The following is a 42,029-nucleotide window of genomic DNA, read 5'->3' as shown; positions in this document are numbered from 1 at the left end:
GCTGTCGGTTTTGCCCGATTGGGTGGAATCGGCCGGGCGAGAGTGCTCTTCGGCTAGCAGCCTGCCGGAGGCGTCGCGTGCCGGTTGGCTGTTATCCGTCCTGCTGTCGGCCGGACGGGATCGTTCTTCCGCGGCGCTGCGCTCCGCGGAATCGGCAGGCGCGGTCGGCTCCGCGGGCCGACTGCTTTCCGGCGACGTCGTCGCCGAAGTCCCGGCCTGCGATGCCGGGGCTTCCGGCCGCGAAGCTTCCGCGGCTCCCGTCCCGCCTACGGGACGGGAGTGCTCGGCGGACGACGGCGTGTCCGCCTGATTAGAAGCAGCGCCTCCCGAGCAGGCGCTCAAGACGGCGATCAGCCCCGCCGCCGCCAGAGCGGCCCAGCTCCGCCCCGTTCGGCGGGGCTGCCGCCGCGCCGGCCCGTGCGCGCCTTCCCGAACGGGCGCCCCGCGGCGCAGCGCGAAGCGCTCGTCCGAGCCATGCCCGGCGTTTGGGCCGTGTCGCGGCTTGTCGGCCGCATGATCGGTCGTTCTCATCCTTGTTTCCTCCTTCCGACGAAGCTGTCGTGATCGCCTTGCCATACCGGTCTTTGCGGCCCCGTTCGTCGTTCTCCGTGCGTATCTCTTCCTATTCTACCAGATCCGCCCTCGGCCCGTCGCCGTCGCCGCATCGTCCGACGAAACCGCGGATCGTTTTCCGCGGTTTCACGAGCGCCGCAGTCCCGGCCTGCCGTGCGCGGCAGAAGCGAGCGCAGCCGCTTGGACGCGTACGGCGCCCTCCTTCGCCCGAAGCGGCTGCGGAGACGAACGGTTACGGACTTGTCTGTTCCTTTTACCTAAAATTTTATCTAAGATTGATCAATTTGTGACGCGGGCCCAAAATAAAGCCGGAGCCTTCCGCGAAAGCATTGTCGGAAACAGCGGTCGGGCGTATAATGAAGGCATCTAAGATTTAGGTATTCAAAAAAAAGAGTATTTTGCAGCAGGCGAGCATTTTCTTGCGATTACATGTGAAATTAGGTGCAAAGTACGAGTTAGGAGTCATGCGATGAAAGGCAAGGCATTAAAAAAAGGCGACTTGATCTTGATCGGCATCGTCTTGATCGCGGCATTGGCGTTTATCGTGCCTCGTTATTTTTTTGATCAAGATAGTGAAAAAAATCACATCGAAAATCGAGTCGTGCAGATCGAGATCGACGGCAAACCGTACAAAACGCTGCCGCTCACGATCGAAGAACAGACGTACACGGTCAAAACGGACAAAGGGTTCAACGAAATCCGCATTCACGACGGCGGGGTAGAGATGATCGACGCGGACTGCCCGGACCGGCTGTGCTTGGGCTTCGGGTTCGTGACTCGGCCGGGACAGCAGATCGTCTGCCTGCCGCACCGCGTATCCGTCTTTATCGAAGACCAATCGGGACAAGGGGGCGAAGTCGATGACGTCGTTGGCTGAAGAATCTTTGCTGCTCAAAAAAACGGTGATTCTGGCGATTTTCTCGGCGGTGGCGGTCGTGCTGAGTCTGGTGGAATCGATGATTCCGCTCGGAACGTTCATGGTGCCGGGGGCCAAGTTGGGCCTCGCGAACATCATGATCCTGACGTGTTTGTATTTCCTGAACGGCCGGGACACTTTCCTGCTGGTCATTCTGAAGACGCTGCTGTCCGCGATGATCCTCGGCACGTTCTCGATGTTCCTGTTCAGCCTGTTCGGCGCGTTATTCAGCTTCGTCGTCATGTACGGGCTGATGAAGATCAGCGGCAAACGCCTGAGCCTGATCGGGATCAGCGTAGCCGGGGGGATCGCGCACAATATTGGGCAGTTGGCGGCGGCGGGAATCATCATCGACTCGCTCAACATTTTCTATTATCTGCCGGTGTTGATGATCGCGGGCGTAGCGACGGGGATCGTGGTCGGCATCGCGGTGCGGTATCTGACGAACGCGCTCGGCCATATGAAGATGTTCGCGGCTTTCAAGCCGGATCTGTATTGAACCGGAAGATTATCGAAAAGGCGTCAAGGGGGAAACGGCATGGAACGGGAGAACGCGTCGGCGGTCGAACTGCGGGGGATCGGATTCGCTTATGAAAAAGAACAGCCGGTGCTGCAGGGGATCGATCTGCGCGTCGGCCGCGGCGAGCGGGTCGCGATCGTCGGGGAAAGCGGATGCGGCAAATCGACGCTGGTCCGGCTGCTGAACGCGCTGCTGACGCCGCAGGAAGGACGGGTCTTCGTGTTCGGCGAGGAGCTGACCGCGCATAACGCGCCGCTGATGCGCTCGCGGATCGGGATGGTATTCCAGAATCCGGACAATCAGTTTATCGGGGAATCGGTCGAAGAAGATATCGCGTTCGGGCTGGAAGGACTATGCCTGAAGCGCGAAGAGATGGAGCGGCGGATCGAGGCGTACGCGCGGCTGCTGGACATCGCGCCGCTGCTGCATAAGCATCCGGGGGAACTGTCCGGCGGACAGAAACAGCGCTGCGCGGTCGCGGCGTGCCTGGCGATGGAGCCGGAGATCGTCGTGTTCGACGAATCGACGTCCATGCAGGACGAACGTTCGCGGCGCGAGCTGCTGAGCGTGATGAACGATATGCGGGAGCAGGGAGATTATACGGTCTTTTCGGTGACGCACGACGCGGACGAGATGCTGGCGGCGGACCGGATTATCGCGCTTCGGGGCGGCGGGATTCGCGGCGACTTGCCTCCGGACGAATTTTTCGCGGACGAACAGCTGCTGCGCGACTGCGGGATCGAGCTTCCGTTCCGCTTGAAATTGGCGCGGGAGCTTGTGGCGCTCGGAATCGCGGATCAGGATCAGGGACGGCGGACGAAAACGGCGGCGGCAAAAGGGGGAAGCGGACATGAGCGGCATGAACCATACGGACAGTTCTGATCCGAACGGCGGAATCGCCGAACGAGAACGCGAGACCGTCGTCGAACTGCGGGACGTCGATTATACGTATCAGGCGGGCGGTCCTTTTGCCGCCGCCGCGCTGCACGGGGTGAATCTCGAGATCGGGCGCGGGATGCTGATCGGCATCGCGGGCGGAACCGGATCGGGCAAGTCGACGCTGCTCCAACTGCTGAACGGCCTGCTGCTGCCCACGGGAGGGTCGGTCCGCGTGCTGGATCATACGCTGCTTCCGGGCATGAAAAAGCCGAAGCTGAACGCGCTGCGCCGCCGGATCGGGCTGAGCTTCCAGTTTCCCGAGCAGCATCTGTTCGAAGACACGGTGGAAAAAGACTTGATGTTCGGCCCGCTGAATTTCGGCCTGCCTCGCGAAGAAGCCCGGGCCAGAGCGGCCGCGGCGCTGCGTTCGATGGGCCTCGGCGAAGAGCTACTGAGCCGCCATCCTTTGTCGCTGAGCGGCGGGCAGATGCGCAAAGTCGCGATCGCCACGGTGCTGGCCGCGGGTCCCGAGATTCTGATGCTCGACGAACCGACGGCGACGCTCGATTCGGCGGCGCGGCGCGAACTGATCGCTTTGCTCAATCGGCTGTGCCGCGAAGAAGGGCGGACGATCCTGATGGTGACCCACCGCGTCGAAGAACTGCTCGAAGTCGCGGACCGCTGGATCGTGATGCACGAAGGCCGCGCGGTATTCTGCGGCGACGCCGACGAGTTGGCCGACCGGGCGGACGAATTGTCCGCATGGGGCTTGGCCGTGCCCGAGCAGCTTCGCTGCTGGAGCGAATGGACGGCGCGGCTGCCGCAGCTCGCGGCGCTGCCGCTGCCCCGCACGCCGGAAGCGATGGCGCGGGTCATCGCGGAAGCGGTGCGCGGCTCTCGAGCAAAGCCGGCCGCTTCGGACGCGTTGGACGAACGGATCGACAGCCAAGAACGGGGGCATGACTTATGCGCGACAAACTGATCATCGGGCGAATGATTCCGACCGGTTCGCGGGTGCACGGATTGGACCCGCGAGCGAAGATCACGGCGATGCTGCTGTTCACGGCCGCGCTGATCCTCTCGAACGGCTGGCCGCAGTTGGCCGTCTTGGCGGCGTTGTCGCTGGTCGTGCTGGCGGCGACCAAAGTGCCGTTCAAGACTTATCTGCGCACGCTGCGGCCGATGCGCTGGCTGATCTTGTTCGTGTTCCTGTTCCAGCTGTTCGCGGGCGCGGGCGCCGAAGCGGCTGCCGGAAGCGGCGTCGTCTGGACATGGGGACCGATCTCCTTGTCGGGCGCAGGGTTATCCGCCGCGCTGCTGGCCGTCGCGCGGATGGTGCTGCTGATCGTGTTCACCGCGATGCTGACGTTCACGACGACGCCTTCGATGCTCGGCCGAGGCATCGAAGGGATGCTGAAGCCGATCTCCCGCGGGGGAACGGGAGCGGAGCGGTTCTCGCTCATGCTGCGGCTGGCTCTGCGTTTTATCCCGGCTCTGCTGGAAGAAGCGCAGACGATTCTCAAAGCGCAGGCGGCGCGCGGCGCGGACTACGAAGAGATGAACGTTCGGCAGAAAGCGCGGCTTCTGATGTCGCTGCTGGTGCCGGTCACGGTCGGCGCGTTCCGCCGGGCCGAAGAATTGACGACTTCGCTCGAAGCGCGCGGCTATCGGATCGGCGCGCCGAGAACGTCGTACCGGCAGCTGCTCTGGCGCGGCGCGGATACGCGGTTTACGGTCTTGTTCGCGCTGCTGCCGATCGGCGCGCTGTTGATCCGTTTGATTTCGTAAGGTTTAAGGTTGACCACAGCAAAGGGGGAAAAAACATGGCACGTTATTTTCAAGGAAGAGAAGTGGAACTGCTCGCTCCGGCCGGCACGTTCGACATTTTTGATACGGTGATTCGAGCCAACTGCGACGCGGCGTATTTCGGAGGTCCGGGGCTGAACATGCGGATGATGCGCAAAGGTTATAATTTCAGCCGCGAAGAGATCGTGGAAGCCGTGAACATCGCGCACGGTCTCGGCAAAAAAGCGTATGTGACGGTCAACAACATGCTCAGCGAGACCGACGTGTCGGAAGCGGGCGAATATCTGGCTTTTCTGGACCGGGCGAACGTCGACGCGATCATCGTGCAGGATCTGGCGGTGCCGTCGCTGCTTCGCGAGCAGGGCTTGTCGCTGCCGATCCACGCTTCCGTTATGCTGAACGTACATAACGTGGAGATGGTCCGCGCGCTTCAGCAATACGGCGTTACGCGCGTCGTGACGTCGCGGGAAATGGATCTCAAGACGGCGCGGATCATCGAAGAGCAGACGGGCGTCGAGATCGAATATTTCGTGCACGGTGATATGTGTTCGGTGCACGGGGCCAACTGCTATATCAGCTCGCATCTGTTCGGCATGAGCAGCAACCGGGGCAAATGCCTGAAGCCGTGCCGCTGGGATTACCGCATGAAAAAAGACGGCTATGTCTACAGCACCCCTTATCCGCTGGCGGCCAAAGACATGAACATGTACGAATACCTGCCGGAACTGATCGACGCGCACGTCACTTCGTTCAAGATCGAAGGCCGGATGCGGGACAAAGAGTTCATGGCGATGCTGGTGAACAGTTACGGCGAAGCGATCGACCGTTATCTGGACGATCCGGTCTCGTTCGACCGGGGACAAGACAGCGAGGCGCTGCACAAAAACCGCAAACGCGACTTCTCGACCGCCTACGCGTTCGGAACGCCCGGATTGTCGAACATCAACCGGCGCTACGAAGGCACGGGCAAATTCTACAGCACGGGCAAAGTATTCAGCACGCCGACGGCGGAACGCGAAACGAACGAAACGGCGTTGAACGCGGTGCGCGAACATTTGGCGGATACGGCCGCTCGGAAGAAAGCCGCGATGCCGGAAGCTTTCGAAGCCGCGCAGGCTGCCGCTCCCCGATTGACGGTGCGGGTCAACAATATGGCTCAGGCCCGCGTCGCGCTGGAAGCCGGAGTGGACGAACTGTTCTTGTCGGGCGACGTGCTGCTGCCGGATATCGCGTTCGGCCGCAAAGCGATCGCGGAACTCGCGGCGATCAAAGGCGATACCCGACTGGTATTGGCGACGCCGCGCATGATGAACGAGATCCACTTCGAACAGTACGATGCGCTGCTCTCCGGCGGAGTGCCGGGTCTGGACGCGCTGCTCGTGACCAATATCGGCGCGGTTCGGCGGTTCCGCCGTTTCGGTCTGCCGATGATCGGCGATTTGTCGCTGAATCTGTATAACCATATGGCCGAAGAGATGTACCGGGAACTGGGCGTGGAGCGGTTGACCGCTTCGATCGAAGCGAATCTGCCGGATCTGTCCGCGATGCTGAAGCGCACGCGCGGCGAATTGGAACTGACGGTGCACGGCACGCCGGTCGTGATGTACATGGAACACGACTTGTACGAGAATACGGAAGTCTACGAGCCGATCGCCGAAGAAAGCAACCGCTACGTGCGCGACGACGTGCTCGTGCTGGTGACCGACAAAGGCGAAAGCCCGGTCTACAAAGACGTGCACGGCCGCTGCCATTTGACGACGGCCAAAGAAATCTGCATGCTCCCGGTCGTCGGCGAATTGAAACGGGCGGGAATCTCGCATTTCCGCATCGAAGGTTCGACCTATACGCCGGAACGTCTGGCGGAACTGCTCGCGATCTATCGGACGGCGCTGGACGCGCCGGAACGCGCGGCCGAGCTGGCGGAAAGCTTGCAGCCGGTCTTCGCCGGATTCACGCTCGGCGCGCTGGGCTTCCGCCGCGCCGACCGCAGCACGCCGGCGAATCTGCCGACGGCGCTGGACGCTGCGCCTGCGGAAGAAGAAGCTTCGGAAGAACGCGCGGCGGCTGATCGGGAACCCGTGCTTCAAGAAACGAAAGGATGAGCGGAATGAACAGCGACTCGAATGCAGGATTAAACGCAGCCGGAAGTGAGGCCTCCTTGACGCCGGACGAAGTCATCGCGCTTCGCCGAGCGCATTTCTTCCCGTGCACGCAGCATTTCTACCGGAATCCGCCGGTGCTGGTCTCCGGCTCGATGCAGCAAGTGACGGACGGCGCAGGCAAAGTCTATACCGACTTCTTCGCGGGCGTGTCGGTCGTCGCGACCGGACATTGCAATCCGGTCATCGCGGAAGCGACGGCGAAGCAGGTTCGCACATTGCAGCACACGACCACCATCTATCTGACGGAACCTTCGGCGCTGCTCGCGGAGCGGTTGGCCAAGAGGCTCGATTATCCGCGCGTATTTTTCTGCAACAGCGGTTCGGAAGCGAACGAAGGCGCGCTGGTGTTGGCTCGCCGCCATACGGGGCGCAAAGGCTTTATCTCGCTGACCCAATCGCTGCACGGCCGCACTTCGCTCACGACCAGCGTCACGGGCTTAAGCATGTGGCGCACCGATCCGTTCCCGGACCCGGACGTGCATTTCATTCCGCGTCCCTACGAATACGGCATGGACCCGCAGCAGGCGGCGCAGATCTCGCTGGATGCGTTGGAACAGACGCTGCGCGAACACGGCGGCAATATCGCGGCGATGATCGTCGAGCCGATTCAGGGCAACGGCGGGATGATCGTCATGCCGGACGGTTATCTGGCGCGGGCCAAAGCGCTGCTGGAACAATACGGCGTCCTGATGATCGCCGACGAGATCCAGACCGGCTTCGGCCGGACGGGAGAACTGCTGGCTTCGGTGCAGCTCGGCGCGAAGCCCGATATCGTCACGATGGCCAAAGCGCTCGGCGGCGGCATCCCGATCGGCGCGTTCGCGGCGACGGAAGAAGTCGCGGCTTCGCTGAACGTGCCGTCGGCTTCGACGTTCGGCGGCAATCCGGTATCGGCCGTTACGGCGCTGGCGGTGCTCGATTATATCGAATCCGAGCAGTTGACCGAACGGGCGGCGCGTCTCGGCGCGGCGCTGAAGCGGGGGCTGGAACGGATGCGGACCTATTATCCGGAGATCGTCTCGGAAGTGCGCGGCATCGGGCTGATGCTCGGCGCGGAACTGCGCGCGGACGATCCGGCGACCGGCGCGGCGCTGACCGACCGTGTGCTGGAAGAGATGAAAGACCGCGGCTTCCTGATCGGCAAGAACGGCGTTTCCCGCAACGTGCTGGCGTTCCAGCCGCCGATCGTGATCGACACGGCGGATATCGAAGCCATGCTCGAAGCGCTCGATAGGGTGCTCGGCGGCATCGACCAAGATCGCTTGAGAGCGTCGGAAGCCGAAGAAGCCGGGGAGCGTGAACAGCAATGAACACCGCTCTCCGCAGCGCGTGGACCAAGACGCGCGACTTCGGTTCGCTGGTCATGTTCTCGCATACGCTGTTCTCGCTGCCGTTCGCGATCATCTCGATCGTCTGGGCGGCGGGCGGAATCCCGTCCGCGCGCGTGATCGTCTGGTCGCTGATCGCGCTGGTCGCCGCCCGCAACGGGGCCAACGCGTTCAATCGGTTGGCCGACCGCGAATTCGACGCGGCCAATCCGCGTACGGCCCATCGTCATCTGCCGCAGAAACAGTTGGGGATTCGCGAGGTATGGATCTTCGTCATCGCGAACTACGCGATCTTCGTCGCGGCCGCCGGCATGCTGAATACGCTGTGCCTGATCTTGTCGCCGGTCGCGATCTTCCTGATCTCGTCGTATTCGTATACCAAACGCTTCACTTGGCTGAGTCATCTGTACCTGGGCTTCACGATCGCTTCCGCGCCGATCGGCGCTTGGTTCGCCGTGACCGGCTCGTTCGCGTTCACGCCGTTCGTGCTGGGCACGATCGTCATGCTGTGGATCGGCGGCTTCGACATTCTGTACGGCACGCAGGATATCGACTTCGACCGCAAACAGGGATTGTATTCGATCCCGAGCGCGTTCGGGTTGAAGCCGGCGCTGTATATCTCGCGTTTTCTGCATGCGGTGATGGTCGGTCTGCTGCTGTTCTTGTTCGTGTTCCGCGATCTCGGCTGGATCTATCTGGTCGGCATCGTGCTGGCGGCGTTCCTGCTCATGTTAGAGCACGGCATCGTGAAGCCGCATAACCGCCGCCTGATGAAGATCGCTTCGTACAATCTCAATCAAGTGGTCAGCATGCTGATTCTGTCGTTTACGATGTTGGACTTTTTCTTGTAAAAAAGCGAGGCAGGGCAGCGGTTTCGGCGCTTGCCCTGTTCGGCGTTTTTCGGGTATTGTGGAAGAGGACACAAAAAAGCGCGTTTCCCGGCATTCGTCGCAGGAGCGCGAGAGTTGAGAGGGCGGGCCATGAACAAAGAAGAACAGGTCATGCTGCGGTTCAGAGAGCTATTCAACAAGCTGACGTGGCTGAACAAGCTGAAGATGGAAGACGCGCTGCGCGAGCACACGCCGTCCGAAGTGCACTGCATCGAATACATCGGCAACCACGAAGACGCGAACGTGACCCGTTTGGCGGAGACGTTCTACATGACGCGCAGCGCGATCAGCAAGATTACGAAGAAGCTGATGGAAAAAGGTTTGATCGAGAGCTACCAGCGGCCGGAGAACAAAAAAGAAATCTATTTCCGCCTGACGGCCGAAGGCGAAACGGTCAGACGGATTCACGACGATCTTCACGACGAATTCCGCGAACGCGACAGAGCGGTCTTCGATCCGATTACCGAACGACAGTTCGACGGCATGCTTCGGTTTATCGAACAATACAGCGAACATCTGGACGCGGAGATCGCCAAGCTCGACGAGAGCGTCAAGCCGAAATAGCGAGGGACAACAGAGGCGAGAACGAAGAACGGAAGCGGCCGATCTAAGCTCGCCGCGATTCGGCATTGCCGAGCCATCGTAGAACCCGGATAAATAAGCAGCTTTTCTCTGCGGAGAGAAGCTGCTTATTTTTATTTTTAAATTTTTGTTGACTAGGACCCAAAACCGAAGTAAGATAAACTTGTTTCCTGGGACACAAAAAAACAAACGTACTTATTCCAATCGCAAGGAGAATCTTATGCCTACATTCAAATTCCCGCGCCGCTCGAAAGGTTCCGACTCGCGAGGCGCTCGTTCGACCGATCAAGGTCGTTCCGAATCCGAGTCCGTTTCCGCTACTCTGTCCGAATCCGAACCGCCAAGCCGGCCTATCGACAAAAAAGCGCTGATCTTCGGTCTCATGGCCGTGTTCTTATGCGGACTCGGCTTTACCGTCATCGCTCCGGTCGTTCCGTTCCTTGTCGCTCCTTACGTCGATAACGCGGGGGATCAGGCGCTTATGGTCACGCTGCTGACCGCCGTCTACGCGCTCTGCGTCTTCCTCGCTTCGCCCGGACTCGGCGCGCTCAGCGACCGCTTCGGCCGTCGTCCGCTCCTGCTGCTCTGTCTGCTCGGTTCGTCGATCGGCTATCTGATCTTCGGCATCGGCGGCGCGCTGTGGATCTTGTTCCTCGGCCGGATCATCGAAGGGCTGACCGGCGGCAGCATCGGTACGATCTTCGCTTATTTTGCCGATATCACGCCGAGAGAGCAGCGCACCAAATACTTCGGGTGGGTCGCCGCGATGGTCGGAGTCGGCACGATGCTCGGTCCGGTCGCGGGCGGTCTGTTGGCGAAATTCGGGTATGCCGTACCTTTGTACGTCGGAGCGGGCATTACGCTGCTGACGATGCTGTTCGGACTGTTCGTCATGCCGGAGAGTCTGGACAAGAGCCGGAGAACGGCCAAGATCCCGCCGTCCCGGTTGAATCCTTTCACGCAGCTGGCGAGTATCTTGTCGGTCAAAAGCGTCAGACGCATCCTGATCTCCGGATTTCTGCTCTGGATTCCGAACGGTTCGCTGCAAGCGGTCTTCTCGCAGTTCACGATCGACACGTTCGATTGGCAGCCCGCATCGATCGGCCTGATGTTCTCGATCATGGGCATTCAGGATATTCTGTCGCAAAGTCTGATTATGCCGAAACTGCTGAAAGTCATGAACGACAAGCAGATCGCGGCGCTCGGCATGACGGCGGAGATCGTCGGTTACGCGCTGATCGCATCTTCCGCGCTGCTGGGTTTCTATCCGCTGCTGATTCTCGGCATGTTCGTCTTCGGGTTCGGCGATTCCGTCTTCGGCCCGTCGTTCAACGGCATGCTGTCCAAGTCCGTGGACGAAAGCGAGCAGGGCCGCATTCAAGGCGGCAGCCAATCGATTCAAGCGCTGGCCCGCATCGTCGGCCCAATCGTCGGCGGACAGATCTACGTCTCGCTCGGCCACGCCGCCCCCGCCTTCATGGGCATCATTCTGATCTTCGGCGCGATCGCCGTGCTGTATCGGCGTCTGCCCATACCGAGCAAGGCTTGATTTCCGCGAATCGAATCCCCGCCTCCGATCTGAGCCGGGGAGCGGCGATAAGCGAAATGAGGAAACGGCCGGATCAAACAAAAGGACACCGCGGATGGCGGTGTCCTTTAACGTGTCTGATTGATTTCTAACGGAACGAGGCAGCGCTTAGCGGGCGTTTCGAGCGGTGTTAAAATTCTAACGGAACCGAATCGACGTTCCGTTACGTTCGCGCAGCCGATTCATTTCGCAAGCCTACCCAAGTCCGTTTGGCTCGAAATCAGCTGTCTTCCGACGTCTGCGTGCTTCTTCCGCGAACGGCCGATCAGCGGGAAGCTTCGCTCAAGAAATCGCGGATCACGCTCGTGACCAAATCGTGATCTTCTTGATCGGGAAGTCCCGATACGGTGATCGTTCCGACCAGTCCTTCGCCGGCGACCATCAGAGGAAACGCTCCGCCCGCCAACACGAATTCGTTGTCGCTCAGGCCGTAATCTCCCGCGAGCGTCTTGTTCGCGGCGCGCATTTGCAGCGCCGTTCGCCAAGAACTCTGCACGAATCGTCCGACCGTGTTGTTCTTGCGGCGAATCCAATCTTCGTTCTCCGGAGAAGTCCCGTTCATCGCGTGCAGGAACAACCGATGCCCTTGGCGGGTGATGTCTACGGTAACGCTCTTGCCGAGACGCCGGGCTTCTTCGATCAGCGCGAGGCCGAGCGCGAGCGCCGTGTTCGAATCGAAGGTCTCGAAGCGCAATTCTTCTTCTTCGCGCTGCATAAGCAGCAGTCTTTCTTCCAAGGTCAGGGACATGATGCCGAAAGCCTCCTCGTGGTTGCTTGTGTGCTTGGTTGCTGGATAGGAATTCGACATGCTTGCTTGGTTTCCTGCTTAGTGTTAATATTTCCGTCCGCCGAAATAGTCGGCCAAGACCAGCAGGTCTTCGTGCGCCGCATAAGCGCCGAGCGATCGGCCGACTTCCCGGGCCAGCTCCAATTCGGCTTCGCAGAAAGCTTCCGCGCGCCGCAGCGCGCCGCTCTCGCGAATGCGTTCCAGCAGCGGCCCGATCTCTTCCGGCCGCGTATCCGGGCCGACTCGGCGAATCTCGCCGGCCAGCGCCGGATCTTCCAGCGCATACAGCACGGGCAGCGTGACTTGGCCGCCCAAGAGATCGCTTCCGGCCGGCTTGCCGAGCTGCTCGGCCGAAGCCGTGAAGTCGAGCAGGTCGTCCCGGATCTGGAACGACAAGCCCAGATGCTCGCCGAACTGATACAGCCGGCGGCAGACCTCTTCCGGCGCGCCCGAAGCGCGCGCCCCGAATTCCAACGAGACGGCCATCAGATGGGCCGTTTTATGCCTCGACTTCAGCAGATAGTCGTCGAGGCGAAGATCGTAATCGTAAGCATGTTCGAGCTGCTCGTATTCGCCCAGACACAGCTCGGCCGTCGCCACGGCCGTGAAGCTCTGCCGTTCGCCGTCCAACTGCGTATCGGCTTGAGCCAGCAGTTCGACGACGCGCGCCGACATATAATTGCCGACGTAGACGGCTTTGGCCGCGCCGATCCGCGTATGCAGCGCGGGCTCGCCCCGACGCAGCGGAGACCGGTCGATCAAGTCGTCGTGAACGAGCGACGCCGTATGAATGAATTCAGCGGCAGCCGCGAGCTGCATGAGGCGATTGTCGTCGGGACGGCTGCCGAAGCGGCTGCCGACGAGGACGAGCATCGGCCGCAGGCGTTTGCCCCCGGCCTCGATCGTTTGCAGCAGAGCCTGCTCCAGTTCGGAGCCCGGCGGCACGTCGTTGTCGTATTTGACGATCCGTTTCATTTCCCGGTCGATGCGTCGCAGATCGATGCGAAGTTTCTTGTGCAGTTCCATCTTCGTCAGGCCTCCTTGCTGTCGGCAAGCACTTGTTCGAAAGCGGACAGCAGCCGAATCTCGCGGCTGCGCCCGAGCGCCCGGCCGATCTGGATTTTTTTGACGAAAGGAGCCAGGCCGCGAAGCAGCGATTCTTCCTTGCACTTTAACGCGTATTGAATGTACAGGCTATAGAGATAATCGCCGTCCAGAATACGGCGGGTCAGCTCCGGATCGTCCGAAGACAGCGGCTCGGCATGGCGTTCAAGCGCGGAAGCGAGCAGCATGTAGACAGCCAGCAGCCGAGGAAGCCGCAGCGGTTCCGCGCCGCAGCGCTTGAAGACGCTCAGCGCTTCGACAAGCGCCGCCTGTTCCGGCTCGATCCGAATCCGCGTAATCGGATCGATCTCGGCCTCCAGACGCTCAAGCGCTTCCCGGATTATCATGTCGTTCATTGAAGCACCCCTTGACGGACTGACAATATACCGAATCGGCGTGTATGGCGTGTATACCGTATTCACTCGGATTCCTCCACATTATGAGACAATTTCGTTCATTATGCAAAATAAACGATAGATTGAAAAAAGCGGGATCATGTGCGTTGTAAGCTGCACATGACCCCGCCGGGAACGCAAAGTCGGCCGTCAGTCGTCCGTATAAAGATACCAGCGTTTGGCAAACCAAGTTTTTTTCCAATGTTTCTTGAGCCAAGGGAGAACGTAGTAGTCCAGACCGAACACGCTGCCCGACCCGCCGATCAGAGCGAACGCCGCGAACCAGTACCACCACATGTCGGTCGGCGCCATGCCCGAAGACCAGATCATAAGACCCATGCCGATCGTGGCGATCGAAGCGATTGCGGAGAAGAGACCTGCGATCAGCATCAGACCGAAGATGATTTCGGCGGCGACCATGCCGATTTGGAAAGCGGTAGCGAGCCAAGTGTAGCCGCCGTCGCCGGTGTAGAACATAAGATCCATCATGGAGCTGACCATGTTGGAGATGAAATGCGGAACCGGAATCGCTTGGACCGCTTGCCCGGCGTTTTCGACCGCGGAAGCGGCTGCCTGCGCGTCTACCGCAGTGGCTACGTTGCCGACCGCTTCCGAAGCCGCGCTGACCACGTCGGCATGCGGGTCCGGCGGAATCAGGAAGATGTTATTGGGATCGGCGATGACTTTCTGCAGCTTGTCCCAACCTTCGTGCAGCCACATCCAGCCGACGAATACGCGAAGCGGAACGAGCCAGAAGTTCGGCGAACGCTTCGAGAAGTGGCCGCCTACGAGCGTGCGGCGATCATGGGCATGGAAGATTTCGTGCATCAGGTAAGTCCAGACTTTATTGAAACCGAGAACCGTCGAGAGATACAGAACGTTGATGGCATGCTTCGAGAACATCGCGAAGAATCCGGTCAGGGAGAAGAACTTGCCCGGGAGACCGACGTTGGCGACGCCGTAGCGGCTGCCGATCGAGACCATCGTACCGTGGAAGGCCGGTTTGTATTCTTTTTTGGTGCCGCCTTTGATGTCGGCGGTAATATTGTGCGCGATCAGCGGAGCGGCATGCTCGGCGTTTTCGACCATCTGCGGAACCGGACGCTCTTCGCCTTCCGGAATGAAGAAGATGTTGTCGCCGACGACATAGACGTTTTCGTGATCGAGGCTTTGTAGATGCGCGTTCGTTTCGATCCGTTTGCGGCCTTTTTGCTGCACGTCGAGGTTATCGAGAATGTCGGCGCCTTCGACGCCGGCCGTCCAGATGACGGTGCGGGCAACCAATTTGTCTCCGCCGAGATTGACGCCCGTTTCGGATACGCCGGTAATTTGCTTGCCGACGATAATTTCGATATCCATCTTTTTGAGGCGGTTTTCGGCTTTGGCGATCAGTTTATCCGGCAGCAGCGGCAGAATCTTCGGAGCCATATCGGCCACGACCATGCGGACTTCCGATTCGTCGATAAAGAATTCGCGGCACAATTCGCTGCGGTATTCGGCCATTTCGCCGATCAGTTCGACGCCGGTGAAGCCTGCGCCGACGACGACGAACGACAATTTTTCGCGGCGGATCGTTTTGTCGGTTTCTTTGGAAGCTTCGGTGAACATCTGGCGGAAACGCTCTTTGAGTTTGACGGCGTCGTCGTAAGACCAGAGCGTGTAGCTGTTTTCTTGCGCGCCCGGAATGCCGAAGAAAGTCGGTTTGGAACCTGTGCCGATGACGAGATAATCATACGCGTAAGAGGCGCGCTTTCCTTGCAGGGAACGTGCGTTGAAGTCGATGTTTTCGACTTCGTCGAGCACGACCTCGACCTTCAGGCCGGCGAAAATCTTTTTGAGATCCATTTTGACCGCGTCTTCGGAAGTACGGTTAGCCGCGACCTCGTGCAATTCGGTCAGCATGGTGTGATACGGATTGCGATCGATGAGTTGGATCTGAACATCGTCGTTTTTCTTGAAATTTTTAGCTAATTTTTTTGCAGTCAGAACGCCGCCGTAACCGCCGCCCAGTATGACTATCTTTTTCATCAGAGGAACCAACCTTTCTTGTGACGGACTTCGCGTGCCCGCGGCGCTCGTAACGCTTGGCCGCAGGCAGCGGTCCGTCCGTGTTTCAGATTAATAGCAGCAGACGCAATCGACGTGCTTATTCGAAAAGCTTCGCTTATTTCGCGTTAGCCAGAGCTTCTTGAGCCAGTTTCAGGTAAGAACCGACATGGATCGTCACGCCGCTGATCGCGTCGGTTTTGCCGTCTTCTTTAACTTCGACGGCCGCCGGATCTTGTTTCTCGATCAGGTATTGTTCGGCTTTGGCGGCTTCTTCGTGCCATTCCGCTTGCGCTCCGCCTTTTTCTTTCATGCCGTATTTGCCTTCTTTGGAGTTGGTTTTCTTGTCTTCGCCCGCCGCGTTCACGCCGCTGAAGTTGACCGCGACGATCTTGCCGGCAGCGACGGTGATATCCACCGTTTCTTTCCAACCGCTTTCTTTATCGAAATCTTTGGCTTCGGCATGGTAAGCGCCGTCTTTGTAAAGACCGGCTTCGACCGGACCGGCCGCCAATGCTTTTTGGGCCAGTTCCGTGAAATCATTCACGTGGATGGATACGCCGGAAACGACGTCCGTGTGTCCTTCGCCGTCGACCGTGATCTTGGCCGGATCTTGATTATCGACCAGGTATTTCTCGATCTTCTCGGCTTGTTCGTGCCATTCGGAAGAAGCGCCGCCGGCTTTCATGCCGTATTTGCCTTCTTCGGAATAGGTCTTCTTGTCCGGACCCGCGTTGATGCTGGATGCGCTCCATGTCGCGTCGGTAATCTTGCCGCCCGCGACTTGCAGGATCACGTAAGGCTGCCAACCGGACTCTTCGTCCATCGTGCCTTGAGCGAAATACATGCCGTCGGCCAATGTCGAAGCCGATTCGGTCTCCGCTGCTGCCGGCTCCGCGGCTTCTTTGGTGTCGGTCGCCGCCTGCGTTTCGGTCTGAGCGGCCGGCTCGTCTTTTTTCGCCGTCTCGTTGTTGTTCCCGCAAGCTGCCAGCATGCCTACCATCAATACGCTGCACATCAATACCGACCAGTGCTTTTTACCCATTTTTTTACCCCTCCGTCATTCTCTGAAATGAACCGTTCGAACGCTCAACGATCAGTCGAAAACGATCACGTTCGGCGCGGGCTTCATTCAGCGGGAATGACGCCCGAAATGACCGATAAATCACTTCGATCCGGTTTCTGTCACCGTTTTCGATATCAGAATAACATACAATTTGAAGTATTCATGTGATAATAATCACAAACTATGTGTCCGATGTCTCATTGCTTGCAAAGAATTCCCTAACTTGCCGTAACGGGCCGATCGGAGCAGCAAGCAGGACGATAAGCTCGGATTCACGAGAATAGGAGCCGGGTAATTCAAATTGAACGGACTTCAACACGGATAAGGAGCTGACTTCATGACGAATCCGATCGAAACCAAGGTAATCAAAGGCAGATGGAATCAGACGCAGCATGAAGCGAAGAAGCAGTGGAGCAAGCTGACCGAAGCCGATCTGGAGTATATAAACGGAGATAAGGACAAATTGATCGAGAAAGTCCGCGAGCGTTACGGCCACGATGCCGAAGCGGCGGAACTCGAGTACAAGTCGTGGGCCTCGGCGCTGACGACGGGCAGCGATCGCTAAGGCGCTCGCGCGGCGAAACGAACCGAAAGACTTCCGAATCTGATCCGTCGAACGTATGCCGTGTCCGGTCGAGTCATTTCCGAAGCGAAAAGAGAGGGGACGCAGCCATGTTGGAATCTAAAGTGGTATCCGGCAAGGTGATCGAGCAGCGAGGAAACAAGGTGATCACGGTTCAGGGCGGCCTCGTCAGTTCTTACGATTTGCGTTATTACAGTCTTCCGTCGGAAGCCGATTTCATAGACGGCGAAGAAGAAAGCGAAGATCTTCCCGTTCTCTCCTCTCCGACCGTTCTGCCCGGCGGCAGGCGGTACGCGTTCTTCGGGTTTCACGGACGCGGCGGCAAAAAGAGTGCATACCGTGCTTAGGCGCGGTCGCACTCTTTTTTTGAGCGTTCGATTAAACGGACCCTATCGACTCCGCGGAACATGAGCGGACAGTCGTTTATCGATTATAGAGGAAGAAGTTCTACAGAGTCCGTGCTTTCCAACGTCTCGACCATCCGCGTCCATTTCGCGGGCTTCGGTTCGAGCACGCTGTAGTACGTTCTCAGAAACTTGGCGACAAACGTACCCGGAAGCTCGCGGCTTTCTTGGTAAGGGAGGAAGCACAGGTCCAGGCCGCTGACGGCTTCGCCGTCTCCCTGCCAAGAAGGGTGTACGTATTCGAAATTCAATCGGCGGTAGCCGAGATGCGCCAGCACTTCGCGGCGGACGAACGGGTCCATCGGCTTCACGCCGCCGAATTCGTGGTCCTGCGCGCGATAAGGGTCGTAAATTTCGGCGAACATGCCTTTGAGCGTGCCGCCGGCTTCGGCAGCCAACTGCTTGAGGTCGGCTTCGCGGCGCGAAGCGAGGAACGGACCTATACCGAGACCCGGGCGTCCGATCAGGGTGAAATCGGTCATGGCGATGTCTTCGCCGACGTAATAACGGTATTCCGTCGCGCCGACGACTTGGCCTTCGTGCACGGCAACGAAGACGCGAATGTCGGGATCCTGCAGCGGTTCTTTCCAGAGATCGAACGCCAACACTTCCTCCGGCGGGAAGATCTCGCTCATCAGCCGGTGCAGTCCGGCGAATAGCGGATCGGTAATGTCGTTAACGCGAATATATTCCATTCTTGTTCCTCCTATCGATTACGGCTCGAATATTTACTTATTATAGTAGAAACATCCGAACCGATCGGATTTATTTTTGCGGGATCAGGGGATTGCGCCATTCCATCAAGAGAGCGTGATTCGCCGACTCTTCGTCGTCGAGATAATCCGGCACCACCGCAAGAGGCGTGCGTCCGCAGTGCAGCAGGAAGCCGATTACCGGATCGCGGCGTCTGCCGTGAAGAACGTCTTCGACATAACGTTCGGGCGAGATCTCGTGCCGGACGGCCCCGTAACCCGGCATGCGTCCGCCGCCGAGCAGCCGCTTAAGACCTAAGGCCACCACCAATTCGTAGGCCGCTTGCAGCATTTGCTTGCCGAGTCCCAAGCCTCTTCCCGCCGGAGATACGCTGATATCGACCACGTATAACGTATCGCCGTTCGGGTCGTGCGTGCCGATGTAACCGTTATCGGTCATCTCCGCCCAACTGTGCCGGGCATGATTCGGATCGAAAGAAGCGATCATGGTCGTCAGCGAGCCGACCAGTTCCCCGTCGATTTCCGCGCACAAAGCGCCTGACGGAAAAAGCTCCATATGCCGAAGCAGCTGCTCGCGGTTCCACCATAATTCCGAAGGATACGGAGGAGGGAAACATTCGCGCTGAATATCGATCAGCGCTTCGATGTCGCTTTCCGCATAATTGCGAACGAGCAGCCGCTCGGGCCGCTGGTCCCGAAAGACATAGAGGTGTTTCTCGTAAGCCGGAAGCTGTAGGGATTCGGGCATCGTCATCTTCGCCTCAAGACCAGTCCGTATACAAATCGGTTCGACGGTCGCGCCAAGTGGTGACCGAACCTTTTTGGCGAACCTGATCCAAAAGACTCAGATCCAGATCGGCCACGATGATCATATCGTCGTTGATCTCGCCTTCGGCGATAATGCCGCGCGGAGGGAAAGGAACGTCGTTCGGCGAGATGACGGCCGCTTGGCCGAAGTTGCCGCGCATGAAATCGACGGTAGGCAGCGAACCTACGGTTCCGGTCGTCACGATATAGATTTGGTTCTCGATCGTGCGGGCGTGGCAGCAGTAGCGGACGCGGTGGAAACCGTGACGATCGTCGGTGCAGGACGGACAGAAGATGACGTCCGCTCCTTTGGCGCGCGCCATGCGCACGATCTCGGGAAATTCGATGTCGTAGCAGGTGAGCAGCGCGACGGTGCCTTTGTCCGTCTCGAAGACGGAAAGTCCGTCGCCTCGGGCCATATTCCATTCATGCACTTCGGTCGGCGTGATATGGATCTTCTCCTGCGTAACGACCCGTCCGTCCGGATAGAACATGTGGGCGGTATTGTAAAGTTTGCCTTCGCGCCGAACCACATGCGTGCCCGCGACGATGTGCATATTCGAAGAAGCCGCTAAGCGGCGAAACAAATCCAGATAAGACTGCGTATAATCAGGGAGGCTTTCTATGCTTCGGGCGCTGCCCTGTTCGTCGGGGATAGAGAGCAGTTGGGTCGTGAAGAATTCGGGGAAGAGCAGGAATTCGGTGTCGAATTCTTGGGCGGTTTTGACATAATGTTCGGCTTGTGCCGCAAATTCGTCGAAAGACGAGATCGTGTGCAGATGATATTGAACGGCGGCTGCGCGCATTTTCATCAGACATCCTCCTTAAATTCAAGATGATTTTATCATAGCAAATCGACCGCAAGGCAGCCAGACGCGGTTTTTCTTGACAAAAAATGTATCGTACATAAGAATAAAAGATCATACGTTCGAAACACAATAAACGATATCCATCGATCAAATCTTCGTGGTATGATGGGCCAATACAAGCCGAAACGGAAGATATAGGAAACAGAGGCGAAGAGATGGAATTTTCGAAAATGTTCGTACAAAACATGGCCGTGCTCGTGACATGCGCTTACATAGCCAATCTGATCTATAAATACGCGATTTACCGCGCTCCGGACATCGTGAAATACATAGGTTCCGTCATGCTGCTGATCGTGGGAGGCTGGGCTGCCACCTTGTTCGGCTTCAGGCTGTCGGAAGAAGTGATCTTCGATATGCGCATTGTTCCTCTGCTGGTGGCCGTGTTCGTCTATAGGAGACCGCCGATCGTGTTCGCCGTCGGCTTGGGAATCGGGTTGACCCGGTTCGCTTTCGGATGGAGCGAGGCGGCTTTGGCCGGGTTTATCAACTTGACCATTCTGGGGATCGTCGGCGCGCTGCTGAATATTTGGCTGCGACGCTGCAATTGGTCTTTCGTCCGGCAGGTCGCGGTCGTGATCGTTCTGCTAAATATTCTCAACTGCGTGAACATCACGATCTTCGGCGTTATTCCGCCTGCTTATTATCTGACGCATATCATGCCCGTTACCTTGCCGAGCAGCATTTTGCTGTGCGGATTGTTCGCTTTTATCCTGCGCGATTTCCAGAAGGACCAGCAGCGGGCGCTCGAGCTTCAGCGAGCCAACCGGCTGCTTCAAGAGCAAACGGAAGAATTGGGCAAAAACAAAATCGTGCTGGAAGACCGCGCCAAGCAGCTGCTGCTCGCTTCGCAGTACAAATCGGAATTTCTGGCGAACATGTCGCACGAACTGCGTACCCCGCTGAACAGCATCATCAATCTGGCGCAGTTTATTTCCGATTCCGCCGAAGACACGCCGAGCGAAGAGATGGCGCGTTACGGACAGCTGATCCATCATTCGGGCGAAGACCTGCTGAAGATCATCAACGATATTCTCGACCTGTCCAAAGTCGAAGCGGGCAAGCTGGAGATCGTCAGCGAAGACGTCAGTCTCGCGGAGGTTCCCGGTTGGGTCGGGCCTTATTTCGAGCTGACCGCGCAGCGCAAGCAGTTGGCGTTCGATATTCAAGTCGAAGAAGGGCTTCCCGATACCATCCGTTCCGATCCGCATCGGCTGCAGCAGATTCTGCGGAACTTGCTGGCCAACGCTTTCAAGTTCACGGAGAACGGCCGAGTGGAACTGAATATCTATAAAGCCGAAGAGCCTCTGCTCAAAGGGGAATGGATCGTGTTCGCCGTTCGGGATACCGGAATCGGAATCGCGACGGAGAAACACTTCACGATCTTCGAGGCGTTTCAACAAGCGGACAGCACGATCGGCAAAAAGTACGGCGGAACGGGGCTCGGACTATCGATCAGCCGCGATCTGGCCCGTTTGCTCGGAGGGTTTATCCGGATGGAGAGCGCCGAAGGCAAAGGCAGCACGTTCTCGCTGTTCCTGCCTCTCGTCTAAGCTGTCGTTCCTCCGGAGCGGGACAAAGCCGGTTATTCGAAACGCTATACGACGATGCAGCGTCGAAGCGTTCGAGGCCCGAAGAGCCGATGCGGCTTGGATAGACGGGCCGCAGACCGCTCTGCGGGTCTTCGCAGCGGAGTCCGCCCTTTAAAGACGGCTTGCCGGATAGCGTTTCACCCTTTAGACTATCTCTATATGCGAATAGGGCGTGTACGCAAACTTAACGATGTGCATCTTTAGCCGCCTTTTCGCCCTCTGCTTCGTCAGTGCCCCTTGACGTGCCCCGGCACGCCTTCGGAACCCTTCCTTGCGGAGAACGAAAATTCGTCTAAATCTGCTTCCCTCGAAGTTTGCGTACACGCCCTAGCAGAAACCGCCGTTTCATCGTCCCGGAACCGGGCCGACAGCGGATTATTTCAAGCCGAAAAGGATGGGATCTCATGTCGAACCTCAAAAAGCCAATCGTCACCGATCAAGCCCCAAGCGCAATCGGACCTTACTCGCAGGCGGTCGTAGCCGGATCGTTGATCTTCGCTTCCGGTCAGCTCGGCGTAGACCCGAAAACGGGCGAATTCCCGGACGGCGTCGAAGCGCAAGCCAAGCAATCGCTCGAAAACGTGCGCGCGCTGCTCGAAGCGGCAGGCAGCGGCTTGGACCGCGTCGTGAAAGCGACCATGTTCCTCAAGGACATGAACGACTTCGCGGCAGCCAACGCGGTGTACGGCACGTTCTTCGTCGAGCCTTACCCGGCGCGCAGCACGATCGAAGTGGCCCGCCTGCCGAAAGACGCTTTGGTCGAGATCGAAGTGATCGCGCTGGTCGACTAAGAACCGGAGCCTTTACGCAGGAGTTCGTTGAAGACGCAAAAGCCGACTGCCTGAGGCAGTCGGCTTTTGCGTCTGAGCAGAGCACCGAGCAGAAGCGAGGTCGTCGGGCGAATCTTCCGCCTGTCGTCCGCCCTTTGTCAAGACGCCTCGCGCTTTCTCAATCCCGATCCATGACCGCCCGCCAGATCGTCCATAAGGCGAACAGAGCTACGACGATCGACGCGATGACCGCGGTCGTTTGCACGACTCCGTCCGCGTCCGCCTGCTCGACGGAGATGGCGTACAGCGCCCAAGCGATGACCAGCGGGTACACGCCGTCGCGGAAACGAAACGCGATCGCGAAGCCGAGCAGCGCCGCCGCGATCAGCATCAGGATCGCCCAGCCGCGTGCGCCGAGGCCGACGTCGCCGAAGTCGTATTTGGCGATCAGAGCCGAGACGTTGACGATGGTCGCGACGCTGATCCAGCCCAGATAGAGGCTGAACGGGACTTTGACGAACGCGATATCCGCGACTTCGAGCCGTTCCCCGTTCAGGCGGGTGCGCAGATAGACGATGATCAGCGTCGCGAGCAGCAGCAGCATGACGACGACCGACAATTCGGTCAGCAGATACTGCCAGCAGAACAGCCAAGCCATATTGAGCACGCAGCTTACGGCGAACCAGATCCCCGGCGCGGCGGCCGTGGCCCGTCCTTTGCGTTCGGCGACGAACGAGTAGATGACGAAGCCGATCAACAGCACATAGATGAGCGACCAGATCGAGAACGCGAACCCGGCCGGGGTCAGCAGGTTTTTGTACATGTCCGAGATTTCTTTGGTGTCCCGGCCTCCCAGCGGCAGCAGCGTGGCGAGCGCGTTAACGATCAGCGTAGCGACGAGCAGGACGGCGTTAAGCCATTTGTACGGATTTTTCGCGGACGCGGCAGAATACATAGCGAATAGCTCCTCTCGAAATGGTGATTATGGGCTTGAGAAATGACCATCGGGTCATTTTCTCTCTATGCATCTATACCCTAATCGGCAGGCCGTGTATCCTTTTTGTTTATTTTCTGATTGCGGCGAGCGAGCAAAGATGGCATAATCGGGAAGAAGATAACGGTTTCACTTCCTTTTGCTCTTTTGTGCAAACGTTTGCCCTAAACAAAACGCAAAACATGCCGAAGGAGTCGTTCAGACGGCAAAATAACGGTGAATAGGAAATCATACGCAACGTTCGCCGGCAAAGAGTACCTAAATAATCTGCGCGTCCGCATCCGTCTCAAGCAGAAGCGGGGCGCGTCACAAGGAGCTGACTTGGCTATGGATACAAGCGAGGCCATACACCCGGACCGGGTAGGACCGATCATCGTGCAGGAAGCGTGGGGAACGCTCGGCCGCGCGCTGGCATTGGAACATATGAATGGCGTATACGTCTGCCGAGGCGAGAGAGCGTCTCTGGCGTTTGTTTTTCTGGGCGAGGATTTGTTCCGAATGAAGCTGTTCATGGGCAAAGAACCGGACCTCTCCACGACGGTAGCCGTGCTTCCCAGCGAAGGAGAGCCGCTGCGCGCGGAAGTGGAAGAAAGCGAGACGGCGTGGAAACTGAGCAGCGGCAATCTCGTGCTCGAGATCGAGAAGCAGTCGTCTGCGCTGTCGGTATTCGATCGGGAAGAGAAGCTGATCGCGCGTCAGAACAACGTCAGTTGGAATCCGCGCGGCGCGATCCATTCCGTGTACGATATGCCCGGCGATTCGCATTTCTACGGACTCGGCGAGAAAGCCAGTTTCCTCGACAAAAAAGGCGAGCGCTATACGATGTGGAACACCGACGTCTACGCGCCGCACATGCCGGAGATCGAAGCGCTGTACGAGTCGATTCCGCTGGTGATCCATATGCACGGAAAGTCTTCGTACGGCATTTTCCTCGATAATCCGGGCCGGACCGACTTCGATATGCGCTCGCACGGCATCGCGTATTCGATCGGCTGTTCGACGGGCGACTACGATATCTATTTCGTGTACGGTCCGGAACTGAAAAGCATCGTTCGCCGCTACACCGAGCTGACCGGCCGGATCGCGCTGCCGCCGAAATGGGCGCTCGGGTACCACCAGTCGCGCTACAGCTACATGGACCAGAACGAAGTGCTGCATCTGGCGCGTACGTTCCGGGAAAAAGAAATCCCGTGCGACGTCATCTATCTCGATATCCACTATATGGACGAATACCGCGTGTTCACGTTCGATCCGGTGCGTTTCCCCGATCCCGAAGGCATGATGAGCGAACTGCGGGAACTCGGCATCCGCATCGTGCCGATCGTCGATCCGGGCGTGAAAAAAGACCCGAAATACAGCGTGTACCGCGAAGGCGTGGAGAACGGGCATTTCAGCCGCAAGCTCGAAGGCGACATCTTCTTCGGCGACGTCTGGCCGGGCACGAGCGCTTTCCCGGACTTTACGGACGATACGGCGTCGGAATGGTGGGGCAATCTGCATAAATACTATACGGATCTGGGCATTCCGGGCATCTGGAACGACATGAACGAACCGGCCGTGTTCAATAACTCCAAGACGATGGATCTCGACGTGATGCACGGCAACAACGGCAATCCGAAGACGCACGAAGAACTGCACAACCTGTACGGCATGCTGATGTCGAAAGCGACGTACGAAGGCCTCAAACGCAATATGGACGGGCAGCGGCCTTTCGTGCTTACCCGGGCCGGTTATTCGGGCATCCAGCGTTACGCGGCCGTCTGGACGGGCGATAACCGCAGCTTCTGGGAGCATATGGCGCTCGCCATGCCGATGGTATTGAACATGGGACTGTCGGGCTTGGCTTTCGCGGGACCGGACATCGGCGGCTTCGCGCACCATACGTCGGCCGAACTGCTGGTGCGCTGGACGCAGATGGGCGTGCTGTTCCCTTACTGCCGCAACCATTCGTCGATCGGCACGCTTCGCCAAGAACCGTGGTCGTTCGGACCGGAGATCGAAGGCATTCTGCGCGAATATATCGGTCTTCGTTACCGCTGGATGCCGCATCTGTACAACCTGTTCCACGAAGCGGCCGAGACGGGTCTGCCGCCGATGCGTCCGCTCATTCTGGAATATCAGGACGATCCGAACGTGACGAATCTGTGCGATCAGTTCCTCGTGGGCAGCGACGTGCTGGCCGCGCCGATCTACCGTCCGGATACCGAGCATCGGGCCGTCTATCTGCCGGAAGGCGACTGGATCGACTATTGGACGGGCGAGGTCCTTCAAGGCGGCCGCCATATTCTCGCGCATGCGCCGCTGAGCGTCATGCCGCTGTACGTCCGTTCGGGAGCGGTGATCGCCGAAGGCGAATACAAGCTGTACGCGGACGATCGCACGGACGAGACGCTGACCTTCCGCGTCTACGGCGCGAAAGCGGAGCCGGGATTCAAAGCTTCTTACAGCCTGTACGAAGACGACGGTTCGAGTTTCGATTACGCGAGCGGCGTGTCTTCGTCGATCGAATTCGAACTGCGCGGCGGAGAGAACGAGCTGGAACTCAGCTACCGTTACGAACGTCGAGGCTATGCGGCCAATCGCAATCTGCTGCGTTTCGCGCTCGTCTGCACGTCGTTCCGGGCGGCGGAGATCGAAGGGTTGAACAAACTCGAAGCCGAAGAAGCCGAACACGGTCAAGAAGGCTGGTTCGTCGACGAACAGACCGGCGCGCTGATGCTGCAAGTGCAGGACATGAGTCAGGGCGCGGTGTTCAAGTTGAAAGGAAAAACGGCGAACGAAGCCTGAATCCGGACTTGAATCCGAACGAGAACGAATGGTTATCCCGAAAACCGGAGCGCCTCGCAAGAGGAAAGCTGCGGTTTTCGGCATGTTCGGCGGCCGGTCTTGCAAGCAAGGTTGGTACTGAGACGGCGGGCGCGATAAAATGAACGGGAGAGCGGCGTCGGCAGCGGATGGGTCCCCCGTAAGAAACAGGGCGAAGACAAGCGGCGCGCTCGGAGAAGAAGCGGAGGTCGGACGGAATGTGGAGAATCATCGAGGCTTACGATCAGATCAATGCTTGGATTCGGGCAAGCGAAGGACAATTCATCGAGCTGGATAACGGACAATCGTACCGGTTCATGAGGAAAAAAGGGTATTCCGGCCATGAGCTGGAAGCGTTCGAAGCCGAATCGGGAATCGAACTGCCGCCCGAATACAAGCGTTTTCTGATCGGCGTCGGAGCGGTCGAGTTGTTCGTAGGCCCGTTAAGCGCAGGAATCGAGGTGCTGGGACCGGAAGAACTTCAAGCTTTTTCCAGCCGAATGTTCGGCAGCCGCGGCGAAGATCCGTACCCGGATCTGCTGCCGGCCGTATCGATACCGAAGTTCGGCGGTGTAGGCGGATTCAAGCGCGAGGCGGAGCGGGCAGAGCGATACGCCGTTTTCTATCCGGAAGGGCGGCCGAAATCGCAGCTGAAAACAAGCGGATTCCGAGCGTTCGACGAATGGGTAGCGGATCTGGTCGAGAATCGGGGACGACCCGTCTGAGCCCGCGGCGGTCGCGGAAGATCGAATACATAACGCCAGGATTCGCGTAAACGATCGAACAGCGCAGCCGAGCCGAGCCGTCGGGACGGTCGGCCTGCCGCTACAGATCGGTCTTGCGGTAGATCAGGAAATACAGGAACAGCACGCCGGAAGCCAGTTTGAAGCGCTTCTCGGCGGCAACTTTGCGTCCGGCGAGAAACCGCTGCGCATCGGACGGCTCGACGCCGCTCTGCAAAGCCAGCGTTTCCGCGGTCAGACCGAACTGTTCGTTCAATCCCCGCATAATGGCGCGAAGCCGGTCTTCCGGCGGAATCTGCGGCGTGTTGATGCCCATGCCGAGAAAAGCGATCAGATCCAGCGCGGCGGAACGCCGAGCAGCGTCCAGATGTTCGAGATCGCTGTCGCCGCTTGCGTACATTTCCAGATGGGCGCGATCGATTCCGGTCAGGCGCTCCAGCGATTCGAGCGAGATCTTGTAGGTATCTAACGCGGTTTGCAGCAGATGTCTGGCGTTGACCGCTTCGTCGAACAACGCTTCTTCCTCGAATTCAAAAGAACGATCGGGGTTTTCGGACATTCGGAAAGCCTCCTTGAAGATGATAACAATCGTAACGGAAAACGAATCGGAAAGACGCCCGGTTCGAGCGGGTTCTCGAAAAGCGCAACCACGACTCGCTATCGGTCCAGATATGATTATACCCTGATCGCGGCGTTTGCGGCGGCGGGACGGAAAAGGAGCGAAACGCGTTGGCTTACGAACGTTTTTTGCGGAAAAAGGAATCGTATTCGAAGACTCTTGGCAGGCTTTGTCCGAAGCGGACATTCGCCGCGAAGTACCGGACGAATTTCCGGGCAAAGACTTTTTCGTCGAATTTTACGCTTCCCGCAACGGAGGCTATTTTTCGCGGGGAGCTTTTTTGCGGCGCGACGCCTTTTACGAAGTCGGGTCGGACGAAGAAAATCGGCTCGAAGTGGAGGCTTTCAACTGCTTCCCGCTGCGCGAGGGGGACGAGTCGCCCGTTCTGCTGTCGATTCCGCAAGCACGGCAGCGCCGAATGCGGCATTGGGCCGCTTTCGGATTGGCGGACTTCGTCGAGACGCATCTACCGTTTGCCGGGGATGCGGGCGACCATGATTATTGGCTCGACCTTCGAGACGGGACGGTCAAGACCGTGCGGTGGAACGAGACGGACGGCGCTCTGGTTCCCGCCATTCTGGCCGTCGCTCCGGGATTCCGGGAATTCTGCACCAGCCTTGCGGCCGAGCGAACGTGAACGTTGAACGTTGACAAGGCAAAGAAAAAGCCGAGCGGGGATCGCTCAGCTTTTTTGCGTTCTCCGCTCGACGGGAATCCACAGCTCGTTGCGGTTCTCTTCGGGCGGCAGATAACATTCGATAGCCGGCACGTTCGCCAGTTCGTAAGGCGCGGACGGCAGCCATTCGGCGTACATTCGTTTCCAAGCTTCTTGCAGACCGTTCGGCTCGCCCGGCACGTCGAACACGGCCCACAGCGTTTCGGGAAAACGCAGCTCGTTCAGCTCGTCCGTAAGCGGCGCGTCGGATACGATGCCGAGCCAATAATCGAACGTTCGGCCCTGCCCCCATTCGCCGCCCGCCAGCACGCCCAGAATGCCGCGCGGCGCGCGGCTCGTTTCTCGTGTTCGAATCTCCCACAACTTCTCGAACAATCCGCGCTCCGCCGCTCGTGCCCAAGCAGCCGGTACTTCTTCGAACGCGCGCTCCATGTTCAGCATCTCCAATTTTTCGCCTACGATCCGAAACGCTTGCGTTTGTTCGATTCGATAGTCCATTTCCGCCGCTCCTTTCAATACGAATTGAAAGGCGAGCTTCGGATACGCTTTGAGCGGGGCTCCGATGCCGCGCGCGGAGGTCGGCGTCATGCCGTGAAGCTGCTGGAACGCTCTGGCGAACGCTTCGGGCGATTCGTAGCCGTATTTGAGCGCGACGTCGACCACTTTGGCCGAACTGCCCTGAAGTTCGAAAGCGGCCAGCGTCAGTCTTCTCCGGCGGATGTATTCGGAGAGCGGAACGTCCGTGACGAACGCGAACATCCGCTGAAAATGCTGCACCGGGCAGCAGGCGGCTCTCGCCGCTTCGACGTAAGACAGCTCTTCCGTCAAGTGCGACTCGATATAATCGATCGCCGCGTTCATGCGATGGATCCAGTCCGACAAAGTACGTCCCTCCTTATGCCAACTTATCGTAGGCTGATTTTGTAATTCTCGCTCTGCCGCATCCCGCAAGGCTCGTCCTTTCCGCTTCAGCTTAACGCGCGGTGGGAGATTACACCTTGCGGAAGCTGTACGTTTTAAGCAAGCCTCGCCATGCGGCGGGCGTCCGCGCTAACGGAGCAAGGCGACGCTTAAATCGGATTTTCGGGCTTCATGGAGAGGCTAACGGAACGAGATGACGCTCAGACGAGAAAAAAAGTCTTTTTCGGCTTTTTTCCGCGCTTTCCGGCGTTCTAACGAATCGACGTTCCGTTAGCGGCAGAAAAAGACGCGAAAAGGCGTTCTAACGGATCTGCGTTCCGTTACGCGCCGTCCGACTTCGTGCCGGCCGCGGATTCGCCGAAGCGGCGCCGCCGGGTTGCGAATCCGACGAAAACAAGCGATTCGGTTCCGCGATGCGGCGAACGGCGGCGCGCAGCCGGAGCTTTTCGACTTTATCTTGAAGCGGACGAACGGGTACGGTCAAGCTTTTTTGCCGAAAAGCGCCGCTTCCCGAGAACGGACATTATGGAATCAGTCGAAAAAATGGCGAATATCGTTTAGAATGGGGAGAAGGGCAATTTTGGCTCGTTCAGGATAAGGCATCGAAAAGCGGACAAAACGGGGGACAAACATGAATCAACCGCTTTATGGAATATGGTTGGGAGACGTCTTCTTCTGTTTCTCCGGCGAGACGTCGGAGCCGAAGGTAGACGCTTGGACCCGCCAGGCGAGAAAACTGGATATTCGCGGAGAGAAACCGCTGCGACAGGCCGCGCTGCGGCTTGCCGAGCTGCGCTGGCCGGGAGCTTCTTCGCGGCGCGGACGCAGCCGGGGATTCGGCGGGCGAACGCTGGAAGGATTGGCGCTGCCGGCGACGGCGGCTTTTACGCTGCTCGAAGATTACGACGAGTCGCGATATACGGCGCAGGGCTTCGCGCCCGGCGCGGAAATGCGCTATTGGGGCGCGGCGGTGAGTTTCGCGCGCGACTTGCTTGCGGCCGGCTGCTTCGCGCCGGCGGCCGACCCTCCGGCGAGGGTCAGCGCGCGCAGGGCGTCCGAGCTGACCTTCACCGGCACGTGGAAGCCGCTGCTTCAGCGGCCGGAAGACCGGGAACGGTTCGCCGCGCTCGCGGCGGCGATGCCGCCGATCGGGCTGACCGCGCCCGGAGCTTCGGGCACGGAAGAAGATTCGCCGCCGCTGGGGCGCGCGCGCGAATTGGTCCTGCATTCTTTTCTGTCCGCGATGATCGACGGACAGATGCGGGTCATGCTCGGCGGGATGCGAAGCGCGCTCGCGCCGATGCGCCTGCCTTACCGGCGGGGCTATTCGCCGCTGGCTTCGTTATGGTGGAACAGCCTGCTCGATCCGCAGCGGGAGACCAAGGTTCAAGGAAGCTCCGACGATATCGAGGAGCTGGAGAGTCAGGTCTCCGAATTGGGCGGAGCGGTGCCGGAAGGCCAAGAAGAAGGCGAAGCCGCGAGCGCGCAGCTTCGGCTCGGGCTGCGTCTGGAACCTCGCGTATTGGATCCGGAAAGCGGGGAAGAAGACCGCTGGCGTCTGGCGTTCCGCGCCGAAGACGAACTGGAAGCGGGCGCTTCGCTGCCCGCGTCGGACATCTGGCGTCTGCCCGAAGATCAATTGATTCTTCGGGGCCGCCGCTACGATTCGCCCCGTCTTCAACTGCTGACGCTGCTCGGCCGCGCGGCCGAATCGGCGCCGCAGCTCGAAGCGGCTTTGGAAAGCCCGCATCCGGAAGAAGCGTGGCTGGGCGCGCAGGAGATGTTCGATTTTCTGATGTCGGGCGTGCCCGCGCTGCGGGCGAACGGGGTGCGGATCGAGATGCCGTCCCGCTTCACCAAGCGGGGCCGCCGTACGGCCGGCGTGAAGCTCAAGGCCCGCATGGAGCCGAGCCGAAGCGGAGAAGGCGAAGCGGCGCTCGGCATCAAGCAGTTGGTGGAATTCGATCTGGAAGCGACGATCGGCGGAGCGTCGGTCGGGCTTGACGAACTGCGCCGGATCGCCGAAGACGGCGTCCCGCTCGTGTTCTTGAACGGCGAGTGGGTCGAAGTCGACGTCAAAGAAGTCCGTCAAGTGCTGCGCCTGCTGAAAAAGCAAACGGTGCACGAGATGACTTTCGGCGAACTGCTCAAGCTGTCGGCGGCCGAAGACGATACGATGTGGAACGGCGTGGGCGTCTCGGGGATCGAGACGTACGGCATGCTGTACGATCTGCTGCGGGGCGGCGGACGCGTGCCGTCCGAGCGCGGCGTGCCGCAGGCGCTGAACGGCACGCTGCGTCCTTATCAGGAACGCGGGTACCGCTGGTTGTCGGCGATGCGCGAGATGGGCTTCGGAGCCTGCCTCGCCGACGATATGGGTCTGGGCAAGACCGTGCAGGTGATCGCCTGCCTGCTGGACCATCCGGCGGCGGGACCGAAGCTGATCGTCTGCCCGACTTCGCTGCTCGGCAACTGGCAGCGGGAGATTCAACGGTTCGCTCCGGACTTTACGCTGCATGTCCATCACGGCACGCAGCGACTGCGCGGAGAAGCGTTCGAGCGCTGCGCGCGCGAACACGACATCATTTTGACGACGTATCCGCTGATCGGCCGCGACGTGGAAGAGTTTCGCGGCATCGTCTGGACGTCGGTCGTGCTCGACGAAGCCCAATCGATCAAGAACTACGGCACGAAGCAGGCGCAGAACGTCATGAAGCTGAATTCGCCGCATCGGATCGCGGTGACCGGCACGCCGGTGGAGAACCGTCTGGCCGAGCTGTGGTCGATCTTCCAGTTCATGAATCCCGGCTATCTGGGCTCCGCGGCTTCGTTCCGACGCCGCTTCGGCGCCAATGCGCCTCAGGTTCCCGAAGAGAGCGACAAGCTTCGGACCATGGTCGCGCCGTTCATGCTTCGCCGTCTCAAGAGCGATCCGGATATCCGCAAAGATCTGCCGGAGAAGATCGAGCTGAAGTCGTATTGCGAATTGACGATCGAACAAGCGGGCATGTATCAAGCGGTCGTCGGCGAGCTGATGCAGAAAGTCGAGAGCCGGGAAGCGACCAGCCGGACCGTGCGCCAAGGGATCGTGCTCTCGGCGCTTACGCGGCTCAAGCAGATCTGCGACCATCCGGCGCTTGTCAAAGAGCATACGGGAACGGCGAAAGCCGAGAAGTCGGGCAAGCTGATGCAGCTGATCGAGCTGCTGGACCGCATTCGCGACAACGGCGAGTCGGTGCTGATCTTCACGCAGTACGTACGCATGGGCAAGCTGCTGGCCGAAGAATTGAACCGCCGCTACGGCGAGGAACCGATGTTCCTGCACGGCGCGGTCAAGAAAGAAGAACGCGACCGGATGATCCGGACGTTCCAAGAAGGCGAAGGCGCGAGCGCGTTTATCCTGTCGCTTAAAGCAGGCGGTCTGGGACTCAACTTGACCCGAGCCAACCATGTAGTGCATTTCGACCGTTGGTGGAACCCGGCCGTCGAGAACCAAGCGACCGACCGCGTGTTCCGCATCGGTCAGCGCCGGGGCGTGCAGGTGCATAAGCTGATCTGCCAGGGAACGCTGGAAGAACGGATCGACGAGATGATCGAAAACAAAAAGACGCTGGCCGAGCGGGTGACGGGGACCGGAGAACGTTGGTTGACGGAGATGTCCAACGAGGAACTCCGGACGCTCGTCTCGCTGCAAGGAGAGCGGATCGAGTAAACGCCGCAAGGCGTCCGGGGCGTCGCTGCGCCGCAAGGCCGGATACGCGCCCGCCGAAGAGGGGATATAGAGATGAACAGCCTGTACGTAGTACAATTGGAAGCGAGACTCGGACTGTTGATCGCCGAGACGGAAGAAGAGCGATCGGACGGGACGACAGAATCCCGCCGCATCGAGATTCCGCTCCGTACGGCTTCGCCGGCGCAGCGCGACGAATGGCAGCGCTTGGCCGGCGACTCGGCGATCGGGCTGTATCGCCTGCTCCGCGAAGCGGACGAACGGACGATTCGTCCGAAACGGCGGAAGAGTGGTTCGCCTTCGGAGCGCGAGGCTTCCGGGGACGGCGAACCGGGAGCGGGCGGCTTCGAAGCGAAGCCGCCTGCTCCCGAAGACCGCCGCGGCGCGGAAGACGCCGGAGCGGCGGGAACCGCTGCGCGAACGGAGCTTCCGTTCCCGAGCTGCGATGCCGCTTGGGAGCTGACCGCAGAAGCGGGCGGCGGCCCCGAAGTCTCGGCCGCTCTCGCGGCGGCGGCCGAAGCGGCCCGAACGCGTCTGGCGTTCGGACTGACGCTCGCCGGCGTCGATCCCGGCGAGCTGGCCGGCGAAGCGCTGGCCGCGTGGAGCGACGGCTGGGCCGCCGCTCCGGACGAAGCGGCGCCCAAAGCCGCGCCGCGCGCTTCGGCGGAAAGCGGCGGCCGCGAGATCGCCGAATGGATCGCCTCGGCGGCGGAGAAAGGCGTGCTGCACGAGCACGGGCGGCTGCCGGAAGAACCGGCGGCGGACGCGGCTGCGGGGGCGGAGATTCCCTCCCCGGGCGATCTGTCGCTGCTGCCGGAAGCCGCCAAAGCGGAAGCGGCGCTGGCGGAGCTGCGCCGGGCGATGCAAGCCCGGCTTCGCAAGTAAGCCGTTCGGGGATTCGGCGATGCGAGGCGAGCGAACCATAGCCGAGAAGAGCAGAGCAAGAAAGCCAGGGAGGAATCAGCATGAAAAAACATAAAGTCACGAAATGGAGCGCGATCGTGCTCGGCACGGCGCTGGCGACGGGCCTGCTCTCCGCCTGCGGCGCGGCGGGCGCGTCGCAGGAACCGCCCAAAGAATCGCAGAAACCCGCCGAAGGAGACGCGGCGCAGACCGATCCGGCCGCAAGTCCGTTCGCCGCATCTTCGATGCAGTCCACGATCGAGGAAAAAGACGGCAAGAACGTCGTGACCAATCCGACGTCGATGCAAGTCGTCGTCAACAAGCAGCGTTATCTCCCTGACGGCTACGAGCCTTCCGATCTGGTCGTGCCCGAAGTTCCGTTTTCTTTCGGCGGGGTGATCGAGAAAAGCCATATGCGCAAAGAAGCGGCCGACGCGCTGGAGACCTTGTTCGCGGGGGCGAAAGAGCAGGGGATCGAGTTGTACGCCGTATCCGGCTACCGCTCTTACAAGCGCCAGAAATCGATCTTTGCCAACAACGTGGCGAAACACGGCGAAGCGGAAGCGGCCAAAGTCAGCGCGCCTCCGGGAACGAGCGAACACCAGACGGGACTGGCGATGGACGTTTCGGCGCTCAGCGCGAACAACGAATTGGAGCAGTCGTTCGGCGATACGAAGGAAGGCCAATGGTTGGCCGAACACGCGCAGGAATACGGATTTATCGTGCATTATCTCAAAGGCAAAGAAGATAAGACCGGTTATTCCTACGAGCCGTGGCATATCCGCTATGTGGGCAAAGAGCTGGCGCAGGCGGTTTACGACAGCGGGCTTTCGCTCGACGAGTATCTCGACGAAGCCAATCTGTCCGGCAAATAAGCAAGCAAAAAGACGCACTTCGCGCGAAGTGCGTCTTTTTGCGTCAAGGTTCGTGCCGATAGTCCGTTCGCCGTTCGGATTCGCTGCGTACGATCGAGTGGTGCACGGACGCGGGGCGTTCGGCCGTTTCGGAAACCGGCGATCCGCTTTTCGTTCGCTCGGCCAGCTGCTTGTCTTCTTCTTCGCTGAGCGAGAGCACCTCGCTGCGCAGCGACAGCATCTTGCGATCCAGTTCCCCGGCCGCTCCGGCCGCCGAAGCGAGTTCGGCTTGCAGATGTTCGGGAACTTTACGATCGTATTTGTAGAGCAGGATATGATCGAGACTGGCCCAGAAATCCATCGCCAGCGTGCGCATCTGAAGTTCGACCCGCACCCGGCAGGGCCGGCCGTCAAGCTCGGAAGGGACCGACAGCAGCACGTGCAGGCTTCGGTAACCGTTCGGCTTGGGGTTCATGATGTAGTCTTTGATCTGAAGAATGCGAAGTTCGGAATGGCGGCCGATTCGCTCCAACAACAGATAGATATCGGTCACGAACGGAAACACGATTCGCATTCCCGCAATGTCGTGAATATGTTCCGCCGTCTCGTCAAGCCGGGCTTCGAGGCCCAAACGGGACAGTTTATCCAAGATGCTGGACGGTTCTTTGATTCGGGTCTTGATATGTTCGATCGGGCTGAAGCCTTCGGCGCTTTTCCATTCTTTGCGGATCAGCTCGATCTCGGTGCGCAAAAGGCGCAGAGCGTTATGATAAGCTTCCGGAGAACGGACCCAGCCGCCGCTCGGGAACAGCAGCTCCTCGCCGGATCGGCAGGCCGCTTGCTTCAACGCTTCGCGTTCGCCTTCCTGCGGAGCGCTCGAGAGTTCTGTCATTCTGTTCAAAATCATCTTCTCCTGAGTTGGACTTGGATTGTAGGATGGCTTCATATATTGTAAACTGACAGACGTAGTACCCTTTCAACTCTTAATCAGAGGTTTACGTTTCACTGAAACGCACATGCTTTTAGTGCGATTCAGGGGAGCGTATCCCTACCTATAGTGTTGACAAGGTACAAGGTAGTAGAGCCTATCCCGATAGTAAACGATTGCAGGGATATGCGTTGTATTTGTAACCATAAGGACGCGAAACGAATCTTGAAAGACTTCTTGCGGACCCGTTTTTCGCATGCCGTCGCAAATCGTGTAAAATAAGGAGACAAGCATGCGATGCGGTCGGCCGCGTCGGCCCGGATAGAGGAGGAGACGAATTTGAATTTTTTGCAGCGGATCAAAGACGGCGCGGGGCGAGCGTCGGAACGCGCGCAGAGCGCGGTTGAGATCGGTCGGCTGAACAGCCATATTTCGGATATTCAACGGGAGATCGATGTGCATCTTCTGCGAATGGGACAAGTGTTTTACGACAATTACCGCAACCCGGACACGGCTCCCGCGGAAGAAGAGATCATGGATCTGTGCACGGCCTGCGATCTGTTGAACGAAGAGATTCTGGAACTTCGCGCGCGGATCGCCGAACTGCGCAGCGAACGGCTGTGCGAGTGCGGAGCCCGACTCGATATCGACGCGGAATCGTGTCCGCACTGCGGGCGGCGTTTCGTCGAAGGCGAAGAGCCCGCGCAGGTCGAGGCACCGGCCGCTCCGACGGAACATGTCATTCCGGCGGTCCAGCTTCGGAAACCGGATGAACAACAGCACGTCGTAGAAGCGGAAGAGGTCCATAATTTGGCGGGTCGGCCGGGGTTCGAACGGCAAGCCGAACAACCGGCGCGGGAAGAACGGGCGGAAGTCCGTACGCGTCGGACGGAGCCCGAAGAAGTCTTCTTCGAAGACGACCCTGAAGAAGAAGTTCGAACCTATGAACGGGAAACATGGCACGAACGCCCGGATTCTCGAACGGCGGAAGACGACGAAGACGAACAGTTCGCGACCAAACGTTACGAATTGGGAGCGACAGACGTCCGCGAGCCGGACGCTGTCTACGAAACGGCGGCTGCTGCCGGCGCGGCGGCTTCGGCTGTGCGGAATCCCGACGAAGAAACGCAGGAAGAGCGCGAAGAACGTCAGCGCCGCGAACTTCGCGAGATTCGGATTCGGGAACGCCGCAAGATGAAAGAAGAGCAGCAGCGCGAGCGCGAACCGGACGCGAGCCGGAGCGAGCCTTCGGACTTCGAGCGCGAAGAAGAGCCGGCCGAGCCGGCGCAAGACTTGGAATACGAACGCCGGCAGCGGGAGCGGATCGAGCGGGAAAAAGAACGTCAAGACGAATTGGATCGGCTGATCGCGTCTTGGAACGGCGGCATCAGCGGGAGCGACGACGACAGCGAAGAGAAATTCGTCGTGCGCCGTCCGTCCGGCGAAGTCGTACGCTGTCAGGTCTGCGGAAGCGGATTGCCGAAAGGGTCCAAATGGTGCCCGCACTGCGCGTCGGAACAGATCTGACATTCGGCGAGGCCGACTGTTTTTTCAAAAATCGACGGCAATCCTCTGTCCGCTTTACTGTGGCAGAGGATTGTTTTTTTTGTGAACGTTGCCGAAGATTTTAGAGATAAATTTAAGGAAAGCCGCAACGCGAGCCGAAGCCGTGCCGTAAGGAAAATTAAAGAATGTGAAAATGAGATCATGAACTTGAAAGGATGAGCGACCATGGAATGTATCGTACATTTTGAAGTGATGCACGCGGCGGACGAGCTGAAACAATTGAGGGGCCTGATCTTGATCGGCAAAGACGAACAACCCGGAGCGGACAAGTTCGTTCAAATGTTCGCGCGTATGGGCTATAACGTGCGCCTTGACGACGCCGAGCAGCTTCTGTTCAAACCGACCGACCCTTCCGCCGATTATAAATGGCTGCGGATCCGCGAACTGGACGCCGGGGAAGAGAAGAAGCGCGACGATCATGATTTGAATTCGATCGTGGCGAACCTTCTTCCGAACCATAATCGGCCTATATAAAGTGTTGATCAAGCTTGTGATCAACACTAAAGCGAACCCTTCACGCCCCAAGAAGGGTTCGCGCGCCCTTGACCTAAAGATCGGAAAAAAGCTTCGCCCTTCTTCCCGCCCAAGCGCGGAAGAGGCGAAGCCTTTTTCTTTCCCGAACCCTAATTTCAAATCAGCCGTATCTTCACCGTCTTAAGCCCCCAGCTTCTCCGGCTCCAACTCCGACGTGCATTGCGGGCAGCGGCTGGCTTTGGCGGAGACTTCCGTGCGGCAATAAGGGCATTCGCGCGTCGTTTTTTCCGGTGCGGGCTTTTCGTGTTCTTTCCGCTTCAACATATTGATGCCTTTGACGAGAATGAAAATACAAAAGGCCACGATCAAAAAGTCGATGATATTGTTGATGAACTGTCCGTAAGCGATGACCGAAGCGCCTGCTTCCTGAGCCTGCGCCAACGTGCGGATCGGCGAACCGTCCGCCAGCTTGATATCCGGATCGAGATTCAAAAACCGGCTGCCGAAGTCGATGCCGCCCATAAGCTTTCCGAGCGGCGGCATGATGATGTCGTTGACGAGCGAGGTGACGATTTTGCCGAACGCCGCCCCAATGATGACGCCGACCGCGAGGTCGATGACGTTGCCGCGCATCGCGAACTCTTTAAATTCTTTGATGATTCCCATAAGTTTCCTCCCGTGGATGGTATGTATGACTTTTTTCTTATTGTACAACAGATTTCGCAAATGAAAACTCACTTTTTGTGTAATTTTCACTTTTCATTCCGAACGATTCGGAGTATACTGCAAACATTATTCTGTTTTTCGTATAGGTGCGGGAATAGGCCCGCATGTCTCTACCCGGTCGCCGGAACGATCGGACTACGGAAAACGGCTGCGCGGGGACTTTGCGGTCCCCGTTTCCGGCGTTTCTCGGATCGCCCGGCGACCGTTCGCGTTCGGCAGCCCGCTTTTTGCCGCTTCTTGAAGAAGCGTCTCGGAGCGGGTGCCGCGCCGAACGTTCCGCCGGATCTCGTTCTTCCCGACCCGCTCTTTGCGAGCGTCGCTCGGAAGCCGAGCCCGAGCCTGACCGGCGGCTTTCCGACGAGGAAAGTCCGCAGCCGTACATTCCCGAAGTCCGCTATCTTCCGCGACGGAAGAGGCGGGCTTTTTTGCATTTTCGCCATGAATAGCGATCCATCACACATCCGGGGGGCATACACATTGAAACTTTTGCAGGATAAAGTATTGAACGAAGGCATCGTATTAAGCGATCAGGTATTGAAGGTGGACTCGTTCCTGAACCACCAGATGGACCCCGTATTGATGAAAGAAGTCGGCCGGGAGTTCGCGCGTCTGTTCGAAGCGGACGGCATCACCAAAGTGCTGACGATCGAATCGTCCGGCATCGCTCCGGCGATCATGGCCGCGCTCGAATTCGAAGTGCCGATGATCTTCGCGCGCAAGCAGAAATCGCTGACGCTGCGGGAAGACATCTACGTGGAGAAAGTTTACTCGTTTACGAAGCAGCAAGAAAACGACGTGACCGTCTCGAAAAAATTCTTGTTCCCCGAGGACAAAGTCCTGATCATCGACGATTTCCTCGCTCACGGCGAAGCGGCGCTGGGTCTGGCCCGGATCGTCGAGCAGGCCGGAGCGAAAGTCGCGGGCATCGGCATCGTGATCGAAAAGTCGTTCCAGAGCGGCGCGCAGCGTATCCAAGAAGCGGGTTACCGCGTGGAATCGCTGGTCCGCGTAGCTTCGCTGGCGGGCGGCAAAGTGTCGTTCGCTACGGAAGAAACGGTACATTAACCATCGATTTCGCGCATGTCTCACCCATATCTAACTAGGAGGAATCAAGTTTTATGAGTTCGGACCGTATCTTCCAGAAACACCGCCATCCGGCCAAAACGTTCTCGCTCGGCATCCAGCACGTGCTGGCGATGTACGCCGGCGCGATCGTCGTGCCGATGATCGTCGGCAACGCGATCGGCATGACGCAGGAACAATTGACTTACCTGATCGCGATCGACCTGCTCGCCTGCGGCGTCGCGACGCTGATGCAGGTCTGGGGCAACCGCTTTTTCGGCATCAAGCTTCCCGTCGTGCTCGGCTGCGCGTTCCAAGCTGTATCCCCGATGATCATGATCGGCAAAGAGCCGAGCATGGGCATCTCGGCCATCTACGGAGCGATCATCGCTTCGGGCTTGTTCATCTTTATCTTCTCCGGGCTGTTCGGCCAGTTGATCCGCTTATTCCCGCCGATCGTGACCGGTTCCGTCGTGACGATCATCGGCGTGACGCTGATTCCGACCGCGATGACCAATCTCGGCGGCGGGCAAGGGGCGGCGGACTTCGGCAGTCTGTCGAATATCGCGCTCGGTTTCGGCGTCTTGATCTTTATCGTCCTGCTCAACCGCGTCTCGACCGGATTCGTCCGTTCCGTCTCGATCCTGATCGGCCTCGTCGTCGGCACGGTCGTCGCGGCCTTTATGGGCAAAGTCGACTTCTCTCCGGTCGCCAACGCGGGTTGGTTCCATGTCATCACGCCGTTCCATTTCGCGGCTCCGACGTTTAATATCAGCGCGATCTTGACCATGATCCTTGTCGCGATCGTCAGCGTCGTCGAATCGACCGGCGTGTTCATGGTACTGGGCCGCATCGTCGGACGCGAGATCGGTTCCAAAGAACTGGCGCGCGGCTATCGTGCGGAAGGCCTTGCGATCATTCTGGGCGGCATCTTCAACTCGTTCCCTTATACGACGTATTCGCAGAACGTGGGCCTCGTGCAGATGAGCCGCGTCAAGACGCGCGATGTCGTGGCGGTCGCGGGCATCCTGCTCGTCATCGTCGGCTTCGTGCCGAAGATCGCGGCGACGGCGCAGTTGATTCCTTCGTCCGTTCTCGGCGGGGCGATGGTCGCGCTGTTCGGCCTCGTGCTCTCTTCCGGCGTTCGCGTGCTGGGCGATCAGGTCGACTTGTCCCGCCACGAGAACCTGCTGATCATCGCCTGCTCCGTAGGTATGGGGCTGGGCGTGTCCGTGGTACCGGGACTGTTCGCCGGCCTGCCGGAACAGCTTCGCATCCTCGTGGACAACGGCATCATCGCGGGCAGCTTCACGGCGATCATCATGAACCTGATCTTCAACGGATTGGGCGAGAAGAACGCGCATCTCAAAGTGACGGAGGATGACGACGTATTCGGCGGCGCGGAAGAAGAAGCGGCAGAAGCTTCTCGCCAATCGTCCGCTTCCAAGAAGAAGGTCTCCGGTATCGTTTAAGACGGCCGCGAACCGGCAGACGTAGATAGAGCGCTCGCTCTAATCGGCGTTTGGCTGCAAGTTCAGTTTTATCGACCACAAAAAGACCGGCTCCCGCAGCTTCGCGGGCAGGCCGGTCTTTTCGCTTGGGAATACGCGGATCGTTCGCTCTTTTTGCGGGGGAACGAAACCGGCCGCTTGTTGATCAACGGGAATCACCAGAGGGCAGCGGCGTAGCGAAGCCTTCCGGCAGCTTGAAGCGGTGAAGCCGTGACTTATTGTTCATGCCGTCGTAATAATACAGCCAATCTCCGGCGATGAAGAAATCCCCGAAAGCGGGCGGGTCGGGTTTGCGAAGCAGCATCTCCGGTGTCATGACCAGCGACCGGCCGCTTAATACGAGAGTTTGATTGATCGTGCCGTCGTCCTGACTGTAAAACAGCCGGTCGCCGATCGTTTCGGCATGCGCCGAATAGGAGACGATTTGAATCGGAGGATCTCCGGGTTTGGCATGATCGCGGTGCAAGTCGATCTGCCCGCGCTCGTTTCGCGTCAGAATCCCTTCGGATACGAAAAAGAACTCCATCACGTCCCGATCCACGAGAGTATGAACATCGCTCCCGTCCAAGTTCATGACTTCGAGGCTCCAATCGTTTGTATGATTGACGGAATACAGCTTGCCGTCATGCAGCTCCGCCGGTCCCGACCAGTCTTCGGTTAGGGTGGACAGCTCGCCGCTGCGGGTATCCAGCTTCTTGATCGCATAATTGGCGTCTCCGTCGAGCAAGTAGAGCATTCCGTCCGCGAGACCGATCAAGCTCGTAAAAGAAAGATCGGCCAGTTTTTCTTTGCTGCCGCCGTCTTTGTCCATCCGATATACGCCGCTGTTCGGCCCGGATTCGGCATAATACAGATCTTCTCCGTCCGGCAGCAGCCATATAGCCGGTCCGGAAGTCAGTTTCGTCAGACGGTCGCTCTGCCGATCCAGACCGTAGATCCGATACCCCGAAGCCCGATCGATCAGAAAGACGTGCCGATCGTCGCTCCGGATCAGATCCGAACGCGCGGGAGTCGAACCCGGCTCCATCCGGTACAAGTCGACGGAAGGCTCCGGCGGCACGAAAAATCTCCACAGCGCCCAAGCCGAGATGGCGATCAGCAGAACCGCCGCTCCGGCGATCGCCAGTCTTTTCGCGATGC

General features: G+C 58.9%; 38 protein-coding genes, 1 pseudogene and 1 riboswitch (1 of these 40 only partly in view). Of the genes and pseudogenes, 24 read left to right on the top strand and 15 right to left on the bottom strand.

The window, feature by feature from the left end; all coding sequences use genetic code 11:
* Positions 1-531 (bottom strand): annotated as a pseudogene (locus CDO73_RS21585) (hypothetical protein); the annotation flags it as partial.
* Positions 532-1,042: 511 nt separating this feature from the next.
* Here CDO73_RS21585 and CDO73_RS21580 point away from each other — a divergent pair.
* The 10 genes from CDO73_RS21580 to CDO73_RS21535 all read left to right on the top strand — a co-directional run bounded on the left by CDO73_RS21580 (position 1,043) and on the right by CDO73_RS21535 (position 11,205).
* On the top strand, positions 1,043-1,450 hold the full coding sequence (locus CDO73_RS21580; RefSeq protein WP_088490590.1) for a NusG domain II-containing protein: 408 nt from the start codon (positions 1,043-1,045) through the stop codon (positions 1,448-1,450).
* A complete protein-coding gene (locus CDO73_RS21575) occupies positions 1,434-1,988 on the top strand; it encodes a Gx transporter family protein (protein ID WP_088490589.1) in 555 nt (184 codons plus the stop codon). The genes CDO73_RS21580 and CDO73_RS21575 overlap by 17 nt, the downstream gene beginning before the upstream one ends.
* 39 nt (positions 1,989-2,027) lie before the next feature.
* Positions 2,028-2,891, top strand: coding sequence for an ATP-binding cassette domain-containing protein (locus tag CDO73_RS21570; RefSeq protein ID WP_088490588.1), 864 nt, complete (start codon positions 2,028-2,030; stop codon positions 2,889-2,891).
* Positions 2,860-3,870, top strand: a complete 1,011-nt coding sequence (locus tag CDO73_RS21565; protein WP_256972803.1) for an ATP-binding cassette domain-containing protein — start codon at positions 2,860-2,862, stop codon at positions 3,868-3,870. The genes CDO73_RS21570 and CDO73_RS21565 overlap by 32 nt, the downstream gene beginning before the upstream one ends.
* Positions 3,855-4,676, top strand: coding sequence for an energy-coupling factor transporter transmembrane component T family protein (locus tag CDO73_RS21560; protein WP_088490587.1), 822 nt, complete (start codon positions 3,855-3,857; stop codon positions 4,674-4,676). Before CDO73_RS21565 ends, CDO73_RS21560 begins: the two co-directional genes overlap by 16 nt.
* A gap of 35 nt (positions 4,677-4,711) precedes the next feature.
* A complete protein-coding gene (locus CDO73_RS21555) occupies positions 4,712-6,796 on the top strand; it encodes a peptidase U32 family protein (RefSeq protein ID WP_088490586.1) in 2,085 nt (694 codons plus the stop codon).
* A gap of 5 nt (positions 6,797-6,801) precedes the next feature.
* The gene (locus CDO73_RS21550; protein ID WP_256972802.1) at positions 6,802-8,166 is read left to right on the top strand and encodes an aspartate aminotransferase family protein; all 1,365 of its coding nucleotides are present in this window, start codon (positions 6,802-6,804) and stop codon (positions 8,164-8,166) included.
* On the top strand, positions 8,163-9,035 hold the full coding sequence (locus tag CDO73_RS21545; RefSeq protein ID WP_088490584.1) for a 4-hydroxybenzoate octaprenyltransferase: 873 nt from the start codon (positions 8,163-8,165) through the stop codon (positions 9,033-9,035). Before CDO73_RS21550 ends, CDO73_RS21545 begins: the two co-directional genes overlap by 4 nt.
* Positions 9,036-9,164: 129 nt before the next feature.
* Positions 9,165-9,638, top strand: a complete 474-nt coding sequence (locus tag CDO73_RS21540; RefSeq protein ID WP_088490583.1) for a MarR family winged helix-turn-helix transcriptional regulator — start codon at positions 9,165-9,167, stop codon at positions 9,636-9,638.
* 238 nt (positions 9,639-9,876) lie between these two features.
* Positions 9,877-11,205 carry an MFS transporter gene (locus tag CDO73_RS21535; RefSeq protein ID WP_088490582.1) on the top strand — a complete coding sequence of 443 codons (1,329 nt, stop codon included), beginning with the start codon at positions 9,877-9,879 and terminating at the stop codon, positions 11,203-11,205.
* A 304-nt stretch (positions 11,206-11,509) separates the two neighbouring features.
* On the opposite strand, the gene CDO73_RS21530 is transcribed toward CDO73_RS21535, so the two are convergent.
* The 5 genes from CDO73_RS21530 to CDO73_RS21510 all read right to left on the bottom strand — a co-directional run bounded on the left by CDO73_RS21530 (position 11,510) and on the right by CDO73_RS21510 (position 16,621).
* Positions 11,510-11,992 (bottom strand): heme-degrading domain-containing protein, encoded by a 483-nt coding sequence (locus CDO73_RS21530; protein WP_088490581.1) that lies wholly within the window; start codon positions 11,990-11,992, stop codon positions 11,510-11,512.
* Positions 11,993-12,076: 84 nt separating this feature from the next.
* A complete protein-coding gene (locus tag CDO73_RS21525) occupies positions 12,077-13,057 on the bottom strand; it encodes a polyprenyl synthetase family protein (protein WP_088490580.1) in 981 nt (326 codons plus the stop codon).
* Positions 13,058-13,062: 5 nt separating this feature from the next.
* The gene (locus tag CDO73_RS21520; protein ID WP_088490579.1) at positions 13,063-13,491 is read right to left on the bottom strand and encodes a hypothetical protein; all 429 of its coding nucleotides are present in this window, start codon (positions 13,489-13,491) and stop codon (positions 13,063-13,065) included.
* A 189-nt stretch (positions 13,492-13,680) separates the two neighbouring features.
* Positions 13,681-15,558 carry an FAD-dependent oxidoreductase gene (locus tag CDO73_RS21515; RefSeq protein ID WP_088490578.1) on the bottom strand — a complete coding sequence of 626 codons (1,878 nt, stop codon included), beginning with the start codon at positions 15,556-15,558 and terminating at the stop codon, positions 13,681-13,683.
* A 136-nt stretch (positions 15,559-15,694) separates the two neighbouring features.
* The gene (locus CDO73_RS21510) at positions 15,695-16,621 is read right to left on the bottom strand and encodes an FMN-binding protein (RefSeq protein WP_088490577.1); all 927 of its coding nucleotides are present in this window, start codon (positions 16,619-16,621) and stop codon (positions 15,695-15,697) included.
* Positions 16,622-16,979: 358 nt separating this feature from the next.
* On the opposite strand from CDO73_RS21510, the gene CDO73_RS21505 reads away from it, so the two are divergent.
* Together CDO73_RS21505 and CDO73_RS21500 are read left to right on the top strand one after the other, a co-directional pair.
* Complete coding sequence (locus CDO73_RS21505) at positions 16,980-17,207, top strand: CsbD family protein (protein ID WP_218821638.1); 228 nt, start codon at positions 16,980-16,982, stop codon at positions 17,205-17,207.
* Between the two features lie 107 nt (positions 17,208-17,314).
* Positions 17,315-17,572, top strand: a complete 258-nt coding sequence (locus tag CDO73_RS21500) for a hypothetical protein (RefSeq protein ID WP_088490576.1) — start codon at positions 17,315-17,317, stop codon at positions 17,570-17,572.
* 83 nt (positions 17,573-17,655) lie between these two features.
* On the opposite strand, the gene CDO73_RS21495 is transcribed toward CDO73_RS21500, so the two are convergent.
* The 3 genes from CDO73_RS21495 to CDO73_RS21485 form a co-directional block, all read right to left on the bottom strand.
* Positions 17,656-18,324, bottom strand: coding sequence for a GNAT family acetyltransferase (locus CDO73_RS21495; protein WP_088490575.1), 669 nt, complete (start codon positions 18,322-18,324; stop codon positions 17,656-17,658).
* A 70-nt stretch (positions 18,325-18,394) separates the two neighbouring features.
* Positions 18,395-19,090, bottom strand: a complete 696-nt coding sequence (locus tag CDO73_RS21490; RefSeq protein ID WP_088490574.1) for a GNAT family N-acetyltransferase — start codon at positions 19,088-19,090, stop codon at positions 18,395-18,397.
* Between the two features lie 13 nt (positions 19,091-19,103).
* Positions 19,104-19,961: a carbon-nitrogen hydrolase family protein gene (locus CDO73_RS21485; protein WP_088490573.1), complete on the bottom strand. Its 858-nt coding sequence runs from the start codon at positions 19,959-19,961 to the stop codon at positions 19,104-19,106.
* Positions 19,962-20,173: 212 nt separating this feature from the next.
* Here CDO73_RS21485 and CDO73_RS21480 point away from each other — a divergent pair, with 212 nt between their 5' ends.
* Both CDO73_RS21480 and CDO73_RS21475 read left to right on the top strand, forming a co-directional pair.
* The gene (locus tag CDO73_RS21480; protein WP_088490572.1) at positions 20,174-21,568 is read left to right on the top strand and encodes an ATP-binding protein; all 1,395 of its coding nucleotides are present in this window, start codon (positions 20,174-20,176) and stop codon (positions 21,566-21,568) included.
* Between the two features lie 443 nt (positions 21,569-22,011).
* Entirely contained in the window at positions 22,012-22,398 is a 387-nt protein-coding gene (locus CDO73_RS21475) for a RidA family protein (protein ID WP_088490571.1), read from the top strand.
* Positions 22,399-22,555: 157 nt separating this feature from the next.
* Here CDO73_RS21475 and CDO73_RS21470 read toward each other — a convergent pair whose 3' ends face one another.
* Positions 22,556-23,332, bottom strand: a complete 777-nt coding sequence (locus CDO73_RS21470) for a tryptophan-rich sensory protein (protein WP_088490570.1) — start codon at positions 23,330-23,332, stop codon at positions 22,556-22,558.
* Between the two features lie 366 nt (positions 23,333-23,698).
* Here CDO73_RS21470 and CDO73_RS21465 point away from each other — a divergent pair, with 366 nt between their 5' ends.
* Positions 23,699-26,158, top strand: a complete 2,460-nt coding sequence (locus tag CDO73_RS21465; RefSeq protein WP_088490569.1) for a glycoside hydrolase family 31 protein — start codon at positions 23,699-23,701, stop codon at positions 26,156-26,158.
* Between the two features lie 236 nt (positions 26,159-26,394).
* Entirely contained in the window at positions 26,395-26,901 is a 507-nt protein-coding gene (locus CDO73_RS21460; protein WP_088490568.1) for an SMI1/KNR4 family protein, read from the top strand.
* A gap of 100 nt (positions 26,902-27,001) precedes the next feature.
* Here CDO73_RS21460 and CDO73_RS21455 read toward each other — a convergent pair whose 3' ends face one another.
* Entirely contained in the window at positions 27,002-27,478 is a 477-nt protein-coding gene (locus tag CDO73_RS21455; protein WP_088490567.1) for an HTH domain-containing protein, read from the bottom strand.
* A gap of 229 nt (positions 27,479-27,707) precedes the next feature.
* Here CDO73_RS21455 and CDO73_RS21450 point away from each other — a divergent pair, with 229 nt between their 5' ends.
* The gene (locus CDO73_RS21450) at positions 27,708-28,175 is read left to right on the top strand and encodes an SMI1/KNR4 family protein (RefSeq protein ID WP_143536164.1); all 468 of its coding nucleotides are present in this window, start codon (positions 27,708-27,710) and stop codon (positions 28,173-28,175) included.
* A gap of 45 nt (positions 28,176-28,220) precedes the next feature.
* Here the strand turns inward: CDO73_RS21450 and CDO73_RS21445 are convergent, their stop codons facing one another.
* Positions 28,221-29,096: an AraC family transcriptional regulator gene (locus CDO73_RS21445; protein ID WP_256972801.1), complete on the bottom strand. Its 876-nt coding sequence runs from the start codon at positions 29,094-29,096 to the stop codon at positions 28,221-28,223.
* 670 nt (positions 29,097-29,766) lie between these two features.
* Between CDO73_RS21445 and CDO73_RS21435 the strand changes: the two genes are divergently transcribed.
* The 3 genes from CDO73_RS21435 (at position 29,767) to CDO73_RS21425 (ending at position 34,643) form a co-directional block, all read left to right on the top strand.
* Positions 29,767-32,847 carry a DEAD/DEAH box helicase gene (locus tag CDO73_RS21435; RefSeq protein ID WP_088490564.1) on the top strand — a complete coding sequence of 1,027 codons (3,081 nt, stop codon included), beginning with the start codon at positions 29,767-29,769 and terminating at the stop codon, positions 32,845-32,847.
* Between the two features lie 72 nt (positions 32,848-32,919).
* Entirely contained in the window at positions 32,920-33,750 is an 831-nt protein-coding gene (locus tag CDO73_RS21430; RefSeq protein WP_088490563.1) for a hypothetical protein, read from the top strand.
* Between the two features lie 80 nt (positions 33,751-33,830).
* A complete protein-coding gene (locus CDO73_RS21425) occupies positions 33,831-34,643 on the top strand; it encodes a M15 family metallopeptidase (protein WP_088490562.1) in 813 nt (270 codons plus the stop codon).
* 43 nt (positions 34,644-34,686) lie between these two features.
* Here the strand turns inward: CDO73_RS21425 and CDO73_RS21420 are convergent, their stop codons facing one another.
* On the bottom strand, positions 34,687-35,514 hold the full coding sequence (locus CDO73_RS21420; protein ID WP_088490596.1) for a GTP pyrophosphokinase: 828 nt from the start codon (positions 35,512-35,514) through the stop codon (positions 34,687-34,689).
* 375 nt (positions 35,515-35,889) lie between these two features.
* Here CDO73_RS21420 and CDO73_RS21415 point away from each other — a divergent pair, with 375 nt between their 5' ends.
* On the top strand, positions 35,890-37,077 hold the full coding sequence (locus CDO73_RS21415) for a hypothetical protein (RefSeq protein WP_143536163.1): 1,188 nt from the start codon (positions 35,890-35,892) through the stop codon (positions 37,075-37,077).
* Between the two features lie 204 nt (positions 37,078-37,281).
* On the top strand, positions 37,282-37,590 hold the full coding sequence (locus tag CDO73_RS21410) for a hypothetical protein (protein ID WP_088490560.1): 309 nt from the start codon (positions 37,282-37,284) through the stop codon (positions 37,588-37,590).
* A gap of 180 nt (positions 37,591-37,770) precedes the next feature.
* On the opposite strand, the gene mscL is transcribed toward CDO73_RS21410, so the two are convergent.
* Positions 37,771-38,256, bottom strand: a complete 486-nt coding sequence (mscL, locus tag CDO73_RS21405) for a large conductance mechanosensitive channel protein MscL (protein ID WP_088490559.1) — start codon at positions 38,254-38,256, stop codon at positions 37,771-37,773.
* A 118-nt stretch (positions 38,257-38,374) separates the two neighbouring features.
* A riboswitch (purine riboswitch) is annotated at positions 38,375-38,474 on the top strand.
* Between the two features lie 319 nt (positions 38,475-38,793).
* Here mscL and CDO73_RS21400 point away from each other — a divergent pair.
* Both CDO73_RS21400 and CDO73_RS21395 read left to right on the top strand, forming a co-directional pair.
* Positions 38,794-39,381, top strand: coding sequence for a xanthine phosphoribosyltransferase (locus tag CDO73_RS21400; protein ID WP_088490558.1), 588 nt, complete (start codon positions 38,794-38,796; stop codon positions 39,379-39,381).
* A gap of 53 nt (positions 39,382-39,434) precedes the next feature.
* The gene (locus CDO73_RS21395; RefSeq protein WP_256972800.1) at positions 39,435-40,850 is read left to right on the top strand and encodes a nucleobase:cation symporter-2 family protein; all 1,416 of its coding nucleotides are present in this window, start codon (positions 39,435-39,437) and stop codon (positions 40,848-40,850) included.
* Between the two features lie 184 nt (positions 40,851-41,034).
* Here the strand turns inward: CDO73_RS21395 and CDO73_RS21390 are convergent, their stop codons facing one another.
* Positions 41,035-42,029: the 3' portion of a DUF5050 domain-containing protein gene (locus CDO73_RS21390; RefSeq protein WP_088490557.1), read on the bottom strand. 10 nt of this gene lie beyond the right edge of the window; the window shows 995 of its 1,005 coding nt (coding positions 11-1,005); its start codon lies beyond the right edge, outside the window — the gene reads right to left on this strand; its stop codon occupies positions 41,035-41,037.

Source organism: Saccharibacillus sp. O23 (assembly GCF_002205895.1).
Classification (GTDB): Bacteria; Bacillota; Bacilli; order Paenibacillales; family Paenibacillaceae; genus Saccharibacillus.
Note: the sequence above shows the minus strand (reverse complement) of the source record. Positions and strands in the feature narration are given on the sequence as shown.

What these genes read in the sequence shown, in the direction of transcription:
- CDO73_RS21480 (WP_088490572.1), top strand. Translation starts at nt 20,174, where the DNA reads ATGGAATTTTCGAAAATGTTCGTACAAAACATGGCCGTGCTCGTGACA.
- CDO73_RS21560 (WP_088490587.1), top strand. Translation starts at nt 3,855, where the DNA reads ATGCGCGACAAACTGATCATCGGGCGAATGATTCCGACCGGTTCGCGG.
- CDO73_RS21490 (WP_088490574.1), bottom strand. Translation starts at nt 19,090, where the DNA reads ATGCCCGAATCCCTACAGCTTCCGGCTTACGAGAAACACCTCTATGTC.
- CDO73_RS21565 (WP_256972803.1), top strand. Translation starts at nt 2,860, where the DNA reads ATGAGCGGCATGAACCATACGGACAGTTCTGATCCGAACGGCGGAATC.
- CDO73_RS21460 (WP_088490568.1), top strand. Translation starts at nt 26,395, where the DNA reads ATGTGGAGAATCATCGAGGCTTACGATCAGATCAATGCTTGGATTCGG.
- CDO73_RS21575 (WP_088490589.1), top strand. Translation starts at nt 1,434, where the DNA reads ATGACGTCGTTGGCTGAAGAATCTTTGCTGCTCAAAAAAACGGTGATT.
- CDO73_RS21550 (WP_256972802.1), top strand. Translation starts at nt 6,802, where the DNA reads ATGAACAGCGACTCGAATGCAGGATTAAACGCAGCCGGAAGTGAGGCC.
- CDO73_RS21500 (WP_088490576.1), top strand. Translation starts at nt 17,315, where the DNA reads ATGTTGGAATCTAAAGTGGTATCCGGCAAGGTGATCGAGCAGCGAGGA.
- CDO73_RS21465 (WP_088490569.1), top strand. Translation starts at nt 23,699, where the DNA reads ATGGATACAAGCGAGGCCATACACCCGGACCGGGTAGGACCGATCATC.
- CDO73_RS21535 (WP_088490582.1), top strand. Translation starts at nt 9,877, where the DNA reads ATGCCTACATTCAAATTCCCGCGCCGCTCGAAAGGTTCCGACTCGCGA.
- CDO73_RS21580 (WP_088490590.1), top strand. Translation starts at nt 1,043, where the DNA reads ATGAAAGGCAAGGCATTAAAAAAAGGCGACTTGATCTTGATCGGCATC.
- CDO73_RS21395 (WP_256972800.1), top strand. Translation starts at nt 39,435, where the DNA reads ATGAGTTCGGACCGTATCTTCCAGAAACACCGCCATCCGGCCAAAACG.
- CDO73_RS21495 (WP_088490575.1), bottom strand. Translation starts at nt 18,324, where the DNA reads ATGGAATATATTCGCGTTAACGACATTACCGATCCGCTATTCGCCGGA.
- CDO73_RS21420 (WP_088490596.1), bottom strand. Translation starts at nt 35,514, where the DNA reads ATGACAGAACTCTCGAGCGCTCCGCAGGAAGGCGAACGCGAAGCGTTG.
- CDO73_RS21470 (WP_088490570.1), bottom strand. Translation starts at nt 23,332, where the DNA reads ATGTATTCTGCCGCGTCCGCGAAAAATCCGTACAAATGGCTTAACGCC.
- CDO73_RS21425 (WP_088490562.1), top strand. Translation starts at nt 33,831, where the DNA reads ATGAAAAAACATAAAGTCACGAAATGGAGCGCGATCGTGCTCGGCACG.
- CDO73_RS21510 (WP_088490577.1), bottom strand. Translation starts at nt 16,621, where the DNA reads ATGGGTAAAAAGCACTGGTCGGTATTGATGTGCAGCGTATTGATGGTA.
- CDO73_RS21430 (WP_088490563.1), top strand. Translation starts at nt 32,920, where the DNA reads ATGAACAGCCTGTACGTAGTACAATTGGAAGCGAGACTCGGACTGTTG.
- CDO73_RS21410 (WP_088490560.1), top strand. Translation starts at nt 37,282, where the DNA reads ATGGAATGTATCGTACATTTTGAAGTGATGCACGCGGCGGACGAGCTG.
- CDO73_RS21525 (WP_088490580.1), bottom strand. Translation starts at nt 13,057, where the DNA reads ATGGAACTGCACAAGAAACTTCGCATCGATCTGCGACGCATCGACCGG.
- CDO73_RS21505 (WP_218821638.1), top strand. Translation starts at nt 16,980, where the DNA reads ATGACGAATCCGATCGAAACCAAGGTAATCAAAGGCAGATGGAATCAG.
- CDO73_RS21485 (WP_088490573.1), bottom strand. Translation starts at nt 19,961, where the DNA reads ATGAAAATGCGCGCAGCCGCCGTTCAATATCATCTGCACACGATCTCG.
- CDO73_RS21455 (WP_088490567.1), bottom strand. Translation starts at nt 27,478, where the DNA reads ATGTCCGAAAACCCCGATCGTTCTTTTGAATTCGAGGAAGAAGCGTTG.
- CDO73_RS21520 (WP_088490579.1), bottom strand. Translation starts at nt 13,491, where the DNA reads ATGAACGACATGATAATCCGGGAAGCGCTTGAGCGTCTGGAGGCCGAG.
- CDO73_RS21515 (WP_088490578.1), bottom strand. Translation starts at nt 15,558, where the DNA reads ATGAAAAAGATAGTCATACTGGGCGGCGGTTACGGCGGCGTTCTGACT.
- CDO73_RS21435 (WP_088490564.1), top strand. Translation starts at nt 29,767, where the DNA reads ATGAATCAACCGCTTTATGGAATATGGTTGGGAGACGTCTTCTTCTGT.
- CDO73_RS21555 (WP_088490586.1), top strand. Translation starts at nt 4,712, where the DNA reads ATGGCACGTTATTTTCAAGGAAGAGAAGTGGAACTGCTCGCTCCGGCC.
- CDO73_RS21545 (WP_088490584.1), top strand. Translation starts at nt 8,163, where the DNA reads ATGAACACCGCTCTCCGCAGCGCGTGGACCAAGACGCGCGACTTCGGT.
- CDO73_RS21570 (WP_088490588.1), top strand. Translation starts at nt 2,028, where the DNA reads ATGGAACGGGAGAACGCGTCGGCGGTCGAACTGCGGGGGATCGGATTC.
- mscL (WP_088490559.1), bottom strand. Translation starts at nt 38,256, where the DNA reads ATGGGAATCATCAAAGAATTTAAAGAGTTCGCGATGCGCGGCAACGTC.
- CDO73_RS21540 (WP_088490583.1), top strand. Translation starts at nt 9,165, where the DNA reads ATGAACAAAGAAGAACAGGTCATGCTGCGGTTCAGAGAGCTATTCAAC.
- CDO73_RS21530 (WP_088490581.1), bottom strand. Translation starts at nt 11,992, where the DNA reads ATGTCCCTGACCTTGGAAGAAAGACTGCTGCTTATGCAGCGCGAAGAA.
- CDO73_RS21475 (WP_088490571.1), top strand. Translation starts at nt 22,012, where the DNA reads ATGTCGAACCTCAAAAAGCCAATCGTCACCGATCAAGCCCCAAGCGCA.